General features: G+C 58.4%; 53 protein-coding genes and 3 pseudogenes (1 of these 56 only partly in view). 25 read left to right on the forward strand and 31 right to left on the reverse strand.

The genetic code is table 11. The features are described 5' to 3' along the window. Together tnpC and MOQ67_RS26195 are read left to right on the forward strand one after the other, a co-directional pair. Positions 1 to 1341, forward strand: the 3' portion of a protein-coding gene (gene tnpC, locus MOQ67_RS26190) for an IS66 family transposase (RefSeq protein WP_102619022.1). It extends 162 nt beyond the left edge of the window; the window shows 1341 of its 1503 coding nt (coding positions 163-1503); its start codon lies beyond the left edge, outside the window; its stop codon occupies positions 1339 to 1341. Beyond that, positions 1338 to 1646 (forward strand): hypothetical protein, encoded by a 309-nt coding sequence (locus MOQ67_RS26195; protein WP_104903687.1) that lies wholly within the window; start codon positions 1338 to 1340, stop codon positions 1644 to 1646. Before tnpC ends, MOQ67_RS26195 begins: the two co-directional genes overlap by 4 nt. 267 nt (positions 1647 to 1913) lie before the next feature. Here MOQ67_RS26195 and MOQ67_RS26200 read toward each other — a convergent pair whose 3' ends face one another. Continuing rightward, positions 1914 to 2279 (reverse strand): SMI1/KNR4 family protein, encoded by a 366-nt coding sequence (locus MOQ67_RS26200; RefSeq protein ID WP_017846748.1) that lies wholly within the window; start codon positions 2277 to 2279, stop codon positions 1914 to 1916. Between the two features lie 380 nt (positions 2280 to 2659). On the opposite strand from MOQ67_RS26200, the gene MOQ67_RS26205 reads away from it, so the two are divergent. Then, complete coding sequence (locus MOQ67_RS26205; RefSeq protein WP_017846747.1) at positions 2660 to 3022, forward strand: DUF167 domain-containing protein; 363 nt, start codon at positions 2660 to 2662, stop codon at positions 3020 to 3022. 256 nt (positions 3023 to 3278) lie between these two features. On the opposite strand, the gene MOQ67_RS26210 is transcribed toward MOQ67_RS26205, so the two are convergent. The 4 genes from MOQ67_RS26210 to MOQ67_RS26225 all read right to left on the reverse strand — a co-directional run bounded on the left by MOQ67_RS26210 (position 3279) and on the right by MOQ67_RS26225 (position 7563). Next, positions 3279 to 4880, reverse strand: a complete 1602-nt coding sequence (locus MOQ67_RS26210; RefSeq protein WP_448125407.1) for a P-loop ATPase, Sll1717 family — start codon at positions 4878 to 4880, stop codon at positions 3279 to 3281. Between the two features lie 504 nt (positions 4881 to 5384). After that, the gene (locus MOQ67_RS26215; RefSeq protein WP_448125408.1) at positions 5385 to 6176 is read right to left on the reverse strand and encodes a hypothetical protein; all 792 of its coding nucleotides are present in this window, start codon (positions 6174 to 6176) and stop codon (positions 5385 to 5387) included. Between the two features lie 202 nt (positions 6177 to 6378). Continuing rightward, positions 6379 to 6999, reverse strand: a complete 621-nt coding sequence (locus MOQ67_RS26220) for a tyrosine-type recombinase/integrase (protein WP_198718459.1) — start codon at positions 6997 to 6999, stop codon at positions 6379 to 6381. Positions 7000 to 7092: 93 nt separating this feature from the next. Beyond that, positions 7093 to 7563: a hypothetical protein gene (locus MOQ67_RS26225; RefSeq protein WP_198718458.1), complete on the reverse strand. Its 471-nt coding sequence runs from the start codon at positions 7561 to 7563 to the stop codon at positions 7093 to 7095. Positions 7564 to 8257: 694 nt separating this feature from the next. Here MOQ67_RS26225 and MOQ67_RS26230 point away from each other — a divergent pair. Both MOQ67_RS26230 and MOQ67_RS26235 read left to right on the forward strand, forming a co-directional pair. Further along, a complete protein-coding gene (locus tag MOQ67_RS26230) occupies positions 8258 to 8827 on the forward strand; it encodes a hypothetical protein (RefSeq protein WP_017846752.1) in 570 nt (189 codons plus the stop codon). 296 nt (positions 8828 to 9123) lie between these two features. Continuing rightward, positions 9124 to 9444, forward strand: a complete 321-nt coding sequence (locus MOQ67_RS26235; protein ID WP_017846753.1) for a hypothetical protein — start codon at positions 9124 to 9126, stop codon at positions 9442 to 9444. Between the two features lie 152 nt (positions 9445 to 9596). Here MOQ67_RS26235 and MOQ67_RS26240 read toward each other — a convergent pair whose 3' ends face one another. Further along, positions 9597 to 10247: a LysE/ArgO family amino acid transporter gene (locus tag MOQ67_RS26240; protein WP_198718457.1), complete on the reverse strand. Its 651-nt coding sequence runs from the start codon at positions 10245 to 10247 to the stop codon at positions 9597 to 9599. A gap of 24 nt (positions 10248 to 10271) precedes the next feature. Next, on the reverse strand, positions 10272 to 11078 hold the full coding sequence (locus tag MOQ67_RS26245) for a 2OG-Fe(II) oxygenase (RefSeq protein WP_104904491.1): 807 nt from the start codon (positions 11076 to 11078) through the stop codon (positions 10272 to 10274). Between the two features lie 271 nt (positions 11079 to 11349). On the opposite strand from MOQ67_RS26245, the gene MOQ67_RS26250 reads away from it, so the two are divergent. Further along, on the forward strand, positions 11350 to 12003 hold the full coding sequence (locus tag MOQ67_RS26250; RefSeq protein ID WP_017846744.1) for an NBR1-Ig-like domain-containing protein: 654 nt from the start codon (positions 11350 to 11352) through the stop codon (positions 12001 to 12003). A gap of 310 nt (positions 12004 to 12313) precedes the next feature. Further along, on the forward strand, positions 12314 to 13519 hold the full coding sequence (locus tag MOQ67_RS26255; protein ID WP_026139890.1) for an ISL3 family transposase: 1206 nt from the start codon (positions 12314 to 12316) through the stop codon (positions 13517 to 13519). Between the two features lie 249 nt (positions 13520 to 13768). Here MOQ67_RS26255 and MOQ67_RS26260 read toward each other — a convergent pair whose 3' ends face one another. Beyond that, positions 13769 to 14656 carry a LysR substrate-binding domain-containing protein gene (locus MOQ67_RS26260; protein ID WP_017846743.1) on the reverse strand — a complete coding sequence of 296 codons (888 nt, stop codon included), beginning with the start codon at positions 14654 to 14656 and terminating at the stop codon, positions 13769 to 13771. A gap of 126 nt (positions 14657 to 14782) precedes the next feature. Between MOQ67_RS26260 and MOQ67_RS26265 the strand changes: the two genes are divergently transcribed. Further along, positions 14783 to 15292 carry a hypothetical protein gene (locus MOQ67_RS26265; RefSeq protein WP_026139993.1) on the forward strand — a complete coding sequence of 170 codons (510 nt, stop codon included), beginning with the start codon at positions 14783 to 14785 and terminating at the stop codon, positions 15290 to 15292. Positions 15293 to 15660: 368 nt separating this feature from the next. Next, entirely contained in the window at positions 15661 to 15990 is a 330-nt protein-coding gene (locus tag MOQ67_RS26270) for a hypothetical protein (protein WP_017846741.1), read from the forward strand. 44 nt (positions 15991 to 16034) lie between these two features. Here the strand turns inward: MOQ67_RS26270 and MOQ67_RS26275 are convergent, their stop codons facing one another. Beyond that, the gene (locus MOQ67_RS26275) at positions 16035 to 16670 is read right to left on the reverse strand and encodes a LysE family translocator (RefSeq protein ID WP_046382117.1); all 636 of its coding nucleotides are present in this window, start codon (positions 16668 to 16670) and stop codon (positions 16035 to 16037) included. Positions 16671 to 16836: 166 nt separating this feature from the next. On the opposite strand from MOQ67_RS26275, the gene MOQ67_RS26280 reads away from it, so the two are divergent. Beyond that, the gene (locus MOQ67_RS26280) at positions 16837 to 17208 is read left to right on the forward strand and encodes a PH domain-containing protein (RefSeq protein WP_017846739.1); all 372 of its coding nucleotides are present in this window, start codon (positions 16837 to 16839) and stop codon (positions 17206 to 17208) included. Positions 17209 to 17408: 200 nt separating this feature from the next. Beyond that, the gene (locus MOQ67_RS26285) at positions 17409 to 17921 is read left to right on the forward strand and encodes a type VI secretion system amidase effector protein Tae4 (protein WP_104904489.1); all 513 of its coding nucleotides are present in this window, start codon (positions 17409 to 17411) and stop codon (positions 17919 to 17921) included. 411 nt (positions 17922 to 18332) lie between these two features. Here the strand turns inward: MOQ67_RS26285 and MOQ67_RS26290 are convergent, their stop codons facing one another. Then, on the reverse strand, positions 18333 to 18710 hold the full coding sequence (locus MOQ67_RS26290; RefSeq protein ID WP_104904488.1) for a c-type cytochrome: 378 nt from the start codon (positions 18708 to 18710) through the stop codon (positions 18333 to 18335). A 42-nt stretch (positions 18711 to 18752) separates the two neighbouring features. Next, positions 18753 to 19094: a demethoxyubiquinone hydroxylase family protein gene (locus MOQ67_RS26295; protein WP_017846736.1), complete on the reverse strand. Its 342-nt coding sequence runs from the start codon at positions 19092 to 19094 to the stop codon at positions 18753 to 18755. Positions 19095 to 19275: 181 nt separating this feature from the next. Here MOQ67_RS26295 and MOQ67_RS26300 point away from each other — a divergent pair, with 181 nt between their 5' ends. The 5 genes from MOQ67_RS26300 to MOQ67_RS26320 all read left to right on the forward strand — a co-directional run bounded on the left by MOQ67_RS26300 (position 19276) and on the right by MOQ67_RS26320 (position 24603). Further along, on the forward strand, positions 19276 to 19656 hold the full coding sequence (locus tag MOQ67_RS26300; RefSeq protein WP_017846735.1) for a response regulator: 381 nt from the start codon (positions 19276 to 19278) through the stop codon (positions 19654 to 19656). Positions 19657 to 19859: 203 nt separating this feature from the next. After that, a complete protein-coding gene (locus tag MOQ67_RS26305) occupies positions 19860 to 20054 on the forward strand; it encodes a hypothetical protein (RefSeq protein WP_104904487.1) in 195 nt (64 codons plus the stop codon). Positions 20055 to 20177: 123 nt separating this feature from the next. Continuing rightward, a complete protein-coding gene (locus MOQ67_RS26310) occupies positions 20178 to 22073 on the forward strand; it encodes an alkaline phosphatase D family protein (protein ID WP_198718421.1) in 1896 nt (631 codons plus the stop codon). Positions 22074 to 22207: 134 nt separating this feature from the next. Then, complete coding sequence (locus tag MOQ67_RS26315) at positions 22208 to 23209, forward strand: diguanylate cyclase domain-containing protein (protein WP_046484746.1); 1002 nt, start codon at positions 22208 to 22210, stop codon at positions 23207 to 23209. 143 nt (positions 23210 to 23352) lie between these two features. Further along, positions 23353 to 24603: a 2-aminoadipate transaminase gene (locus tag MOQ67_RS26320; RefSeq protein WP_198718420.1), complete on the forward strand. Its 1251-nt coding sequence runs from the start codon at positions 23353 to 23355 to the stop codon at positions 24601 to 24603. Here MOQ67_RS26320 and MOQ67_RS26325 read toward each other — a convergent pair. Continuing rightward, a complete protein-coding gene (locus MOQ67_RS26325) occupies positions 24600 to 26624 on the reverse strand; it encodes a c-type cytochrome (protein ID WP_198718419.1) in 2025 nt (674 codons plus the stop codon). The two genes, MOQ67_RS26320 and MOQ67_RS26325, sit on opposite strands and share 4 nt — an antisense overlap. A gap of 229 nt (positions 26625 to 26853) precedes the next feature. On the opposite strand from MOQ67_RS26325, the pseudogene MOQ67_RS26330 reads away from it, so the two are divergent. From MOQ67_RS26330 to MOQ67_RS26340, 3 genes and pseudogenes are all read left to right on the forward strand, one after another. Continuing rightward, positions 26854 to 27008, forward strand: a pseudogene (locus tag MOQ67_RS26330) (type II toxin-antitoxin system Phd/YefM family antitoxin); the annotation flags it as partial. After that, positions 27008 to 27130 (forward strand): annotated as a pseudogene (locus tag MOQ67_RS26335) (Txe/YoeB family addiction module toxin); the annotation flags it as partial. The pseudogenes MOQ67_RS26330 and MOQ67_RS26335, both read left to right, overlap by 1 nt. 292 nt (positions 27131 to 27422) lie before the next feature. Then, positions 27423 to 28139, forward strand: coding sequence for a hypothetical protein (locus tag MOQ67_RS26340; protein ID WP_017846728.1), 717 nt, complete (start codon positions 27423 to 27425; stop codon positions 28137 to 28139). A 59-nt stretch (positions 28140 to 28198) separates the two neighbouring features. On the opposite strand, the gene ptaA is transcribed toward MOQ67_RS26340, so the two are convergent. The 6 genes from ptaA to cyoA form a co-directional block, all read right to left on the reverse strand. After that, positions 28199 to 29293 (reverse strand): pyoverdine biosynthesis transaminase PtaA, encoded by a 1095-nt coding sequence (gene ptaA, locus MOQ67_RS26345; RefSeq protein WP_126586647.1) that lies wholly within the window; start codon positions 29291 to 29293, stop codon positions 28199 to 28201. A 148-nt stretch (positions 29294 to 29441) separates the two neighbouring features. Continuing rightward, positions 29442 to 30329: a heme o synthase gene (gene cyoE, locus MOQ67_RS26350; RefSeq protein WP_017846726.1), complete on the reverse strand. Its 888-nt coding sequence runs from the start codon at positions 30327 to 30329 to the stop codon at positions 29442 to 29444. Positions 30330 to 30340: 11 nt separating this feature from the next. Next, on the reverse strand, positions 30341 to 30676 hold the full coding sequence (gene cyoD, locus MOQ67_RS26355; RefSeq protein WP_017846725.1) for a cytochrome o ubiquinol oxidase subunit IV: 336 nt from the start codon (positions 30674 to 30676) through the stop codon (positions 30341 to 30343). Further along, the gene (locus MOQ67_RS26360; RefSeq protein ID WP_017846724.1) at positions 30676 to 31302 is read right to left on the reverse strand and encodes a cytochrome o ubiquinol oxidase subunit III; all 627 of its coding nucleotides are present in this window, start codon (positions 31300 to 31302) and stop codon (positions 30676 to 30678) included. Before MOQ67_RS26360 ends, cyoD begins: the two co-directional genes overlap by 1 nt. Positions 31303 to 31305: 3 nt before the next feature. Further along, entirely contained in the window at positions 31306 to 33324 is a 2019-nt protein-coding gene (cyoB, locus tag MOQ67_RS26365) for a cytochrome o ubiquinol oxidase subunit I (protein WP_017846723.1), read from the reverse strand. Positions 33325 to 33327: 3 nt separating this feature from the next. After that, on the reverse strand, positions 33328 to 34269 hold the full coding sequence (gene cyoA, locus MOQ67_RS26370) for a ubiquinol oxidase subunit II (protein ID WP_026139992.1): 942 nt from the start codon (positions 34267 to 34269) through the stop codon (positions 33328 to 33330). A gap of 27 nt (positions 34270 to 34296) precedes the next feature. Between cyoA and MOQ67_RS26375 the strand changes: the two are divergent. Then, positions 34297 to 34586: pseudogene (locus MOQ67_RS26375) on the forward strand (hypothetical protein). Positions 34587 to 35059: 473 nt separating this feature from the next. Here MOQ67_RS26375 and MOQ67_RS26380 read toward each other — a convergent pair. Together MOQ67_RS26380 and hmpA are read right to left on the reverse strand one after the other, a co-directional pair. Further along, positions 35060 to 35566, reverse strand: a complete 507-nt coding sequence (locus MOQ67_RS26380) for a disulfide bond formation protein B (protein ID WP_017846721.1) — start codon at positions 35564 to 35566, stop codon at positions 35060 to 35062. Positions 35567 to 36012: 446 nt separating this feature from the next. Continuing rightward, entirely contained in the window at positions 36013 to 37194 is a 1182-nt protein-coding gene (gene hmpA / locus MOQ67_RS26385) for an NO-inducible flavohemoprotein (RefSeq protein WP_448675715.1), read from the reverse strand. A 146-nt stretch (positions 37195 to 37340) separates the two neighbouring features. Between hmpA and norR the strand changes: the two genes are divergently transcribed. Then, entirely contained in the window at positions 37341 to 38885 is a 1545-nt protein-coding gene (norR, locus tag MOQ67_RS26390) for a nitric oxide reductase transcriptional regulator NorR (RefSeq protein ID WP_017846719.1), read from the forward strand. A gap of 206 nt (positions 38886 to 39091) precedes the next feature. Here the strand turns inward: norR and MOQ67_RS26395 are convergent, their stop codons facing one another. After that, positions 39092 to 40003 carry a DMT family transporter gene (locus MOQ67_RS26395; protein ID WP_448125410.1) on the reverse strand — a complete coding sequence of 304 codons (912 nt, stop codon included), beginning with the start codon at positions 40001 to 40003 and terminating at the stop codon, positions 39092 to 39094. A gap of 138 nt (positions 40004 to 40141) precedes the next feature. Between MOQ67_RS26395 and MOQ67_RS26400 the strand changes: the two genes are divergently transcribed. Then, complete coding sequence (locus tag MOQ67_RS26400; RefSeq protein ID WP_017849547.1) at positions 40142 to 41017, forward strand: helix-turn-helix domain-containing protein; 876 nt, start codon at positions 40142 to 40144, stop codon at positions 41015 to 41017. Here the strand turns inward: MOQ67_RS26400 and MOQ67_RS26405 are convergent. The 8 genes from MOQ67_RS26405 to MOQ67_RS26440 all read right to left on the reverse strand — a co-directional run bounded on the left by MOQ67_RS26405 (position 41014) and on the right by MOQ67_RS26440 (position 51352). Continuing rightward, positions 41014 to 43521 carry a LuxR C-terminal-related transcriptional regulator gene (locus MOQ67_RS26405; protein WP_198718469.1) on the reverse strand — a complete coding sequence of 836 codons (2508 nt, stop codon included), beginning with the start codon at positions 43519 to 43521 and terminating at the stop codon, positions 41014 to 41016. The two genes, MOQ67_RS26400 and MOQ67_RS26405, sit on opposite strands and share 4 nt — an antisense overlap. A 246-nt stretch (positions 43522 to 43767) precedes the next feature. After that, the gene (locus tag MOQ67_RS26410) at positions 43768 to 45126 is read right to left on the reverse strand and encodes a DUF1329 domain-containing protein (RefSeq protein ID WP_198718470.1); all 1359 of its coding nucleotides are present in this window, start codon (positions 45124 to 45126) and stop codon (positions 43768 to 43770) included. 26 nt (positions 45127 to 45152) lie between these two features. Beyond that, positions 45153 to 46943, reverse strand: coding sequence for a DUF1302 domain-containing protein (locus MOQ67_RS26415; RefSeq protein ID WP_102618923.1), 1791 nt, complete (start codon positions 46941 to 46943; stop codon positions 45153 to 45155). Positions 46944 to 47425: 482 nt separating this feature from the next. Then, entirely contained in the window at positions 47426 to 48337 is a 912-nt protein-coding gene (locus tag MOQ67_RS26420; protein ID WP_017847774.1) for an SDR family oxidoreductase, read from the reverse strand. Between the two features lie 118 nt (positions 48338 to 48455). Further along, the gene (locus tag MOQ67_RS26425) at positions 48456 to 49358 is read right to left on the reverse strand and encodes an alpha/beta fold hydrolase (protein ID WP_017847773.1); all 903 of its coding nucleotides are present in this window, start codon (positions 49356 to 49358) and stop codon (positions 48456 to 48458) included. Continuing rightward, the gene (locus MOQ67_RS26430; RefSeq protein WP_046382099.1) at positions 49358 to 50140 is read right to left on the reverse strand and encodes a class II aldolase/adducin family protein; all 783 of its coding nucleotides are present in this window, start codon (positions 50138 to 50140) and stop codon (positions 49358 to 49360) included. Before MOQ67_RS26430 ends, MOQ67_RS26425 begins: the two co-directional genes overlap by 1 nt. Positions 50141 to 50289: 149 nt before the next feature. Continuing rightward, entirely contained in the window at positions 50290 to 50976 is a 687-nt protein-coding gene (locus tag MOQ67_RS26435) for an LrgB family protein (protein ID WP_046488163.1), read from the reverse strand. Beyond that, positions 50966 to 51352, reverse strand: coding sequence for a CidA/LrgA family protein (locus MOQ67_RS26440; RefSeq protein WP_046385176.1), 387 nt, complete (start codon positions 51350 to 51352; stop codon positions 50966 to 50968). The genes MOQ67_RS26435 and MOQ67_RS26440 overlap by 11 nt, the downstream gene beginning before the upstream one ends. A 98-nt stretch (positions 51353 to 51450) precedes the next feature. On the opposite strand from MOQ67_RS26440, the gene MOQ67_RS26445 reads away from it, so the two are divergent. After that, positions 51451 to 52347 (forward strand): LysR family transcriptional regulator, encoded by an 897-nt coding sequence (locus tag MOQ67_RS26445; RefSeq protein WP_017847769.1) that lies wholly within the window; start codon positions 51451 to 51453, stop codon positions 52345 to 52347. Here the strand turns inward: MOQ67_RS26445 and MOQ67_RS26450 are convergent. Then, positions 52328 to 52783 carry a flavodoxin gene (locus MOQ67_RS26450; protein ID WP_017847768.1) on the reverse strand — a complete coding sequence of 152 codons (456 nt, stop codon included), beginning with the start codon at positions 52781 to 52783 and terminating at the stop codon, positions 52328 to 52330. The two genes, MOQ67_RS26445 and MOQ67_RS26450, sit on opposite strands and share 20 nt — an antisense overlap. A 129-nt stretch (positions 52784 to 52912) precedes the next feature. Between MOQ67_RS26450 and MOQ67_RS26455 the strand changes: the two genes are divergently transcribed. Together MOQ67_RS26455 and MOQ67_RS26460 are read left to right on the forward strand one after the other, a co-directional pair. Beyond that, entirely contained in the window at positions 52913 to 53380 is a 468-nt protein-coding gene (locus MOQ67_RS26455) for a PAS domain S-box protein (RefSeq protein ID WP_017847767.1), read from the forward strand. 60 nt (positions 53381 to 53440) lie between these two features. After that, positions 53441 to 54046 (forward strand): hypothetical protein, encoded by a 606-nt coding sequence (locus MOQ67_RS26460; RefSeq protein WP_046488172.1) that lies wholly within the window; start codon positions 53441 to 53443, stop codon positions 54044 to 54046. 3 nt (positions 54047 to 54049) lie between these two features. Here the strand turns inward: MOQ67_RS26460 and MOQ67_RS26465 are convergent, their stop codons facing one another. Further along, entirely contained in the window at positions 54050 to 55009 is a 960-nt protein-coding gene (locus MOQ67_RS26465) for a MerR family transcriptional regulator (protein ID WP_198718471.1), read from the reverse strand. Positions 55010 to 55146: the final 137 nt, after the last annotated feature.

The following is a 55146-nucleotide window of genomic DNA, read 5'->3' on the forward strand; positions in this document are numbered from 1 at the left end:
CAGCTGCCGTTGTTCAATGAAGCTGAAAGTATCGCCACGCCAGTGCCCGTTGATGCTGAGGAAGAAGTTGTCGCCCCGACCAAACGCCGTGGCAAACGCAAGCCTCTACCCGCTAACTTGCCACGAATCGAAGTCATCCACGAACTCCCCGAACACGAACTGACCTGCATTTGCGGCTGCCGCAAACATACCATCGGCGAAGAAACCAGCGAACAGCTGGAGATCGTGCCGATGCAGATCCGGGTGATCAAACACATCCGCAAGGTCTATGGCTGCCGTGGTTGTGAAACTGCACCGGTCACCGCCGACAAACCCGCGCAACTGATCGAAAAAAGCATGGCCAGCCCCAGCGTGTTGGCCATGTTGCTGACCGCCAAGTATGTCGATGGCCTGCCGCTGCACCGTTTCGAAAAAGTCCTCGCTCGCCACGGTGTCGATATCCCGCGTCAAACCCTGGCGCGCTGGGTGATCCAGTGCTGCGAACACTTCCAACCGCTGTTGAATCTGATGCGTGATCGGTTACTGGAAAGTCCGATTGTTCACTGCGATGAAACGCGAGTGCAGGTGCTCAAAGAGCCAGGTCGAGACCCGACCAGCCAATCCTGGATGTGGGTACAAGCCAGCGGCCCACCGGCGCGACCAATCCTTCTTTTTGACTACACCACCAGTCGAGCGCAGGAGGTGCCGTTGCGGCTGCTCGGCGACTATCGTGGCTATTTGATGACTGACGATTACGCCGGCTATAACGCCTTGGCCGCACAGCCGAGTGTCGAGCGTTTGGCTTGTATGGCCCATGTACGGCGCAAGTTTGTCGATGCGCAGAAAGTGCAGCCCAAGGGTAAAACCGGTCGGGCCGATGTTGCGCTGACGATGATCAACAAGTTGTACGGTATCGAACGTGATTTGAAAGAAATGACGGATGAGCAGCGCTTTGCCGGTCGCCAGGAAAAGAGCTTGCCGGTGCTCGCGCAGTTGAAAAGCTGGCTGGAGAAAACTCAGCCGCAAGTCGCATCGCAAAGTGCTCTCGGCAAGGCGCTCAGTTATCTGGGTAGCAACTGGAGCCGGCTGGAACGTTACGTGGAGGCCGGTTTTTTACCGATCGACAACAATGCCGCCGAAAGAGCGATAAAGCCGTTTGTCATAGGGCGCAAGGCATGGTTATTCAGCGATACGCCCAAGGGCGCCACCGCCAGTGCGCAGATCTACAGTCTGGTCGAAACGGCTAAAGCCAACGGCCAGGAGCCCTATACGTGGCTGCGCCACGTACTGGAGCGATTACCGCAGGCTGAATCAGTTGAAGATGTTGAGGCGTTACTCCCCTGGAATTGGAGGGCATCATGAGTATCAACATTGATCATCTGAGCGTCGATGAGTTAGTGACATTGAATCATCACATTATCGAACGGCTGAAGATGTTGGAGTCATTGGAGGCTCATAAATCGATGATGCAGTTCCATCCGGGAGCACGGGTAAGCTTCGATTCACCCAATGGTGAGCGCCTGTCCGGTACCGTCATGAAGTTCAACCGCAAAACCGTCACAGTGGTAACCGACACCGGCCAGCGCTGGAATATTTCGCCGCACTTACTGTCACCGATCAAAAACGTACAGGCAGGGATGGTGGTGGATATCAGGCCGAAAAAATGAAGTAACTGTGCCGAGAATCGTCTCCGCGCCAGCATGATTTGATTCCTCCCCACCTCAGGCGCCGTCTGTTTGGATAGGTGGGGTTTATGGATCAGTTACGTTTATTCATCCTTGATCATAAGCAGAATAAAAGATTCGCCTTCACTGACTGCCGTTCAAAATTTCAGATTTAACGTAGATGCGCCCACTTCAATTTTGGCGAAGCGTTTTTACATACTCTGGGCCAGCAGCGGACACTTGGTATGGATCGCAGATATCGTACATACACTACTCAAGGGCTATACAGACCTGTTCGAACCAGGCGGCAAAGGTTGGCCAACTTTCGTCTGTACTTCCGTTGTGGGACCAGTATCGAACAACACCAGCCTGCGATATGCAGAAGTAGTCGCTGTTGTCCTCAATGAAAGGCAACCAATCCCGAGGCACGCCTTGGGCCCAGGCGGCTTCGGTAATTTCAAAGATATCCAGATGGCTGCATCCTCCCAAAATCACCGCGGGTTCAAATGCGGCGTTTGCGACATCGCTGCCACCTTTCAGGAAGCGGATATATTCATCGGGAAAGCGAAAATTGAGCCTGCTCTCTGCGTCAGCAATTTCAGCATCTGTTGGAATACGAAAAGGATTGTCTGTCATTCGTTCAAGTCCGAGTGTTGATCAGTATCGTGCGGTGGACGATAGCTTATTCAATCAGAGAGTGTAGAAGCCCGCTTGGGTCGACTTCTGCCGGTCGCAATAGGCCGGGACGGGCAAGAAGCAGTCGTTCGTCTTTTCCCCAAGTGCCGGTGCTACGGCTGCTGCCCTCTTGTCTTTCCTCCAAGCCCCGCGCTACCCTCGACACTGTTAAACACCGTTCGCAAAAGGAATTGCTGCAATGGTGTCTAACCGTTTTTACTTCCGCCCTCCTCGTAAATACTACACTCCAGAGCGGCAGCGCACGTTCGCCCAAAAATGTTATGCACCCGTTGATGTCTATTTATAGTTAGGCATTTTTATCCGACCTACGCAGGATCCATGTGAAGAAAGCAAAAGCGATTACCAAAAAGAAATCATCCGGCCGTGGCTTTGAGATGTCCTCGTTTTGTGGGTGGGATGGAGAGACTTTAGTTCTGAACATACTTGGAACTCCGAGCGCCAAAAAGGATGCCATCGGCAAGGCGAAAGGGAGTCAACTCAAGATCAGCGTCACCGCCGCACCCGTAGCAGGCAGGGCGACTGACCACATGGTTAAGTTTCTCGCCCGAGAGTTTGACGTCTCGGTTTCTGACATCACGGTTGTGTTCGGTCGTTTTAATTTGAACAAGCAAATGCGTATAAGGGCGCCCGGAAGCTTACCTGCCGTAGTGGCCAAGGCCCTGTCAGAAGCAGAAAGCACCTGACCATTCGCTACGGGCGCGTGCAGCCTAATGAGCCGCCCTGCTGTCATGGACTGTTCCAGTGTCTGCTTGCAATAAAAGGGGGGACAGATTTATTTTCTGCACTAAGCGTCCGCTTCTGGCCGGTTGCTGCCCCTCGCGACAGGCGGCAATCGGCGAAAAGGAGCCAATCGGATACGTCCTGAAAGGCGAAGGACGTTCGCTGGCTCCCCACGATAGGACGGATACGACTTCGTAAGTTTGAATAGTCTAAAAACGACTATACTGGCGCTTTATTGACGCGCTTTTTTCCAGAGTTTACCGCCCTAGACAATCCATAGAATATTTCGTACCTCACGCCCTCCTTCACCTTAGGTGAAAAGTTGGAATAACTTCTATCTCGAAAGCTCCAATGTATAAAAGGCTTATGCCCTTCTACGTCCTCAACATAGCATATTACGTTAAGCTCATAGAGAAACTGCAAAAACTGAATCGGGGTATCCATGAACTGGGGTATGGGCTTCCCAGTTGTTTTGATAAACTTAACTAGCTTCGCATGAACTGCGAGATATGATTTGTAATCAAATCTTGTATCACCCTCCAATAGTTCGAAAAACTTCAAGAAAAACTCATAGTCATCATTGGTGTAATAAAAAGATATTTGATCTTTTATCTCTCCGAGCAGGTGATCAGAAAGCTTTCTCTTAAAATCCGCACTGTCAAAGTCTTCAAATGTATGATGCTCTTTTTCGACTTGATTTTTATCAACGGCATTTTCTTTTAGAAACTCAAGCATCATTATGATGTCTCGTGGTCTATAAAAAGAGTAGCGCAAGAACCCTATGAACGAAGAGTCGTTATATGCTGAGGCGCTTGGCATCTGATAGGGAAAGTACCCTGCCCATGCATCGCCAACTTTGTCAAACCGATTTTTGTTTGTTTGTTGGGAAGAAAGTAGTTTATCTGTCATTCTAAATATTGACGAAGTGTCGTAATTTTCATACGAAGTTCTCCAATCAAGGTAAACAGAATTTGACCGAATTTTGGTATTCTGATTTTGTAGACTTAAGGATGAAAATATATCAGGTCTAATCAGGAGAACCACTTTTAAACGACCCTTAGAGTCCTTGATTTTCGGAAAAAAATCGTTATTCAGTTGCCAGACAGCATTTGCCAAACCTTTTACGCAGTCCAAATACTCTGGATACGGTATTCCACTTGGCCTAATGTCAATGCCATCTATAAAGAGAGTGTGACTATCCGCCAGCTTTAGACTCTCAAGAACCTTTTCAAATCTTTTTTGAATATATAGAAGGTTTGTTTGGAAGCGATTTTCAGAAAACGTTATGCTTTCTTTTTGCTCTCCAGACGCTTTTGCATGTTTACTGAGAAACTCGGCAGCTATTTTTGACTCTTGGACAAACTGAAGAGCATGAATGATTTCGGGGCTAAATGCATGAAGATAATATTCATCTATCGCTTCATTCAGATGCTTGAATTTAATGAATCTTGGCAAAAGAGAGCTTTCCTCTTCTGCGATTTGCTTAGATAGCATCAAAAGAAGAATAACACGCCAGATATTGGTATAGTCAGACAAGTCCAAATGTTTTTCTTTTTTTAACGCGACGAATTTTTGGTACTCGGTCTCCCGAATAAACTTCAAATCACATATTGTGCTATTTACTTTATTATTACTTAGATAGACTGCGTATGCTGTTTTTCCGGAGCCTTTTTCTCCCATCAGGAAAGAAATTTCAGGCTTTAGTATATTCGTAACATATTCATCAGCAAGAAAGCTTTTGCTAAATCGCTCCTTGAACTCCCGACGCCTATAGTTTTCAGCATCAGGGAAGCTATACTCAAGCTCAACTATCTTTTTCATTCTGCACATTCCTTTATTAGATGATGCGTTGCAATTGCATCGCCGTTGTCAATCCTTAAACCAACCTCGTTTCAACACAGATTATACGATACTAACCGAAAATACGCGCATCGCCATTGTAGATTCCTATATTTGGAATTTTGGTAGAGTTCTTCCCAGTGGATTAGCAGGCTCTATCATCCTCTCGCTACCTATTGCGCCGATCTTGGCGTTACCAAATTTCTTCGACCACATGGTGGATCGTCAGCTTTTGGCCGTTATCTGCCTGTGGTTGCAGGCTGAAAACGACCCATAGCAGCCATCCACGGCAGGCAGATATCGGCCAAAAGCAGCAGCTCATATGGCAGTCGACCCAACGCAGCGGATTACAGCTCTAGCGTAAGGCTTCGGCTGCCCGCACCCGAAGATGGAAGTCATGCTGAGGAAATAGCCCACCACAGTTAGATAGAAATTACGATATCTCTGCCACGTAAATGGTGGCCGAAATGGATTGGACCAATTCTCTTAAGGCCTGAAGGTCCAGTCTTTTTTGTTTGTTTTAACGACAACCTCAACTACCTCACAACGTTTGTGTTGTATATTGAAGTTATAGGTGAAAGTTTGACCGAACGGTAATTTAAATGGATTCTTTGGAGTACCATACATTTCTGAACACTGGTTACGATTAACTATAACACTATTAATTATCAAATCATCTGAAGTGCTAGTAATGCTTACGGTTCTATAAGGCGTCCTGATAGAACCATACTCGTGCATTTGTTGGCCAATACTTATCTTAAAAGGAGATGCAGTAGGAGTTTCTGTTGTTTCTCTAATAGTATCGCTCGATTGGCTTTTCTGAGATGGCGCCTTAATCCCGATACCTTTTGTTAATATCTCTTTAGCGGCTTGTATGGTCTCTGGTTTGCAGGTATGTCTTTCTGTTTCCTTCCCCAAACTATTCATGGAGATGAAATAAGCATCCAATTTGCCTTCATGATTTTCGTAACCAACAGCGACAGCACCTTCAATATCCTCGTCGGTCCCTCGTAGGACGAATGACTGCGTACCGCCGCTGCTCTTATTCAGAAATTGCTGTGCTCCACCAGACGCAATATCCAGTTTGATTACGCTACCGCCTTCATCTGGATCGTCATTTGGTCCTAAAAACTCAATATAAACAGTACTACTTATGTGACTGAGCGCCATCACATCTCCACTATCCAAGGTACATTTTAAGTCATACTGTTCTTCAGCATAAGAGTAAGCTGAAGAGAGCATAAATATAAAAAATGTAGCCAAAACTATTTTTTTCATTACGCGTCTTTCCTTAGGCGATTTTTAGGATTTAGGGTGCAGGGGCTTTATCAACTGCCTGTATCGGCAGTAGATAAGAAAACTGTAGGTGCACGTCGTTGCCGTAATCGATCGATAACGTTCTCGCTAACATTTCTGGGTCATCGACCGTCTGCAATGGGTCGGTTAGCGACGGCCTGACTTCGACCGTCGCTATGCATGATCAAACCTCAGTCTGTTCCGCCATCTCCAGGGCATCATCGACCTCAATCCCCAGATATCGAACAGTGCTCTCCAGCTTCGTATGGCCGAGCAGCAACTGAACCGCCCGTAGGTTCTTCGTTCTGCGATAGATTAGTGATGCCTTCGTATGTCTCATTGTGTGAGTGCCATACATGGCTGGATCAAGGCCTACGGCTTTCACCCAGCCTTTGACGATACGAGCGTATTGACGAGTGGATAGATGGTCTGAGGTATGTAGCCGACTAGGAAAAAGGCAGTCCTCGCTGCGAAGTTGTGCCTGATGTATCCAGGCCACGAGAGCTGACCGTGTTTGCTCAGTGATCTCAAACTGCACTGGTCGCTGCGTTTTCTGCTGCATCACCATGGCTCGTGATGATACGTGCTCGCTATGGGCGACATCGCGCACGCGGAGCTTGGTTAAGTCGCAGGCTCGAAGCTTACTGTCGATGGCCAGATCGAAGAGAGCCAGATCCCGGGTTCTTTCCGCAATTTGAAGCCTTACTCGGATGGCCCAGATATCTCTCAGTCGGAGTGGGGCTTTCTGCCCGACTAGTTTTCCTTTGTTCCAGGGCTGACGGCCGCAGGTAGCGATGATGTTCATGACAAGTCCTCCACGTGTGGAAAGACAAGGATGGCTAATCGGAGCGACGGTCGCTAACCGGCCATAGCCGTCATTCACATGTGACTATTGGGATCATGCGCCCACGCCATTTATCAGTTCGCGCCAGACATCCCTTGCCTTCTGCTCCGAGGTAAAGACTTGTACTTTTGGATGCCAGAACTGCCCCTCAATTACAATGCATTCCAGGGTAGAGTCCTGAAACGTAAAGACGTAATGGATGGCATCTTTTAGAAACCGCTGTTTATCGTGTCGCGGATGAATGGCGTTTCTCTGCTCAAGCTCTGCTAGCCAAGGCGAATTATCTATTCGATGAATTTGATAATGCTTGAGGCCAAGTTCAATAAGCGGATGGCCGCCCAAAGCCTCATCGTTTGGTGAGCCGAACTGAACTTTTTTTACTAGGGGGAAATGGATTACAGCTATTTCTTCCTCAGCGGTGCAATACCGCAAACATAGCTGCGTGTCCGTGGCGAACACGACGGGTTCGGGCGACGTACCTGGCTGTGGCCAGGAGTCGAGCAGCACTACGGTCGCGAATGACATAGGGAAGCCTAGTAAGAAATAGGGGCAAAACAGAGTGCGAGAGCGACGCGTTGTCGTCAAACGTTTCTGATCGCGACAGGCTGCTTCGGCCGAATTCTGCCTGTCGCGACGGGCTGAAGTCGGCCAAAAGGGGCCTTTGATAGACAGTAGTTGATGACGAAATTATCACTGTGGCTCTAATTCTGACCATAAACCTTTGCGTCCCATGCCGGCCATTAATGTCCCGAAGTCTTCAAAATTGCAGACATTCACCTCAATCTGGCTCGCCCACGTTGCTTCACACTCGTCGCACACCCACAGTAAAAGTTGTGTAGAGCAGACCCGCATTGCTCGAACGTCACCTTGACCGCACCTTTGGCATTTAATCAGCATGGAAATAATCTCTGACAGGACCCCGGTGTAGTCTAATCCGATCGGTCGACTGTCGTCCGCGGCGACAGGCAGAGGTTGTCCAAAAGCAGAAATCTAAAGTGTCCACTAGAGTGGGGGCTATTCAGATGAGTGCCTGATGGTCGGCACGCTCTCAATCACCCTGGCGTCGTTCCGGGCGCGCACGCCGGCACTCTGGTCTCGGTGCTATTGCACACCTCGGCGAAAGCCGTGAATATCTTGAGGGGCGTCGTGACAAGCCTGTGGCTGTTGAGCTGCGCTGCCTTCGACTCATGTTGGAAATAAAAAATAGAGCATTCAGGGAATGGAATATCCTTCATTTGAAAACGAGCCAAAGAAAAAAGCTTTCTGGGCGGCGACGTGCCTGATTTTGGTGGTGGGCTGGATTATTTATATGCTTTGGGCTAGTCGCATTGGGACTCGAATCGTTTTAATGGCGTCGATTCCTGAGTGGACCACCTATATAGTCGTTGGCTGTTTGGTTGGACTCGTTTTTGCCGGACGAGCAATTTACTATCGCCCTGACGGAAGAGATTTGAAGCGAGTTGCCGACTCTTTTGTGGGGGGCGTTTGTCTGGGTCTTGTATTATCTTTAAATAGTTATAAGGTTTTTACTTATCTGTTGCCTGGCGAGATTGTTCATTATGAATCAGCTTATGAGCTACATATTCCGGGACCTTCCTTTGGAAGGTCTGGCCGGTGTGAGGCGGGCTTGCGGTTTAAGGATTTAAATACTGAGCGCTGGATTGAGCTGTGCACCACTGAGTTGGAGTTCAACGAACGAAGGAAAAAAGGCATGGATGTCGTTTTGGTGACTGCACACTCCAATAAGATAGGCTCTTATATTGTTGGGTATCAGTTCATTTATAAATAAATTATAGTGGAGTCGCTTCCATAGACCTCAGTGCTTAATCAGCCTGTAAGTAACTCTGGCAGCACTTTGATGTAGCCTACTACCGTCGTCCGCATCATAGCTGTTTTCTGTCATAGACGACAGGCAGAATCGACTCAAAAGCGGCTTCCGACACCGACAAAAATCCACAACTGTTTATCAGACCTCGGCTAAACGGTCGTGTAACCTGACGGCTGCACCCTGCACGTTTAATGAGTTCTGACAAAGTCTTGTCTTGGCTCAGCTACGTGGAAACCCCGACTACCTTACGAGACACCATGGACTCTTCATTTGACGAATTGATCGATAGGGCGATGTATCTGGGCGTGCACCAGGTTGCATACCCAATTGATATCTTTGGTATTGCCAGATTGCTGGCAGAGCATGCGTCCGATGATGCGGACTTTGAAAAAATACTTTTGCTGGTTTCAGATCCCGAGAACCATTTCACTCGTTGGGCTGCCATACGCGCCATTGGTATCCTGGGGCCCGCGTCTGTTGCCAAAGCACGCGCAACGCTGGAAGCCAGGACAAGGCTTGAGGATTTTCCTCTCGCTCGACAAGAGCTTTACAGTGCGTTGGGTTCGATAACAGATTGAGAGTCCATGGTTTCAGCGTCAAGGCAATCGACAGGCGGCTTTTGGCCGACTTCTGCCTATCGCAACCGGCAGATTACTCTTTCCCCAGCGCGATATGCCCAAGCCGACCTGGTGAAAGACGATATTGAGGCGTTCGCAGCCCTTTGGACTCTTCAGAGTCTGACCCCGATTACCTGCTGAAAGACACCCACTGAATCAGTGATCAACATCCCGGCCAGGTACACCATCAACACCGACACACCCGCATCCAACCAGCGCCACACCACTGGCGCCTGGAACAGCCGCGTCAAACGCTGACATCCCAGCGCCAGTATCACAAACCACACCAACGACGCCGTCATCGCGCCGCTCGCGAACAGCGCTTGTTGGCCGGTGGGTTTGGCTGCGCCGATCGAGCCGATCAGCACGACGGTATCAAGCCAGGCGTAAGGATTGGCAAACCCGAGCACCAGTGCGGTGCGCAGCAAGCCTCGTTGCGAGTGACCGCCTTGCGTGTTGGGCATGGACTGGTTACGTAGGCAGGCCAGCAAGCGTTGACCGCCAAACCAAAGCAAATACGCCGCACCGGACAGCAGCAACAGCGCCACCACACCCGGCCGACTTCCCAGCAATGAACCCAACCCTGCGACGCCAACAGCGATCAGTAGGACATCGGCGAGTACGCAGATAGCAACCACGGCCCAGATCGGACCCCGGCCCACACCTTGGCGGATGACCAAGGTGTCTTTCGGACCAGGCGCGGCGAACAGCCCCATGCCCAAAAGCAAGCCTTCGAGGTAAAGAGCGTTGAAGTTTAGAAACATGGGATGTTCGAACCCGCGAGAATATTAGAGAAGTTGAATAGGCTGGTTACCGAACCCGGTGTGGCGGGTGTTTACGGCACTATTCAAATCGATGGGTTGCCGGCGGAAAAAACTTGTCAGCGCCTGCTCCGGGTTCGGATTGGCAAAGTAGATCAGGGAGCTTCTGGCTACCGGCCTTAGAGGCGCAAGAACTGCGTGGTACGCAGCAGGAATTGCATGATCGGAGAGTTCTGTTAGCAAAGACCCCGACAATACTGCAATTTCACATTCCAGGAGACGCACGGGTTCCAGTGAACCGCCCCTCACCAAAACCAGCCCGTCACGATTAGGTTTGATGAATGAGAGCATATGACCATCTTCGTGTGGGTCTTGGGCAAACTGACGATGGTTACCAGTAGCCTGAGCGCCATAGACGCATAGTTGCACGTAGGATGCCGAGCGAAATGGGGCTAGTGGCGCGACTCCAAACTCTTCACAGACGTCATCCATGAGTTCCTGAGCCAACTCGTTGACCTGTCGCTCAAAAGTAGCCACCGCGGCAAAAAAATCACTCTGGGTAAACTCGCAGGGCATTCGCTTAGACACATGCACGGGCCAATAACAGAAACGCTCACATAAGTCGGGATGGTCCTCAATACTTGAGTATTCGGCTCCAAACGGAAAAAACCCGTCAGTGTCTTGAACAAAGGAAAATGAATCTTTAGTGGCCTGAGAGATTGCTGAATATCCATCAACAATTTTTTTGTAGTCCTGCAGCATGGCATCAGACATTTGCAGGATGCCGAAGCCTGATCGAACAATGGATTCACAGCACGTTTTTATTTGAGTCATCGCTATATCCAAAGATGATTGTAAAGGAATGCAACACACACAAGGTTCGCAAGCATGCGAGAAACCACGACACTGGATGTAGCCAACCCAAAAGGGACCTATCCATGTCCTTCACCACGTCGCTAGCAGGTCGCAAGTGTGCATCGCTCGATATACGTAGCGGCGAGCAGGTTGTCCTTTTTGGCGAACAACGTGACGACTATCACCAAGGACCGGAGATCAACACTCGAATATGAACATCAGAACACGCGATACGCTTCGAGCCTTGGTTATGCGACGCAGCCGAGAACTGGGAAAGCCCCTGACAGCCCTGGCCAAAGAAGCCGGCATTTCCCGAACCTACCTCTACGGATTGACCGGCGGAGCCTCACAAGATCCCTCAGTACGCACCCTGATCAAACTGGCCAAGGCGTTGCAGGTTTCGCCGCTGCTGTTATTCCGCTACTTCGCCGACCTGGCTGGCGCACCGGGCGATGCCTGTTCAATGGCAACCACTAATCGCGCCACCGGCCTGCGTGACCCCAGCGATATAGCTGTCTTCAACGCGGATGTCACCACCCCAGACCAGACCGTGGTGCTGCCCGGTGAGACGTTTCAGAAAACCTGGGAGATCCAGAACCTTGGCGCCCGCCCGTGGCGCGGTCGGAAATTGGTACGGGTCGACGGCGAATACGTAATCGCTCGCCGCAGCGCGTCCGGCGTTCCCTTGGAAGTGGTGATGGACACCCACCTGCGCAGCCTGAACAACGAAATCCCCATCGCCGAAACCCTGCCCGGCCAGCCGGTACGTATCAGCGTGGAGTTCGGCGCCCCAAGAGAGACCTGCACACTCACATCCATCTGGCGTATCGAAGATGAACAGGGCCAGCCCTGTTATGGACCCGCCTTCATCCTGCATGTAATCGTCAACGTCATGGCACGTTAAGGCCCGACGGGAGCCCCACAAATCCGTCCCAAACTCTGTGCCTGATGACAGGCGTCTATCAATGTAGACCGCAACGGCATTTACACCCCCATAAAAATAAAACCTCGACTACTGTATTAAACCAACTAACCCCCTCTTCCTTATTACCACAAAATCAAAAAAACACATTGCACGCCCCTTCAACTCATCCAAAAGTCTTACCCCCCTATTAATAGGTTCTTCACGGAATCCCGGGAAACACAGAAACAAGAACGCCGATTTGATGGATGATGTTCGTGCGAGCAAACACATCTAAAAAACCGGCGTTCTTATGCGCAATATTAATACTTTCCTTCCTTTTTGGGAGGGCTTTTCTGTCGTTGCGATCAAACCTGACGGCGATGCCCTTCAAATCGATCTGATCCCCCAGGCCACGCGATTTCCCACCTGTGGTGGCTGCCAAAAGCTCTGTTCAACAACTCATGAGTACTGCGATCGAGTCGTGCGTGACTTGCCGATTCTCGGTCGTGCAGTCCGCCTCAACGTGCAGCTCAGGCGTGTTAGTTGCCGTGATTGTGGCAAGCGCATGGAGGTCGTCAGTTGGCTGGATCGCTATGCCCGCATGACGCGCCGGCTGGCAGAGGCCGTTATTCAAGCCTGCGAACGCCTTCCTACACTGCATGTTGCGCAAATGTTCGGGCTGCACTGGGACACCGTTCGGTTGCTGGAGCGGCGCGCTCTGCAAGCGGCGTTGAGTGCCTTACCCAAGGCCCAACCACGGCGCTTGATAATGGACGAGTTCGCGTTATTCAAAGGTCATCGCTACGCCAGCGTGGTGTTGGACGCTGATACTCGGCGAGTGCTTTGGATCGGCGAAGGCCGTAGCCGAGCGGCAGTCAGACCGTTTTTCGAAGAGCTGGGGCCAGAAGGGTGCGCCCGAATTGAAGCGGTAGCGATGGACATGAACACGGCTTATGACCTGGAGGTTCGCCAACACTGCCCAAAAGCACGGGTGATTTATGACCTTTTCCATGTGGTCGCCAAATATGGCCGAGAAGTGATTGATCGTGTTCGCGTTGACGAGGCGAACCGATTGCGCCATGACAAGCCCGCTCGAAAGATCATAAAGCAAGCGCGATGGTTGCTATTGCGTAACCCGGAGAACCTGAAAAAGCCGGAACAGCAGGTTCATTTACAGGATCTGCTGGCCGCTAACCAATCGTTAATGACGGTCTACTTGATGAAGGCCGAGCTCAAAATGCTCTGGGCGCCGAGCGATGCCTGGGACTGGAGATCAGCCTGGAAGCAGTGGCTGCGTCATGCTCAAGAAAGCGAAATACCCGCACTGATCCAGTTCGCAAAGCGACTAAAGGGCTACTGGCGGGGCATCGTGAGCCGGGTACGCTGGCCAATGCACACTGGTCAGTTGGAAGGAATAAACAATCGAATAAAGGTCATCAAACGAATGGCTTACGGTTACCGGGACAGCGAATTCTTTTTCATGAAGATCAAGAGCGTCTTTCCCGGCAATCCGTGAAGAACCTATTAATAGGTCGTGGTTTTGCAAACAGACGTTGACGCATTTATCCCGCCAGGAATAAGGAACCCCACAGGGGCTGGCGGTTTATCTCAATGGCGCGCGGATCAATGAAGCGTTCGGCGATACCGTGAATTTCGACCTGATGCCCAGCGTGGCCATCGACCACGCTGATGCATGCCGGTTTCAATGTGAAGTTCTGAGTCGCTCAGCGTCTGAACCAATCCGGTACAGGCCCCACCGCATCCCCTACTTAACCTGCGCTTCCTCCAACAGCCAACGCGCAAATACCTGGATGGGCGCGCGGCTCAGTTCAAGCGGTTCGGGTAGCACGAGGCAAAAGGCCTTGGCGACATTCTTCTCTTGTGGCCATGGCGCGACCAGCCGGCCTTGCGCCAGTTCGGCTTCCACGTACAGGCGCGGTACGAGTGCCACGCCGAGCCCCGCCAGCGCGGCTTCGATCAGCATCGCATGCAAATCGTAGCGCGCGCCCATCGCGGCGTTGCTCAGGACAATCCCGGTTTGCTGGGCGTAACGCTGCCAGGCATCCGGGTTCTGTCGTCGGTGTAATCGCGGCAATGAATCCAGAGCCGTTGCCTGCTTGCCCGGCTTCAGCAGGCCAGGGTGACAAACCGGAATTAACACTTCGTTCAACAGGCGGTGCGTCTGCATGCCTGTCCACGCCGGGTGCTCAAAATGGATGGCGGCATCAAAACCGCTGCCGGCGAGCACGAACGGTTCCATACGTTCCGAGAGGTGTACGCAGATATTCGGGTGTTGCTGGCCAAAGCCGGCCAACCGCGGAATTAGCCAGCGCAGGGCAAAGGTTGGGCTGACGGCGATATCCAGGCTGGCGCCGTCGCTGGGCTGGCCCATCAAATACTGGCTGTCCCTGTCGAGCCGGTCGAGTAGCTCGCGCACTTGGGCCGCGTAGCGCTCACCGTTGGGCAAGAGCCGCACACGGTTGCCAACACGCTCGAATAACGTGACCCCCAGAAACGCCTCCAGACGGCCTATCTGCCGGCTGATGGCGCCTTCAGTCAGGGCCAACTCGTCTGCGGCACGGGCGAAACTGCCATGCCGGGCTGCGGCTTCAAAGGCCATCAGGGCAGCGTTACTCGGGAGCTTTCGACGCATGGGCATTCCTGGTTCAAGTCAAGGCCTCCACCTTGATGTTTAATCACTGAAGAGTGCCGAAAAGTCGTTTTATGGATCATTACCGTGTCACTAGCATGATTAAACATCAACCAACGAAGTGACATGATGATTTATACAGTCGAATGCAACTACGCTGACCCCGCGAGCGAAGCTGAGTGGAATGCGTTTTACAGCCTGGAAAAACTGCCAGCGCTGATCTCGGTGAGCGGATTCAGCTCCTCGCAGCGTTTCAAAGCCTTGAGCGGCGATTGCCCGGCCTACCTGGCCCTGCATTCAGTCGACACGCTTGCCGTATTGCAGAGCGACGAGTACCGCCAAAAAGGGGGAGGCAATTTTGCCCGTTGGCAGTCGCACATCACTGATTGGAAGCGCAACCTCTATGCCGGGCTGGACCGGGCAGTTGGCGTGGGCGCGGACGAATTCCTGTTGGTCAGTGAACAAGGCCCTCAAGTACTGATTGGATTAGGCCTTACACCTGTAGCGCTGCACGCGGTTGCGTTGGACAAGAACCCTGCACACCGTTGGCTGGCCAAACTGGGTTGCACTCAGGCAAGGGCCAGCGATCTGCAGGGGCTGAAGGTATATAGCGCAATGACCATGCAGTTACTGTCATGAGCCACGCGGACATAAATCACTGGAGGCTTGCCGGCCGGCACAGGATTGGAATCCATATTTAAGCGCCGAAGCATAATCGTTCTAACAGTGGTCTGAATCGCCCCTGATTTACTGGTCGAATCTGACGGACTGCTTTTAGCCGATTTCTCCCGGTTTGGGGAACCATAGAAATGTGTCCGTTCTGCACAATCGAAAGCAGCCCCTCTCGGGCGGCCACTTCGGGTCGGTATCCCACCTATCGCTTGATCTAGGTTTTGCACGCAACCGCCGCGTGGAGCTGATCCTGGAGCGCTGACGCGTGGGTCTTTTTTTTCCGACGCAGAACAGTGATCATCGCCCTCCCCACCAAAACCCGAGGAAGCGAGACCATGGAATTGACGCTGGAAGCGGTTGCGCTCTTCGCACTGAAACTGGTGTACGAGACCGACGGCGGCAGCCCGGTCTTGCGTGACGATCTGGTGATGGACGGGTACGAGCGGGAAGTGTTTGGGTTACTGGTACGGCAGCGGGATTTGGCTGCGATTCAACGCAAGATCGAGGAATGCGTGGTGCAGGCGCTGGAGGCATTGGGCGGCGCCCACACGGTGCTGGGGCGGGAGTTGCGGCGGTTGGCGACTGACGTGCAAAACGTCCATCAACTCGACGCACTGCCCACGCCGCTAACCACCCTCAAGGACTATTTGAAAGACATCCTGTGAATCGCTGATCAGCGTGCCCGCCGCGGCCAAAAGCGCATGCCCGGTTAGCGCCGCCCTTCAACCGCCATCCGCACGGCCAAGCCCATCAGCACCGAGCCCATCAGCCAGCGCTGCACCACCTGCCAACCGGGCCGGGTGACGAAAAACACCGCGATGGAGCCCGCCATCATGGCAATCATTGCGTTGACGCTCACGCTGATGAAAATCTGCGTGAAGCCCAGCACCAGGGATTGCGTCAGCACACTGCCGTGGCCGTTCGGGTCGATGAACTGAGGCAGCAACGACAGGTACATCACCGCGACTTTAGGATTCAGCAGGTTGGTCACAAAGCCCATCATGAACAGCTTGCGCGGGCTATCCAGGGGCAGGTCCCGCACCTGAAAAGGCGAACGACCACCCGGCTTGACCGCCTGCCAGGCCAGGTAGACCAGGTACAACGCACCGCCGAGCCGCAGCGCGTCATACGCCAAGGGAACCGCCATCACCAATGCGGTGATACCCAATGCTGCGCACAGCATGTAAACGATAAACCCCAACGCCACCCCGCCCAGGGAGATCATCCCGGCCATGCGTCCCTGGCAAATCGAGCGGGAAATGAGGTAAATCATGTTCGGCCCGGGCGTCAGCACCATGCCGAGTGAGATCAGCGCGTAGGCAAGCAAGCTGGACATATCGGGCATTGTTTAGCTCCTGGATTTTTATTCTGCCGGCGTGAAATCCTTCGCCGACGTTGCAGTGTCAGGCGCCATGGTAGGGCGTTGAAAAGCAGGGCGTTAGATACAGATCCACGAGCAAAACGTCATACACCGGCTGACGATTACCGACTCACTCACCCAGGACAGGCACATGATCGACTTCAACAACAAAGGCTTCTTCAAACTCAAACAAAACAACGAATACGCCGAACGCGTCGCCGCCCTGCTGCTGGACGGCGAAGAAGTGATCGATGCCTACAAAGCCATGCGCGACGGCGTGGTCTTCACCACCAAGCGCATCATCGCGGTGAACGTGCAGGGGATTACCGGCAGCAAGAAGGACTTCACCTCGCTGCCGTACAAAAACATCGTGGCGTATTCGGTGGAAACCTCCGGGACGTTCGATCTGGATTCAGAGTTGGAGATTTACTTTTCGTCACTGGGGAAAGTGAAATTCGAGTTCACGGGGAAGACTTCGATTGTTGAAATCTCGCGGATCATTTCCAAGCACCTGCTGGCGTGATCAGCGGGCAGAAAAAGACCTTGGCGTTCCAAGGTCTCTTATTACTGCATGCGCGGCTGATTCAATGGATACGGGCCATGTGAGTTATACCCTGCAATCAAAACTGACAGGCAAGTAGGACCGTTCTGATTTTATCTGATCCCCCTCTTAAGCAGCAGAGCGTTTGCTATGGTCGCGAAAAAACGCAACGGAAATGCTGAATGCTGACGTTCTATACGCTATGGAAAAACCATCCGGAAATCTTCGGAGACGCCGCCCCGTGCCGAACCAACGGCGCGAAAAATTTCAGCGATCAATGCGCGATCAATCTAGGCGTGGCATTGCGCAGATCTGGTGCCGACCTAAGCAGATTAAGGGGGGCGCGCTATTGTTGGCAGCACCCCAAAAGTGAAGGTCACGTACTGGCCGCAGAGGAAATGGCCAAGGCATTAAGCAGCGCCAATATCCCTGGTATACAGCCCGTAAAGAAGGTAAAGCCTGAAGACTTTGAGGATATGTTGGTCGGGCAGCAAGGCATCATCTTCTTCAAAGATTTTTGGCGCAGGAGGAATGAGACGTTTGGCAATCGCAGTGGTGACCACATTGATTTATGGAATGGACGGCGATTAACGGATTGGCTGAGCTACCCGCGAATTCAGTTGGGGTTCTCGATCGAAGGGACGTTCTCGGATTATCACGACTCCAGGGAAATATGGTTTTGGAGGGTTATATGAAGGTATGCAAGGCTGTCGTGTTCGTGTTTTTGGTGGTTGCCGTCGCTGTTGGGGTGTTTAACGGTGTGGTGATGGCGGTGGCGGCGTACTTTGGGCCGTTTTATGAAGGGGATGCGGAGCAGACTCGGAATTTTGGGATTTGGTTGGTGGGGAACGGGGTCACTGTTGTGGGGGCGGTTGTGGGTGGGGTGGTTTGGTATTGCAGGTATTTGGGGCGGGGCTGATGCACCGCGCCCACATTTGAGGGGATGTCCTTATCGGTGTAAGGGCTTCAGAACGACGCAGGTTTTATGTGGGAGTTGTCGAGCCCCAGCGAGGCTGCGATGCAGGCGCTGCGGTCTGGCAGGTGTCACGCGGTGATCCCATCGCAGCCTCGCCGGGGCTCGACAACTCCCACATGGGGTCAGGCGATCACTCAGGTTGAAACGTCGCCAGGTAGGCCAGGATGTTGTCGATCTTTTCCTGATCGCTGATACCCCAGAAGATCATGCGCGTGCCGCTCACCACCTTCTTCGGCGCCTCGATATAGGCCGCGAGTTTTTCCCGGGTCCAGACCACCCCGGAGTTTTTCATCGCATCTGAATACTGATAGTCGGGAGAGGTGCCGGCTGGCCTGCCGATGATGCCGTTGAGTTCGGGGCCAAAGCCGCCGCGCGCGCCCTCGCCGATGCTATGGCAGCCGCCGCAGGTTTTGGCGAAGAGCTTGCCACCCGCTTCGGCATCGCCGGCGGCGCAGGCTGCGCCGGTGTTGAGGATCAGGACGAAGGTCAGTAACGCGCGGTATTTCATAAGGGCTCCACATCGGGTGATACGGGTAATTATGCCGGTTTGTCAGGAACGCATGCCCATCCAGATCACCGCTTCGGTCCACGCTGTCACCACCGGCGCCAGCGTCCTGAACCACGGGTCATCCCGCTCGATCTGCGCGGCCGAGTGATCATGGTGGTGCTGTTCCTCCTCGACGATCGAGGCAATCGCGGCCACGGCCAGCGGGTCGATGTCACGCAATGTGTGGAGTTGATGGGCCAGGTGCCTGAGGACCACACTCTCGACCGCAACCGTGGTGGCAACAATCGCTTTGCGGCCGCACAGGCCGGTGATCAGCCCCAGTACCAGGCCGCCGAGACCGCATAGCCAGTAACTGCGGCAGCGGCGGTAACCCCGTCGTCGCAATTCGGCCTCAAGCAAGCGGACCGGGAGTGGGTGGAAAAGCGCCGGTATCGTGCAGCAGCACCCGGCAAAGGCGCAACCTAGACGCGCAAAACGACCATCCATCGCTCAGCGCATATCGGATCGAACCTAATCCGCTCCGCCCCACTCCACCCTACTGAACCCTGATGGTGGAGTAAGGATCATGGCTCAGCCATCGATTTTAGTGCTGGAAGACGACGAAATCATTCGCGCGTTAATGGTGGATGTACTGGAGGACTTCGGCGCACATGTCACCTCGTTTCCTTCGGCGGATGAAGGCATGATCTACCTGGAGCGGGCCGATGACCCGGTGGACCTGATTGTGAGTGATATCCAGATGCCTGGTTTACTCAACGGCTATGACCTGAGTCGAGTGGTGGCCCATCGCTGGCCGTCGGTGCCGGTGCTGCTGACGTCCGGTAACACCGGGCTGGCGGCGCAGTTGGGGGGATCGGTACGCTTCCTGCCCAAGCCGTGGAGCACCGAACATCTGCTCGAATGCGTACAAACCGCACTGACCCGGCAGGGCGCGTCGATGCATTGATAGCTTCGCGATTCACTTTGCTCAACGTCACGACAGGCTGGCAGTGGGCTCCGATTTACGGTGCCCACGGTGAATGACGATTCCCACTCCTGGGTAGTCTCGTTTTGACTCAATAGGTTTATAGCGACTGCCTTCTTACCCGCTGTAAGTTCGGTTCGCGTCGACAGTGTTCGCCGCAAACCGAACTTACAGAGGAAACCGTGATGAATATTTTCTACAGCCATCTGAACTTCGAAAATTCGTTTCTGCCGACCTACTTGAACACACAGGTAGACCACCACTCCCCCTCAAAAACGCCCCCTCAGGGAGCGGCCATTGACGTCAATGGCGAGCAGTCGCCTAAAAAAGACCGCCCCGTGAGCGGGCTGGACAGCCTGGGTCGGGGAAACATCATCTGAGGCGCCCAACCAGAGGCTGCCGACCTGCAGTCTCTTCCTTCTTTCGATCCGCCCGGCCTTAACACAATACTGACATCCGCCGGGTTAACCTTCGCTACCCCCTTGCACAGAGCTTTCAACCCTATGCCTCACGCCGGCACCTTGCCCGACGTCCTCGCCGGCCCGCTGCTGCGGCGCCTTGAACCGCAGCGCCTGGTAATGTGGCTGGTGGGGACGCGGCAACTGCCTTTGACCCTCAGGCTGCACGTCGCCGAACAGAGCCGCGACATCGTGCTGGACCAAGGCCAGTGCCAAATCGTGCCGGTGGGGCGCCAGGCCTTTATCCACTTGATCGACATCCCGTTGGACGAGGCCCTGCCCCAGGACGCGTTGATCGGTTATGACCTGCTGATCGACGGGCGCGGCATCGCCCACTGGGCAGCGCACCTGCTCTATTGCGACGCGCAATCGCCGAGTTTCGTGCTGCATAGCCGTATTCATCAACTGGTCCACGGCTCCTGCCGCAAGCCCCATCACCCGGCGGACGAAGGCTTGCTGTGCGTCGATCGCCTGCTGGCCGACGCCCAGACCGCGGCCCAACGCCCGGCATTGTTGATGATGAGCGGCGACCAGGTGTACGCCGACGATGTCGCCGGGCCGATGCTGCGGGCGATTCATGGGCTGATCGCGCGCCTGGGGCTGTTCGACGAATACCTGGATGGCGCCGTGGTGGACGACAGCGCCAGCCTCTACGGGCATCACGCCAGTTATTACCAGCGGGCCGAACTGCTCCCCGCGCTGGACAGCAACGAGACCTTGCGCGAGCGCTTTTTCGGCGGCGTGAAGAAGCCGATTTTCACCAGCAGCACCGCCGACAATCACCTGGTGACCTTTGCCGAAGTGATGGCCATGTATTTGTTGGTCTGGTCCCCCACTCCCTGGACGCTGATCGCGCCACAGCCGCCGCAACTGAGCGCCGACGCGCAACAGCGTTATGCCCGCGAACAGGTGCAGATCGATCGCTTCCGCAACGGCCTGCCCGGCGTCGCGCGGGTGTTTGCCCATCTGCCCACGCTGATGATCTTCGACGATCACGACATCACCGACGACTGGAACCTCAGCGCGCAGTGGGAAGAAACCGCCTACGGCCATCCGTTCTCCAAACGCATCATCGGTAACGCGCTGCTGGCTTACCTGCTGTGCCAAGGCTGGGGCAACCAGCCGCAGGTATTTGGCCCGCTGATCAACCAGACCCAGGCGCTTGTCGCCCAGGCACAGCACAACCACCTGAACGCGAGTGCGCAGGATCAACTGATCGACACGCTGCTGGCCTTCCAACAGTGGCATTACGTGCTGCCGACCACCCCCGCGCTGGTGGTGCTCGACACCCGCACCCGCCGCTGGCGCAGCGAATTCAACCTCAAGCAACCGTCCGGCCTGCTGGACTGGGAAGCCTTGAGCGAACTGCAACAAGCGCTGCTGGACCACCCGTCGGCAATCATCGTCTCCCCCGCGCCGATCTTTGGCGTCAAGCTGATCGAGACCGTGCAAAAAGTGTTCAGTTGGTGCGGCTACCCGCTGCTGGTCGACGCCGAGAACTGGATGGCGCATCGCGGCGCCGCCCAGGTGATCCTGAATATCTTCCGCCACTCCCGCACACCGGGTAACTACGTCATCCTCTCGGGCGACGTGCATTACTCGTTCGTCTACGAAGTGCTGATCCGCCATCGCAACGCCGGCCCCAAGCTCTGGCAGATCACCAGCAGCGGCATCAAGAACGAATTCCCACCGCGCCTGCTGGAATGGTTCGACCGCCTCAACCGCTGGCTCTACTCGCCGCGCTCCCCACTCAACTGGTTCACCCGCCGCCGCACCATGCAGGTGGTGCCGCATATCCCGGAACACGCCGAAGCCGGTGAACGCTTGTGGAACTCGGCGGGGATCGGCCAGGTATTTTTCAACGAGCAAGGCCAGCCCGAGGCCATTTACCAGCACAACGCCAATGGGAAGGCACCGACGAGGATGCTGGCGCCGAAATAATGGCCTATCGCCACACTTCGGCAGCGGCACAGCCGTTCTATTCAAAGCGTGCAAGCCCCGTTGTACAGTAGCGCCAGCCACGGAGTATCGGCGTCAATTTGACCGGCCTTGGGGCCCACGCAGGAAGCGCGCACATGGACGATACATCCGGCAACAAACCGTCAACTGACCTCAATGCGGACATGTTGCATGCCGTCATTGAACTGGTCAGCGACGGGGTCTGGGACTGGAACGCGAATACGGGGTTCGTTTATCGCAACCCGGGCTGGTACGAAATGCTCGGTTACCCCCGCCACTCCCTGGAGAACAGCGTGTTCACCTGGGAGAACATCATCCACCCCGACGACTACCCCCGCGTGATGACGGTGTTCGATGACTACATCAACCGTCGCTCGCCCTATTACCAAACCGAATACCGTTGCCGCAAAAAAGACGGCAGCTACCTGTGGATCGAAGACCGCGGCTATGTGGTTGCGCGTAACCTCGACGGCTCGGTAGCGCGCATGGTCGGCGCCCATCGCGACATCAATACGCGCAAGTGCGCGATCGAACAGCTCGAACGGCGCAACCAATCCCTTGAAGCCTTGGTTGCCGAACGCACACGCGAGTTGTCGCGGGTCAACCAGCAACTGCAGTTGCAACTGGACGAGAACCGCTCCCTGGCCGAGCGTGACGCCCTGACCCGCGTGGCCAACCGTTATCGCCTGGAGAAAGTGCTGCTGGACGAATGCGAGCGCGCCCAACGCTTTCGCCTGCCGTTGGCCCTGGTCGCCATGGATATCGATGACTTCAAGCCGATCAATGATCGACACGGCCACGGCGTCGGCGACCAGACCCTGATGAGCGTCGTGGAGAGCCTGGAGGCCTGCGTGCGCCCCGGTGACTTGCTCGCGCGCTGGGGTGGCGATGAGTTCGTGGTGGTGCTGCCCAAAAGCACCCTGGAGAACGCAAAAAACCTGGCCGAGCGCATTCGCCAAAGCATGAGCGAAGTACCCACCGTGGGCGACTTCAAAATCACCCTGAGCCTGGGGGTGGTGGAGCGTCATGCGGGTGAAGCCCCCGCCGCCCTGATGGCGCGGGCCGATCAGGCGTTGTATCGCTCCAAGGCGGCGGGGAAAGACATCGTCTCGGAATGAATGCGCGGGTTTGTGGCCCCGAACGGCTGCTTGGCAAGCGCTCCTTCCGATTTGGAATGACCCGGCGACTTTATTTCGTTTGCGGCCCGGCCCGGCTCACGGCTTAGATAAAAAGACGCCCGCCATTGCCGAGTCCGAGATTCATGAGCCGCGAAACCATCAGCCAGTCGATTTCCATCGTCCACCCCATCAGCCTCAGCCACGGCAAGAACGCCGAAGTCTGGGACACCGCGGGCAAGCGCTACATCGACTTTGTCGGCGGCATCGGCGTGCTCAACCTCGGGCACTGCCACCCGGCGGTGGTCGAGGCGATTCGCCAGCAGGCGACCCAACTGACCCACTACGCCTTCAACGCCGCTCCGCACAGGCCTTACATCGAGCTGATGGATCGTCTGAGTGCATTTATCCCGGTGGACTACCCGGTCAGCGGGATGCTCACCAACAGCGGTGCGGAAGCCGCGGAAAACGCCCTGAAGATCGTGCGCGGCGCCACCGGCCGCACCGCGGTGATCGCCTTCGACGGCGCCTTCCACGGCCGCACCCTCGCCACCCTCAACCTGAATGGCAAGGTCGCGCCCTACAAGCAAAAAGTCGGTGTCCTGCCGGGCCCGGTGTATCACCTGCCCTACCCCAGCGCCGACAACGGCGTGACCTGCGCCGAAGCGCTGAAGGCCATGGACCGCTTGTTCAGCGTGGAAATCGACGTCGACGATGTAGCCTGCTTCATCATTGAGCCGGTGCAGGGTGAAGGCGGTTTCCTCGCGCTGGATATCGCGTTCGCCCAGGCCCTTCGCCGCTTCTGCGATGAGAAAAACATCCTGCTGATCGTCGATGAAATCCAGTCCGGTTTCGGCCGCACCGGGCAACGTTTTGCCTTCTCGCGCCTGGGCATAACGCCGGACTTGATCCTGCTCGGCAAAAGCATCGCCGGCGGTGTGCCGTTGGGTGCTGTGGTGGGGCGCAAGGCGTTACTCGACAACCTGCCCAAAGGCGGGCTGGGCGGCACATATTCGGGCAATCCCATCGCCTGCGCGGCGGCGTTGGCCACCCTGGAGGTGATGACGGATGCACAGTTGCAGGCCTGGGGCGCGCGACAGGAAGAGGCCATCCTGCGCCGCTACGAAACCTGGCGCGCGCAACGCCTGTCGCCTTACCTGGGCCGACTGACCGGCGTCGGCGCCATGCGTGGCATCGAGTTGGCCCACGCCGACGGCACGCCCGCGCCCCAGCAACTGAGCCAGTTGCTGAGCCTGGCGCGGGACGCTGGCTTGCTGCTGATGCCCAGCGGCAAGTCGCGGCACATCGTCCGCTTACTGGCACCGCTGACCATTGAGCCGGCGGTGTTGGAGGAAGGCCTGGACATCCTCCAGGCGTGCCTCAAGCAACTGGACTAGTAACGCGCATCCACCGGCTTGCCGCCGTTGGGCCAGTCTTTGACCTTGTCCGGGAAGTCCGGGCGAGGTTGCCCCGAGAAATACGCCGCGACGTCCACCGCTTCCTGGTCGGACAAACCGCCCTGGCCCAACGGGAACTGCTCGTGGAAGCCGATCGGCATGTTGCGTTTGACGAACGCCGCCGCCGTGTAGGTGCGTGCCATGCCCGCGCCGATATTGAACGACTGGTCGCCCCACAGCGGCGGGTACACCCGCTCGCCGTCGGCACGCGCCAGGCCCTCACCGTTGTCACCATGGCACACCGCGCATTGCTTGGCGTAGACCGCCTTGCCATTGGCCAGGTCCGGTTTGATCGCTGGGTCGACCTTGCCTACACCGCGCCCGGCCACCTTGTCTTCGGGGCGGGTGTTGTTCTTCATCCAGTCGAAGTACGCAACCATCGCCTGCATATCCGCCGATTGCGGCGGCAACGGTTTGCCGTTCATCGAGCGCCGGAAGCAGCCGTTGATGCGTTCTTCCAGGCTCACCACCTTGCCCGCGCGCGGTGCATAGCTGGGGAAGAAGGCCGACACGCCGACGAAGGGCGAACCGTCCGCCACGGTGCCGGCGTTGAGGTGGCAACTGGTGCAATTGAGCGCGTTGCCGACGTTGTCGGGCAGCAATGCCTTGGTTTGCAGGTGCAGACGCATGCCGCGCACCACCTGGTCGGCGTTCGGCGCCGCGAGCAGGTCGGCCAGGCGCGGGGTTTCGAAAGTGGAGGAGTCGGTCGTGGCCGGGTTGAGCTGATCGCGCAATGTCTTGACCTGCGCGGCGCTGATCGACGTGCCCTGGTTGCCCCAGCGCGTGCGAACGAAACTGAGGATTTCAGCGACCTCCTGGTCCGCCAGCCGGGCAAACCCGGGCATGGTGTAGACCCGTGGGTGAGTGGCCGTTTGTGCGGTCTCCCAACCGGTGAGGGTGATGTGCAGCAGGGATGTCGGGTCGTTCGAGACGATGCTCGGGTTGCCGGCCAACGGCGGGAACAAGCCTTTCACCCCCGCACCATCACTGCGGTGGCAGTCGCTGCAGAACTGCATATAACCCAGGCCGCCACGGCTGGTGAACAGGTCGGCGGGCGGCGCGGCCGGTGCGCGGGCCACCGACGGCATCGGCAGATCGTCCGGGCCGGGCGGCAAGGATTTCAGATAGCGGGCAATCGCGGTCAGGTCGTCGTCGCTGAAATGCTGGGTGCTGTGGTGAATCACATCGGCCATGTTGCCGGCGACGGTGGCAAAACGGTTCTGCCCGGTCTTGAGCAGTTGCACGGTGTCTTCCACGGTCCACAGGTTGCGCAGGCTCAGCGCGCGCCAATGCTCGACGGTTTCGCCGGCCAGGTAATGCTGGCCGCCGCGCCCGTCGTCGCTCATGGCCTTTTCCTGGAAGGCGATGCCCCGCGGGGTATGACAGGAGCCGCAGTGGCCCAGGCCCTGGACCAGATACGCGCCACGGTTGAGCTGCGCGTCACGGCCGGGGTCGGGCTGGAACGCTTGCTTGTCGAGAAAGGCGAAGTTCCACAAGGCCAGGCCCCAGCGCTGGTTGAACGGGAAGCCCATGTCCGCCTCGAGGTTGGTCTGCCGCACGGGTTCCACGCCTTGCATCAGGTAGGCGTACAAGGCGCGCATGTCCTCCTCGCTCATCTTGGCGTAGGACGGATACGGCATCGCCGGGTACAGGTTCATACCCGCGGGTGTGACACCTTCACGCATGACTCGGTCGAACTGTTCGAAGCTGTAGGCGCCAATACCGGTCTCGCGGTCCGGCGTGATGTTGCTCGAATAGATCGTGCCCATTGGCGTGCTGAGCTCCAGCCCGCCGGCCATCGCGTTGCCTGGCTTGGCGGTGTGGCAAGCGATGCAGTCGCCCAATTGCGCGACATATTTGCCGTGTTCGATCAGTGCGGTATCGGCGGAATTGGCGTGCAGGGGTAGCGTCAGACCAAGCGTCGCCCCCAGCAAGGCCTGGCGTGACAGAGAAAGCGCCATTGCATTAGTCCTTTAATGACCTCGCGTGGGGAAGCCCCCTCGGCGCAGGTCCGTTGTCGTTTTTATGGGTTCATCAGACCTTTGTGTTGTAACGGGTTTAGCGCTGCGGGGTTTTGATGTGGGTCAGGCTCAAACCGTAAGGGTGCCACCCACTGACCGTTGATAAGGAAACCCTTGAACACATGTACGTATTTCTGTACGTCTCGTACCATCAAGCGAGGACATACCCATGGAAACAATCAACTACACCAATGCCCGTGCCCATTTCTCCGAGACAATGGATCGGGTTAATGACGATCACATCCCGTTGCTGCTCACCCGGCAAAAAGGTGAGCCCGTGGGATGATCTCGCTATCGGAGTTCAATGCCCTTGAAGAGACGGCCCCGAACCACTCAAATACAACCTCAGTGGCTTCTGGTCTCGGCGAATCACCGCCGAACATCGCTTGGTCTATGGCATAGAGGATGATGAGACTCAGGTCTTGATGTGTCGTTATCACTATTAACGGGGAATACCTGTTGAAGCCGACTGCCCTGGTCCGCGCCTGAAAACATCCGACGCTTTTCTGCAGGGAAGCACACTGGCGCTGGCACCGTCGATACTGTCGAGCGGCGCCTGGGCGGGCGGCACGGTCATCGGCAGCCTGTTGGGCATGCGGGCTGACCGTAGGTCTGTTTTGCGGGCGCTGGCCGCCTTGCGTCGCAATAAGGGCATTGTGCTGCCTTGACCTGCCCCCCCTCCCCGCCGAAAATGCCCGACGCTTTTTTGTCCCTGTTTACTGAAGTAGTGAAATTTCAATGCCCGATTCCTACACCGCTGAATCCGCCGAAGAATCCGTAGTCGCCTTGCAATCCAAAGCTGAATACGAAAACGCCATCAATCTTTCACAGCATGTGCCAGCGGCCAAGATCATCAGCGAGATGGTGCTGGACGCGTTCCACACCTCCAAGGAAAGCGACCAGATCCGCGAGTTGCGCGTGGCCATCCGCCAGGCCCACGATGCCTTCGACGACGACAAGGCCTACGACCTGATGGGCCAACTCAAGCAGCTCAAGGACGCCGAAGCCGCCGACAACATCGCGCTGGAAGACCTGAGCAGCAAGTTCTCGATCAGCCGCATCCTGTCCAGCTTCAAGGACGACCCGGCGTTTCAGGAGCTGGTCTACGGCCTGGCCCTCAAGGTGCTGAACCAGTCCCACCAGGCCATCAGCAACCCGAGCGCCGGCAAGGGCAAGGCCTCGCGGCCGAAGAAAGAAGCCGAAGTGTTTGTGATCAGCAAGGATGGCATCAGCGTCACCCTGCCGCTGCGCACGCCGCGCTCGAAGCTCAATGTCGACCGTGAAGCGTTCGAGTTCCTGGGTTTCAGCTTCGTGGGTGAAGGCGATGACGCCGAGCTGGAAGTCGAGAGTTTTGTGGATAACGCCGGCGCCGAACAGCCATTGAGCCGCAAGAGCGTGATCACGGCGTTGCAGCAGCAGACCGCGTTCGATGGGTACAGCATCGCGCAGCAGTAGTACCGCAGAACCCAATGTGGGAGGGGGATTGCTCCCTCCCACATTGGTTTTGTATTGGGTTAAACGCTGCGCTGGACCTGCGCCGCAAACACCTCGCGAAACCGCTCCATCTCGTGCTTGTTCCCCACCGTCACCCGCACCCACTGCGGCCAACTCTTCCATACGCGGCCGATCATCACACCTTGCGCGGCCAGTTTCTCGATCACCTGCTCCGCCGGTTGCTTCACGTCGATCATGAAGCAGTTGCTCTGCGACAGCGTGCAGGTGAACCCACGGGCCTTGAGCCAGGCGACGGTCTCCTCGCGCAGTTGCGCGTTCAGGGCCTTGCGTTGCGGCAACAGCTTGACGTCTTCGAGGCTGGCCTGCGCACCGAGCAAGCCGCTGCCGGCAGGGACGTTGTCGCCCCCGAACACCGCGAGGCGCGCCAGCAACGCCGGGGCGCCGATCGCCAGGCCCACGCGCGCGCCGGCCATGCCGTAGATTTTCGAGAAGGTGCGCAACACCAGCAGGTCGTCGTGTTCCTTGACCCAACTGACACAGCTGGGGGCGTCGGCGAAGTCGATGTACGCCTCGTCCACCACCAGCACGCTGCCTTGGGGTTTGTTCGCCAGCGCGTGGCGGATGGCCTCGGTGGACGTCAGGGTACCGGTGGGGTTATTCGGGTTGCACAGGTAGAGCATGCCCGCCTGGGGATCGGCGGCGAGCATCGCGGGGATGTCGTGGGCGTGCTCGGCCGTGAGGCTCACTTCATGCACCGGCGCCCCGCTCGCCTCGGCCGCTTGGCGCGGCACCTCGTAGGACGGCGTGGCCATCACCAGCCCGCGGCTTTCGCCGGTAAACGCCAACACCGCGTAGCGCAGCGCCGCCATGGAGCCGGAAAACACCGCAACCTGTGCTTCGGCAATCCCCTGCTGCCGGGCAAACAACGCGGCCAAGGCGTACATGTGGCCGTAGGGATAACGCCCGGCCGTGGCAATCGCGCCCTGCATCGCCTCGCGGGCGGCGCCCGAGGGGCCGTAGGGGCTTTCGTTATAGTTGAGCCGCACCTTCTCAGCCTTTGCCGGCGGTGGGCTGGCGACTGCCCAGTCCAGGCGCCCGAGCAAGGGCAAGGCCGCGCCCAAGGCGAGAAGGGACCGACGACTAACGCTGACCATGGTGACAACTCCTTGTACGCGGGTAATGGATTCGCACAGCTCGTACAGTGAGGTATGACGAGAAAGGCGCCGGCCGATTTAATCCCGCGCCCAAGAAAAAGCCCCGCACTTCTCACGAAGGCGGGGCTTGTTCACTGCTTGGAACCACTCAGGGCGCGTAGGTCAGCAACAGCTCTCTCGGCACCTGGAAATCCAGGGACATCATCACGCTGAGCGCGGTGATGGTGAAGATCGAGAACACGAACAGCTTGCGTGCCCACACGGTGTCGTCCACCGCCTTGTAACCGGTCCAGGCCATGTACAACCAGTACATGCCCATGGCGGCGGCGACGGCAAGGTAGCTCATGCCGGCGTAGCCACTGAAGGTCAACATCAAGGTCGCCACGAGGAAGGCCAGGATGTACAGCAGGATGTGTTTCTTCGCCACCTGGATGCCGCGCTTGACCGGCAGAACCGGAATCGACGCAGCCAGGTAGTCGTTGAAACGGAAGATCGCGATGGCATAGGAATGCGGCATCTGCCACAGGCTGAACATCACCAGCAGCACCAGCGCGGCCATGTCGAAGCTATTGGTCACAGCCACATAACCAATCACCGGCGGCATCGCCCCCGACAGACTGCCCACCAGCGTGCCGTGAACCGACTTGCGCTTGAGGTACAGGCTGTAGAGGCCGACGTAGATGACAAAGCCGATCACGGCAAACAGCGCCGCCAACGGGTTGGCCACCTTGTACAACAACACCACGCCGGCAACACCCAGGACGGTCGCGAACAGCAGTGCCAGTTTCAGGGAAATAAGACCCTGGACCAGCACGCGATTCTTGGTGCGTTCCATCTTGATATCGATGTCGCGGTCGATGCAGTTGTTGAACACACAACCGGAAGCTACCACCAGGGACGTGCCGATCATGGCGGCCAGGAAGATGGCCAGATCGACATGTCCCTTGGAGGCCAGGAAGAAGCCGCCTGCCACAGAAAGCACGTTACCGAAAATGATCCCCGGTTTGGTGATTTGGATAAAGTGCTTAAGCGACATCGGGTCTTACCTCACTTCGCCATCATGTAGGTGTGGATGCTGAACATGATCCACAGCGACAGACCAACCAGCAGAACGATCACCAGGCCTGCGAACACGAACGCAATCACGTTCTCGCGTTGGGCCTCGGAGCGGTCCAGGTGCAGGAAGTACACCAGGTGAACCAGGACCTGAATCACCGCGAACGCCAGGACGATCATCAAGGTGATCGACTTCGGCAAGGTTGGGTACATCACTAGGCCGAACGGGATCAGGGTCAGGATGACCGACAGGATGAAGCCGATAGCGTAAGTCTTTACGCTGCCGTGACTCGCATCATGGCTGTCATGGGAGTGTGCATTAGCCATTACAGGGTCCCCATCAAGTAGACGACGGTGAATACGCAGATCCAGACCACATCCAGGAAGTGCCAGAACAGGCTCAGGCAGTTCAGGCGAGTCTTGTTGGTGTTGGTCAGGCCGTGTTTATTGACCTGATACATCATCATCGCCATCCAGATCAGGCCAGATGTCACGTGCAGACCGTGGGTCCCCACCAGCGTGAAGAACGCCGACAGGAAGCCGCTGCGGCTCGGGCCGTAGCCTTCGGAGATCAGCAGGTGGAACTCGTTGATCTCCATGCCGATGAAGCCCAGGCCGAACAGGAAGGTCAGGCCCAACCAGGTCAGTACGCCCTGCTTGTTGCCCTTGTAGAAGGACAACATGGCGAAGCCGTAGGTGATCGAACTGAACAACAGCAAGGCGGTTTCGCCGAGCACGTAAGGCAGTTCGAAGATGTCGTGGCCCGCCGGGCCACCCGCTACGTTGTTTACCAGTACCGCGTACACCGCGAAGATCGACGCAAACAAAATGCAGTCGGTCATCAGGTAGAGCCAGAAACCGTAGACGGTTACCGGGCCCGAGTCGTGGTGATGGTCATCGTGCCCATGGTCATCGACATGGGCGTGTCCAGCATTGGTCACTAAGTTCGACATGGTTTAAGCCTGTTCCAACGAGGTTTCTACACGGTTGGCCGGGATCTTCTTCTCGGCCACCAGGCGAGCGTGCTGCTCGGCTTCGATGCGCTCGATCGTTTCGACCGGCACCATGTAGCCTTGATCATCACGTGCAGCGTGGACAATGAAGTAGCCGATGGTGCCCACCAGGCTCACGATTGCCAGCCACCAGATGTGCCAGATCATCGAGAAACCGAACACGGTCAACAGCGCACCCATCACCACGCCAGTGGCGGTGTTGTTTGGCATGTGGATCGGTTCGTAGTGCTTAGGCCGCTGGTACGCAGTACCGTTTTCCTTGGCTTCGGTGAACGCATCGATGGTGTTCGCGGTAGGAATCACGGCGAAGTTGTAGAACGGAGGTGGCGACGAAGTCGACCATTCCAGGGTGTGGCCGTTCCATGGGTCGCCCGACTCGCACATGTTCTGCTTGCGGTCACGCACGCTGACATACAGCTGGATCAGCTGGCAGGCGATACCCGCCGCGATCAGCACTGCACCGACCATGGCGACGTACAGGTACGGCACCCACTCAGGGTTGGTGGTGGCGTTCAGACGACGGGTCATGCCCATGAAGCCCAGTGCATAGAGCGGCATGAACGCGACGAAGAAGCCCGAGATCCAGAACCAGAATGCAGCCTTGCCCCAACCGTCGTGCAGCTTGAAGCCGAACGCTTTCGGGAAGAAGAAGCTGAAACCAGCGATGTAACCGAATACCGCACCGCCGATGATCACGTTGTGGAAGTGAGCGATCACGAACAAGCTGTTGTGCAGCACGAAGTCAGCACCCGGGATGGCCAGCAGTACGCCGGTCATACCGCCGATGGCGAAGGTCACCATGAAGCCCAGTGTCCACACGACCTGGCTGGTCATACGCAGACGGCCGTGGTAGATGGTGAACAGCCAGTTGAATAGCTTCACCCCCGTCGGGATCGAAATCAGCATCGTCGCCAGGCCGAAGAAGGCGTTGACGCTGGCCCCCGAACCCATGGTGAAGAAGTGGTGCAGCCACACCATGAAGCCCAGTACCGAGATCGCACCGGAGGCGTAGACCATCGAGTGGTGACCGAACAGGCGCTTGCCGGTAAAGGTCGAGATCACTTCGGAGAAGATACCGAACGCTGGCAGGATCAGGATGTACACCTCAGGGTGACCCCATGCCCAGAACAGGTTCACGTACATCATTGGATTGCCACCAAGTTCGTTGGTGAAAATGTGGAAATCCAGGTAACGGTCAAGCGACAGCAGTGCCAGCGTAGCGGTGAGGATCGGGAACGAAGCCACGATCAGCACGTTGGCCCAGGTGCAGGTCCAGGTGAAGATCGGCATGTCCATCATCTTCATGCCAGGGGCGCGCATTTTCAGCACGGTGGCCAGGAAGTTGACCCCCGTCAGCGTCGTCCCGAGCCCTGATAACTGTAGCGCCCAGATGTAGTAGTCCACACCCACGCCCGGACTGTATTTCAGGCCCGACAATGGCGGATACGCAACCCAACCGGTCTTGGCGAATTCGCCGACGCCCAGGGACACGTTGATCAGCACCACGCCAGACACCAGCAGCCAGAAGCTCAGGGAGTTCAGGAACGGGTAGGCAACGTCGCGGGCACCGATCTGCAGCGGCACTGCAAGGTTCATCAGGCCGGTGAAGAAAGGCATCGCCATGAAGATGATCATGATCACACCGTGAGCGGTGAAGATCTGGTCATAGTGTTCAGGCGGCAGGTAGCCTGGCGCGCCCTCAGTGGCCATGGCCAACTGGGTACGCATCATGATGGCGTCGGCAAAACCACGCAGCAGCATGACCATGGCAACGACGATGTACATCACACCGATTTTCTTGTGGTCGACCGAAGTCAGCCACTCAGTCCACAAGTAGGTCCACTTCTTGAAGTAAGTGATACCCCCAACCAGTGCCAGACCACCCAGCGCGATCATGGCGATGGTAATCATCACAATCGGCTCGTGGAACGGGACCGCATCCCAACTTAATTTACCAAACATCGTTTACTCCTCTGCCCCAGCAGTTGAATGCGAGCCCGTGTCAGAACCTTCAACCGCAGCCACTTCTTTCTTCTCGTGCTTGACCGGCTTGCCTGGTTTCATGCCTTCGTACTTGTCGACGACTTTCTGAAACAGGTCAGGCGTGTAAGTGGAGTACAGCGCGACTGGGTTGTTCTGGCTTGGTTTGGCAAGGGCTTCGTATTCAGCTTGATCAAGCTGTTTAGGTGCGGCCTTGACTTCGGCTACCCAGGCGTCGAATTCTTCCTGGCTCGTCGAGATCGCTTTGAATTTCATGCCGGTGAAACCTGCGCCGCTATAGTTGGCGGAGATGCCGTCCATTTCAGCTTTCTGGTTGGCAATCAGGTGCAGCTTGGTCTGCATGCCGGCCATCGCGTAGATCTGGCCACCCAGGCCCGGGATGAAGAACGAGTTCATCACAGTGTCGGAGGTGATCTTGAAGTTAACCGGGGTATGTTCCGGGAACACGATCTTGTTGACGGTGGCGATACCCAGGTCCGGGTAGATGAACAGCCACTTCCAGTCCAGCGCGACCACTTCGATATTGATCGGCTTGACCTCGGAGTCCAGCGGACGGTACGGGTCCAGCGCGTGGGTGGACTTGTAGGTCACATAACCCAGGGCAATGATGATGAGGATCGGAACCAGCCACACCGCGATTTCAATCTTGGTGGAGTGCGACCACTTCGGCGCGTAAGTCGCCTTGGTGTTCGACGCGCGGTATTTCCAGGCGAAGGCGAAGGTCATGATGATCACAGGGACCACGACCAGCAACATCAGCAGGGTGGCAGTGATGATCAGGTTGCGTTCATCCAGACCGACCTGTCCTTTTGGGTCGAGCAAGGACCACTTGCAGCCTCCCAGCATTAACATCATGCCAAGCAGCGGCAAAAAGCCTAGTAATCGGGGGTACCTGTTTTTACTCATCTCACGACCTCTAAAGCAGCTTGCGCAATGCAGTTGGGTTTTGATCGCCAACACTTCACCCTGCCAAGGGTTGGCATTTCTCTTCGATTGAATAAGAGCCTGCCCGTGCGCCCTGATTGGACGGTTCGCGGACCTGCGGTGAGTTCTTATTCGATTTCGTGGTTAAAGGCCTTGTTACAGACCAATTCCATTTGGTGCGGATAGTTGAAAGGCTGCCGGAACCTGGGGTCGCACAGAGCCATCCATCTGCCCCTCGACCGCTCCAATGCTCAAATATTGAACAGCACCGGACATTCAGTGCGGGCGATTGTAGTTAGCTAGCGATGTATAAACCATGACTTATAAAGAAATAATTTTTATCGATTCCAGCAATAATCCTTCACCTATTTTGCAAAGGTTCGCGATCTTATCGCGTTGGATTCTCAACAAAAACCACAAAAAATGCCGTGTTATAGGGCAAACTGCCACACCCCTTACCCGCCGTAAGGGCCTGAAAAAGCGCTCCAAGCCCCCATAAAACAGGGCACTCGCTGACCACCGAAAGCCGCGAACGGCGCGCTATTCGCGGTGTTGCTCAAACGATGAACTGACAGCACACATTAACGGCCATGGGTAAATTCAAGCGGCGTTGTGACGGCTCGGAAACGCCCTGCGACAGCGCCTGTGTGACAACATGTCGCACACTGCGCGTCGTCAAAATTGTCCCGCGTCACTGTCCCTTCAAAAATCCCTACAAACAAAAACGCCCCGGCTTTCCTTTAAGAAAGGCCGGAGCGTTTCAATGAATGGCTCAGGCTTTGCGTTGGCGATTGCGGTAGATGCCCAGGGGCACCAGGATCACCGTCAGCACGAACGCCACCAGCGCCCACTGCGCCAGCGACAGACCGAGCACCGGCGGGTACGGCGTGCTGCAGAAGCCGTCGACCTGGAAAACCAGCGGAAACACCTTGGCCAGGGGCAGGCCGTCAACGATCGGTTGCAGCACATCCACGCCGCAACTGACCTCAGGGAAGAACTGGGTGTACACATGGTGACCGGCAGCCGCCACACCGCCCAAGGCACTGAGCACCACCAACCCTTCAAACAGCGTGATCGCCCCTTTGTTGCGCATAGCCGCACCAATAAACGCAAAAACGGCAATCAACAGCAAGGCATAGCGCTGCAGGATACACAGCGGGCACGGCGCTTCGCCCAACACCACCTGCATGTACAGCGCACCGCCGATCAGCGCCAGGCAGATGATGCCCAGCAACACCAGAAAGCGCCGCTCCCTGCCTAAACGCAATTCGTCACTCATCTCCGTATCCCTTTGTTTGGTTGTGCCTGTGGCGGCAAGTTTACACACAGAGAGTGGTTTAAACAGAAGGGGGTTAACGGCGGATTAATACGCCACTTGTAGGAGCGAGCTTGCTCGCGAAGAACGTCAACGATAACGCGTGCATCCTGGATGAACGCGGCGTCTTTGAGTTTTTCGCGAGCAAGCTCGCTCCTACAGGTGTATGTGTGGGGGGGTTATTCGAGGGCGGGGGGCGGGCCGAAGAATTCGTAGCGGCTTTGTTTTTCGGGTACGCCCAAGGCCTTGAGGTGGCGTTTAATACGCCACTTGTAGGAGCGAGCTTGCTCGCGAAGAACGTCAACGATAACGCGTGCATCCTGGATGAACGTGGCGTCTTTGAGTTTTTCGCGAGCAAGCTCGCTCCTACAGGTGTATGGGTGTGTGTGTGTGTGGGGGGGGGGGGGGGGTTATTCGAGGGCGGCGGCTGGGCCGAAGAATTCGTAGCGGCTTTGTTTTTCGGGTACGCCCAAGGCCTTGAGGTGGCGCTTGACTGCGGCCATGAAGCCTTTAGGGCCGAGGAAGTACGCATCCAGGTCGCGCTGCTCAGGCAACCACGCCGCCAGTTGTTCCTGGCTCAGCAGGCCCACGGTGTCGCCTGCCGGGCTCACGCCATCGTCCTCGTCATAGCAGTAGAAGCGCTTGAGCTGCGGATGCTTGGCCGCCAGGGCGTCGACCCATTCCCGAAACGCATGCACCCCGCCGTTACGCGCGCAGTGGATAAAATGCACCGGACGCTGGGTGGCCAGGGCCGCTTCGAGCATCGGCAGTGTTGGCGTGATGCCCACCCCACCGCTGATCAGCACCAGCGGTTTATCGCTGGCGGCCAGGGTGAACTCGCCCGCTGGCGGGAACAGGTCGATCGTCGCGCCGACCTGCAATTGATCATGCAGGTAGTTGGACACCCGCCCACCGGCTTCACGCTTGACGCTGATGCGGTATTGGCCGGCATCGCTGAGGGCCGACAAGGAATAGTTGCGGCGCACTTCTTCGCCATCGAGCAGCAGCGTCATACCAATGTACTGACCGGGCTCGGCGGCGAGGATCGGGCCGTTGTCCAGCAGGGCGAAATAGAAGGACGTGATTTCGGCACTTTCCTCCACGCGCTTGACCAGCTTGAACGGCCGCGCACCCCGCCAGCCGCCCGGCGCCTGGGCTTTCTCGTCATAGATCGCAGCTTCGGCGCCGATCAGGATGTCCGCCAACTGACCGTAGGCCGCGCCCCAGGCGCTCATCACCTCGGGAGTGGCAATCTCGCTGCCCAACACTTCGGAAATCGCACGCAGCAGGCAGGCCCCCACGATCGGGTAATGTTCCGGCAGGATCTGCAAGGCCACGTGTTTGTTGATGATCTTCGCCACCAGATCACCCAGTTGATCCAACTGGTCGATATGTCGTGCATACATCAACACACCATTGGCCAGGGCACGGGGCTGGTCGCCGCTGACCTGGTGCGCCTGGTTGAACAGCGGGCGCACCTCCGGGTACTCGGAGAGCATCATGCGGTAGAAATGGGTGATCAGCGCTTCGCCGCCGCTTTCCAGCAGGGGCACGGTGGATTTGATGATGGCACGGTCTTGGGCACTAAGCATGGAGCCTCCTGGGCTTCTTTACTGATTGCCTTGGAGTACTCAGTATTCATGCCAACTAATAAATCGTTTGATTTCAATCAGTTAAATTACCTGTAGTCAGTATGACCTCCTACGCCTTATAGTCATAAGGACTACAAGGAGTCATTATGACTGCGCAATCGCTGCTCACCACCCTGCTCCCCCTGGTCGCCGACCTGTCCCGCGAACTGCCCGAAGGCGAGCGTTACCGCCGCCTGTTGCAAGCCATGCGCGCCCTGCTGCCGTGCGACGCCGCCGCGCTGTTGCGCCTGGACGGTGAGTCGCTGGTGCCGCTGGCAGTGGACGGCTTGAGCGCCGATACCCTGGGCCGACGCTTCAAGGTCAGCGAACACCCGCGTTTCGCCGTGCTGCTCGGCAGCCCCGGCCCGACGCGTTTCGACAGCGACAGTGAATTGCCCGACCCCTACGACGGCCTGGTGGACGGCCTGCACGGGCACCTCGAAATTCACGACTGCATGGGCTGCCCGCTGTATGTCGATGACAAACCGTGGGGCCTGCTGACCCTGGACGCCCTCGACACCGAGCGCTTCGAACGGGTCGAGCTGGATGCCCTGCAAGCCTTCGCCAGCCTCGCCGCCGCCACGGTCAACGTCGCCGAACGCATCGAACACCTGGCATTGCGCGCCGAAGACGAACGCCAGCGTGCCGAGATCTACCGCCAGGCCAGCGGCCAGCAGCACAAAGAGATGATCGGCCAGAGCAAGCCCCACAAGCGCCTGGTCGAAGAAATCAACCTGGTGGGCGGCAGCGACCTCACCGTGCTGATCACCGGCGAAACCGGGGTCGGCAAGGAACTGGTAGCCCAGGCGATCCACGCCGCATCGTCCCGTGCGGACAAGCCGCTGATCAGCCTCAACTGCGCCGCCCTGCCGGAAACCCTGGTGGAAAGCGAGCTGTTCGGCCACGTGCGCGGCGCCTTCACCGGCGCGCTGAACGAGCGCCGGGGCAAATTCGAACTGGCCAACGGCGGCACGTTGTTTCTGGACGAAGTCGGCGAGCTGTCGTTGACGGTGCAGGCCAAGCTGCTGCGCGTCCTGCAAAGCGGCCAACTGCAGCGCCTGGGCTCGGACAAGGAACATCAAGTGGACGTGCGCCTGATCGCCGCCACCAACCGCGACCTGGCCGAAGAAGTGCGCAACGGCCGCTACCGTGCCGACTTCTACCACCGCCTCAGCGTCTACCCGCTGCAAGTGCCGGCGCTGCGCGAGCGCGGGCGCGATGTATTGCTGCTGGCCGGGTTCTTTCTCGAACAGAACCGTTCGCGCATGGGCCTGGGCAGTCTGCGCCTGAGCAGCGACGCCCAAGCCGCGTTGCTGGCCTACAACTGGCCGGGCAATGTGCGCGAACTGGAACATTTGATCGGACGCAGCGCACTGAAAGCCCTGGGAAACTGTCGCGAACGTCCGAAGATTCTCAGCCTGAGCGCCCAAGACCTGGACCTGCCCGACGTCAGCGCAGCGCCGATCGCCCCCCCACCCGAAGTCACCGCCATCGCCGGCGGCGACCTGCGTCAGGCCACCGAACACTACCAGCGCCAAGTCATCAACGCCTGCCTGGAACGCCACCAACACAACTGGGCCAGCACCGCCCGCGAACTAGGCCTGGACCGCGCCAACCTAGGCCGCATGGCCAAGCGCCTAGGCCTCAAATAACCCAGATCCCCCAACCAAACCCAATAAATACTGAAATACTGAAAATACTGAAAATACTGAAAATACTGAAATGCTGAAAATGTGGGAGGGGGCTTGCCCCCGATAGCGGTGGGTCAGTCACTTATTTGTAGCTGACCCACTGCTATCGGGGGCAAGCCCCCTCCCACCTAAAGCAATCCCCTCCCACCTTAACCCCCCCTCCCACCTCAGACTTGCTTCGCCCTGAACACCGCCTCCCCCGCCTGAACCACCTTACCCCTACGAAACACCAACACATTCCCCACCATCACCAACACCAACCCCATCAACGCCGGCGCAGTCCACTGATACCCCTCGGCAAACGCCGACACATTCAGCGCCACCACCGGAAACAACACCGTGCAATACGCCGCCCGCTCAGGCCCCATACGCCCGACCAGCGTCAGATAAGCCGTAAACCCAATCACCGACCCCGGAATCACCAAATACCCCAACGCCCCGACATACCGCGCACTCCAATCCATCTCGAACGGAATACCGCGCACCACACAATAGGTCGCCAACATCACCGCACCATATGCCATGCCCCAGGCATTGGTAGTCAACGGCCGCAACCCCGCCTTCTGCTGCAGGCTCGAAAGCATATTGCCAGCCGAAAAACACATCGTCCCCAACAGCGCCAAACCCAGCCCGAGCAAGGTCTGCGGGCTCGCGGTGTGCCCCGCCAGCTCCGGCCAGAACAACAGGCCCAGGCCCAGCAGGCCAAGGCCGCCGCCCATCAACACATTGCGCGCGACCCGCTGGCCAAAAAACACCCGCGCATTCAGGGCATTCCACAGCGTCGCCGTGGAAAACACCACCGCCACCAGCCCGCTGGGAATCCACTGGCTGGCCGTGAGAAAACACATGAAGTTCACACAGAACAGGCACAACCCCTGAGCCAGGCAGATCAGATGCCCGCGCCGGTTCATCACCTGCAACTTGCGGCTGAGCAGCAACAGCACAAACAACACCAACGCCGCCAGGGCGAAGCGATAGACGATCGACACGGGAATCGCCACCACGCCCAGTTGCCACTTGAGGGCGATCCAGGTGGTGCCCCAGATCAGCACGGTGAGTAAATACAGGAAAAGGTTCATAACAGGCTCCGCTGGTTGAGCCACAGTGTCGCCTTCAAGCCCTGGCCGGCGCTTGCAGATTCTTGCGCTTTTGTCGCACGGCGGGCTCACAGCGCCAGCGGCTCGGAGTAGGATGCAAGGCGTCGGAGAGTACACACCATGTCAACGCTGGAATCCCTGCAAGTCTTTCAAGCCCTCAACCGCTCGCCCCACGCTCGCCTCGAAGCCTGCGCCGAGCTCGGTGACGGCTTGTCTGCGGCGTTGTGGAGCAACCACCACGATTCCCAGGACTACCAGGCGCCCGGCCATCACACCTTGTCCTGCTACATCGGCGGCGGCACCGGCACGTTTCGTCGCGACCAACCGGGCACCAAGGGCGGGCCCGACAAGTTGTGCATCCTGCCGGCCGAGCATCAGTCGGCCTGGGTGATCAACGGCGACATCCGCCTGGCCCATGTGTATTTCAGCCAGGCGCAATTCGCCCTGGGCTGCATCACCCTGCTCGACCGCGAACCGCGCGCGCTGCAACTGCAGGAAAGCACCTTCCTCGAAGACCCCAGCCAGGCGCGACGCTTTCACCAGTTGATCGCCCTCAACTGGCACGAGCCCGCCGAACGCCTGCTGACCAGCAGCCTGGCCCATGAAATGCTCAGCCACACCTTGCTCAGCCAAGTCGGCGCGCGCGACGGGCTGCGTTTGAAAGGCGGGCTGGCGGCGCATCAGCGGCGGTTGTTGGTGGACTACATCGACCAGCACCTGGATGACCCCATCAGCCTCGGGCAATTGGCCGGGATGTGTGCGCTGTCGGAATATCATTTTGCGCGGATGTTCCGCCAAAGCTTCGGCCTGCCGCCCCATCAATACCTGCTGGCCCGGCGCCTGGCCCGCGCACAGAACCTGCTGCGCAGCGGCAGCCTGCCCGTGGGTGACATCGCGTTGATGTGCGGCTTCTCCAGCGCCAGCCACTTCACCCATCGCTTTCGCCAGGCCATGGGCGCGACACCCGGCGAATACCGTCAGGCGTTCTGCGCTTAAACCATCAAGCCCAACGTCTTGGCCTTGGCCACCGCCTGGGTGCGTCGCTCCACGCCGAGCTTGCTGTGGATGCGTCGCGCGTGGGTCTTGACGGTGTGCAGCGAGATAAACAAGCGGTCGGCGATTTCCAGGTTGGAGTTGCCCAGGGCGATCAGTTGCAGCACTTCCAGCTCGCGTTGGCTCAGCGGGTTGTCCGCCGTGCCGGTCGGCGAGGCCTGCGGTTCCAGGCCCAGCTCACTCAACAGCCCGGGCGAGCGTAAACGCAGCTCGCGGATCGCCTGCTGCACCTGGCAACGCCCTGCCAGTTCCAGGCCGTGTTGCAGTGAGCGACGCGCCACCGCCGGTTCGCCCAGTTGCCAGGCCACTTCACCCAGCACCAGGTGCAATTCGGCCTCCAGGCACAGCATGCCGCGTTGGCGGGAGGCGTCCAGCAACGCGTTGAGCCGCGCCAGCGGTTGATCGGCGACGCCCAGTTTGACCTCGGCCAACACCAGCAGGTATTCAAGACGCGGGATTAATTCCAGCGTGGCCGGCGGCGCCTGCTTGGCGTCAGGCCCTCGGAAATGACGGAGCACCCGGCGCAGCGCTGCCACCGTCAATTCGGCGCGACCCTGTTGCAACCAGAAGTGCCCGCTGACCAGCAGCAACACCGCGCGGTACACCGTGTCCGGCACCTGGCGCTGCTGCATCAGGCGCTCGGCCTCGCGCAACTGGATAAAGGCCTGGGCGTAATCACCGTGATTGGCCGCCAACAGCGCAAGGCCCAGATAGCCATACAACACGCGCTTGTCCTGGCTGTGCAGGCACATGTTCAAACCCGTCTCGAAGCACTCGGCAGCCAACGCGTCCTGCCCCTGGCGCAGGGCCAGATGCCCACGCCGCAAGGCGATGCGTCCGACCAGCGGCCCGGCCTTCAGCCGCTGCTTGAGCAACATCGCCTGCACCTGCTCCAACAGGTTTTGCGCGCGGTACGGCGCGCCGCGCTGTTCGAGCAATTGCGCGTGATCCAGCTCCAGCAGGGCTTCGAGCAACAGCGAACCATGGGCCCGCGCCAGGCACAGCGCTTCGCGGTTCAGGGTCTGGGCCGCCTCCAGCTCACCGCGCAGCAAGGCTTGCTGGGTTAGCCCCGACAGGCACATCAGACGTGACGTCCACGCACTGTCGGGCAACGCCTGCAAGGCCTCGAGGAAATGCTCGCGAGAACGTTGCGCATCACCCGCCAGATGCAGCAACCACCCCCACTGCGCCTGCCAGCGCGCCAACAACAGGCGTTGCTGCGGCGCCGACGGTTGCGGGGCGAAACGCGCCAGTTGGCCGACGCACAATGCGGCCTGCTCGAAGCGCCCGGCGAACAGCAACGCGGCCGTGACCAGCCCCACCAACTGCGCGGAACACAGCATCAGCTCGTCACCGTGTTGTTCATGCAGGCGCAACAACAGCACGGCATTCTGCTGGCGGAACAGGTCTTCGAAGCTGAAGTGCTGCAACAGGCTGACGGCCACTTCGTATTCTTCGGCCAGCAGCGCCTGCTCGAACGCGGCTTGCCAGTCGCCCTCGGCACTGAACCATTGGCAGGCCCGTCGGTGCCAGGAGCGTTTGGCCGGCCAGGGTTCATCCCGTATCAACTGCGCAAGCGGCGCGAAGACTTGCAGCCAGTCGGCGGCATCGTCCCAGGGCTGGATAAATGCGCCGAGCGCCTGCAAGTCCCGCAGGTACTGAGCGCCATCGCCAAAGCCGAACAGGTGCTCGCACAAGCCCGCATTGAAACGCGGCAAATGCGCCAACACCCGCCAGGCTTCCTCCAGTTCCGCCGGCAAGGTGCTGAACAGCTCGTGTTGCAGGTAGTCGAGCAAGGTCTTGTCGGGATGGCCGTCGCCGAGCAAGGCGATGCGAACCCCGGCGCACCAACCGGCGCTGAACCGCATCACGCGCTCGATGCTGTGACCCGGCGCCTCGCCGAGCAGGGCCTGGACTTCCTCGGCGCTGAAGATCAACTCGGCCGCGCTGCATTCCAGCAGCTCATCGTCGAGCAGCAGCCGCGGCCAGTTGCACGCAGGGCGCCGCCGCGCACCCAGCCACCAGGTCAGCGCCGGGTGGCTGGCGCTGAGCAGGCGGTCGAGCAAGGCGTCCAGTTCGGGCGCGGGCAGCCGGCTGAAATCATCGAGAAACAGCCACGCTGACGTCTGCCAGCGGCTGAGATCCTGCAGCAGCGTGGCTTCATCGGTAAACGCCAGGCCCAGGTTGTGCGCCAGGCGCCGGCACAAATCCAGCGGGCTTAGCGGCACGCCATTGAGCGGTAGCCAGTACACCTGACAACCCGCCGGCGCCTGCAAGGCGCACTCGGCGAGCAACGCGCTCTTGCCACTGCCGCCCGGGGCACAGAGCAACTTGACCCGCGCCTGCGCCGCCAACAACGGCTCGGCCAGGCGCGGGCGCAACAGATGATGGGCGGACAGCCGTGGCATGAATCCAGGACGGTCCAGGCAGCGTGTCATGGCGGTCATTGCTGCATCCTGCGTTTTTATTGTTATGCAACCTGACACCTACCCTAGCCCCGTGCTCGGCGAATATTGAAGAAGTATTCAACGCAGTGATTAATAGCCATGCACAAAACCCAATGTGGGAGGGGGCTTGCCCCCGATGGCGGTGGATCAGTCAGCTCTCTGTAGCTGATCCACCGCTATCGGGGGCAAGCCCCCTCCCACATTGGGATTGCATTTCAAACAGGCATCAGCGCACGTCCGAAGGCATCAACGCACGCCCGAAGCCCTCAGCGCCGCTGGCGTGTAGTCCGCCGCCTTGGCCGCAAACCCGAACACAAAACTGCTCTTCTCCTCATTCTTCATACCCAGGGCGATGTAGCGTCCGGCGATGAGGTCGTACAGGGTTTCCACGGTGTAGGCCGGCACCTGATGGTCGTAGTAGAACTGCGCATGACCTTCGGCGACACGCCACAGTTGGCCGCGGCCGTCATAGTGATCCACCAGCGCGACCTGCCAGCTGTCTTCGTCGATGTACATGTGGCGCTTGGCATAGATGTGCCGTTCGCTCGGCTTGACGGTGCCGACCACTTCCCACACGCGGTGCTGCTCATAGCGGGTCAGGTCCTGGTTGATATGCCCGGCCTTGATGATGTCGTCGTACTTGAGGTTCGGCGAATCGAGCTTGTAGCTGTTGTAGGGGATGTACATCTCTTTCTTGCCCACCAGCTTCCAGTCATAGCGATCGGGGGCGCCGGAGAACATGTCGAAGTTATCCGTGGTGCGCAGGCCGTCGGACGCGGTGCCCGGGCCGTCGTAGGACACTTGCGGCGCCCGGCGCACACGGCGCTGGCCAGCGTTGTAGATCCAGGCCAGGCGCGGTTCCTTGACCTGGTCGAGGGTCTCGTGGACCAGCAGCACGTTGCCCGCCAGCCGCGCCGGGGCCGTTACCGATTGCTTGAAGAAACTCAGCACGTTGGCGGCCTTGGCCGGGTCAATATCCGGGATCGCCTGCGGCACCGCGACTTCTTCTTCAAAGCGGATCGGCGTGTAGCTGCCGTTCGTCTGCGGGGTGGCCTGGGTGATGATGCGCCGCAGGTTGCCGCCGTGGTAACGGGTGATGTGGTTCCACAGCACCTCCACGCCATTCTTGGGGATCGGGAACGCGTAGTAGCGGTTGCCGGTGAAGTTCTCCAGGCCGTTGCCGTCGTTGATCGCATGCACGTTGAGGGCGCTGCGCTTGATCGACTCGTAGATATCCGGCGGCAGGTTGACCGTGCGGTGGCTCGGGTACACCGGGATCTTGTAGGTCTCCGGGTAACGCTTGAACATCGCCACCTGGCCGTCGGAGAGTTTGTCCTTGTATTTGTCGACGGTCGCGGCGGTGATCACGAACAGCGGTTTTTCATTGGCGAACGGGTCGGCGAGGAAGCCCTTGCTGTCCACCGCACCGGCATTTTTCGGAATGCCGCCGGTCCAGGCCGGGATCGAGCCGTCGGCGTTACCGGCCTTTTCGGCGCCGACCGGGGTCAGGCTGGTGCCGAGCTTGGCGGCTTCTTCGGGCGACACGGCCGCCATGACGTTGGCGGCCAACACACTCAGGGCCATCACAGCAATTAACTTACGCATAGAGTCTTGTCCTTCTTTAAGCCAAATCAGAAGTTCACGCCGAAGCTGAGGGCGAGGAAGTCGCGGTCGGTCAGGGTGTTGTAGTCGCCACCAAAAAAGTCGGTGTAACTCAGGCTGGCGGTGTAGGTGTTGCGATAGTCCGCATCGACGCCGACGCTGATCGCCTTGGCGCCCTGGTTGAACAGGCCGTTGGGGCCGTAGCCGTTGACGTCGTGGGACCAGGACAGGTTGGGCTTGAGGTTCACCCCGGCAAACACGTTGTTGTAGTCGAGGATGGCGCGGGCACGATAACCCCAGGAATTGGCCGTGACGAAACCGTCGGTGTCGCCACCGTAACCATAGGCGCCGTATACCGAGTCGCGGCCGTAGCGCAGTTTGCTTTTCGCTTCCAGCCCGCCGACGTGGACGAAGGCGGCCTCTCCCACCAGGGTCAGGCGTTCGGCCCCCAGTACCTGGTCGAAGAACTGAGTCATGGTGCTCTGGATCTGGGTGATTTCCTTACGCCGGTAACCGGCGTTGTCGGCGCCGAACGAGCTGTGGATCGGCGAGGCGGTGTTGCCGGCAATCGGGTTGACCAGGGCCAGGGTCAGGTCGGTGGTGTTGAGTTGCACCGGCGCATTCGGGCGGTAGCTGATTTCCCCGGTCCAGGCCGTGCCGGTGGGCAGGGTGGTGGAGAAGCTGGCGCCGTACAGGCGAATGTCTTCCGGGTAATCGAGATAGTACTGGCCACGGCCGAGCATGGTGCTCTGGGCCAGGGCCGAGCCGGTGCCTGGCGCAATGGCGTTGGCAGCGTTGACGATGCGCCCGATGGTGGCCAGGTTGGTGTTGGCGGTGAGGGTGCCGACGGTCGGCGTGCGGCTGTGATAGTTCATGAAGTACAGGCCGTACTCGGTGTCGTCGCCCAGCCAGCGCAAGGCCGCGCCGAATTGGCCGCCATCGCGGGCATCACGGTCCTTGGCGCGCTGCACCACGACGCCTTCACGCGTGACCTCAAAGCCCTGGCCGAACGCTGCGGCCACCGGTTGCAACGGCGCAATCGCCGGGCTGCCGACCGTGTAGTTACCGTTGCAACCGTGGGCCGCCACGTCGCCACCAAAGAACGTGCCGCAGTTATCCAGCACGGTGTTTTCCCAGTTCAACTGGTAGAAGCCTTCTACCGTCAGTTGGTTGGTCAGGCTCTGGGAGGCGAACAGCATATTGACCGGTATCAGCCCTTCCTTGATCTCGGCGCCGGGGCGGCGGAAGGCCGATACGTCGATGGGGTTGATGCTGTTGATGGAGTTACCGATAAACGTACTCTCGCCCCAACTCACCACCTGCTTGCCGACGCGCACGTTGCCCGGCAGGTCGGCGATGGAATAGTTGTGATAGACGAACGCATCGAGCAGCTCGTAGCCGGAAGAGCGCGCACCTTCGTCGCGATGGTGATTGCTGATCTGCTTGAACTCGCGGTCTTCGTCCTGCAACTCGAAGTCGTACCAGTACTTGCCGCGCACGAACACACCGCTGTCGCCGTACTTGAGTTCCAGGTCGTGGATGCCTTTGAAGATCTTGGAGAAGGTCTCGCCCTTCTTGAAGTTCAGTCGCCCGTCATCCCCGGTGGAGGCCTGCCCCGTGCCGCCATTGGACACGCCCACCAGTTTCTTGTCGGCATCGCGCATGCCCCAGCTGGCGCCGACCGACAGCGAGGAATCGAATTGCCCTTCGATCTCGCCGATGTTGAACGAAACAGCCTGTGCCTGGGCACAGCATCCCAACGCAACCGCGGCGGCCAGCGCCTGCGGCGTGAAGATGGCGCGCATTGTTGTTTTTGTCATGCGTCTTCCCCGGTGAGTGACAGAAGGCCCCACCCTACTGCCGCCCTTCGGGAGCGATAAGCGCACCAAGGAGGTATTCGTGTTGTCGCCCGAAAGGATTAACGCCGCTCTGGCGCGGCTCTGCGCGGGGGCATGCGCCCCATGGATGGCGGGTTATCAGGCCGGTGGATGGCGCCAGGGAGTGACTGTTGTCATATCCGTAACAGTCCTTGTCCTGAAGCGCTATTACTCATTTTGTTACAACCCTCTATTCTTGCCTGGCTTTCAGGGCAAACGGCCCGCTCCCACCTTCGGGAGAACAGCTGAAATTCGACGGATTGGCTACTGTATTCAATCTGTTACCGGTGTTCACTGACGTTGAGTCTGTCGCTCCTTGATCCAACGTCTTACTTTGGCCGCTGCTTTGCAGCGGCCTTTTTTATGCCTGAAAAAAACGGGGCGCCGTCAGCGCCCCGCAGTATTGCTGGTGTATCCGGCAATGATCAGAGGCTGAACTTCTGCAAATTGGCCATCATCTCCTTCAAAGCCTCGATTGTGTCCTTGGGATGCACCGCGCCTTCGAAGTCACAGATCTGTTGCCAGTGCGCGGCCACGTCGTCCGGCGAGAACCCGGCTTCCGGGTCGAAGCCCACACCCAGGCTGCGTTCCCAGCGGGTCTTGCCGATCCAGCCGCCGCCCACTTCGAACAAGCCTGAGGTTTCCTGGCACGCCTCGCTACCCAGGTACACCACCAGCGGGCTGACCAGTTCCGGCTTGAGGCGCTCGAACACCTGCGGCGGGATCAGGCCTTCGGTCATGCGCGTGCCGCCGGTGGGGGCGATGGCGTTGACCAGGATGTTGTTCTTGCGCCCTTCCAGCGCCAGGGTGCGGGTCAAGCCATACAGGCCGAGCTTGGCCATGCCGTAGTTGGACTGCCCGAAATTGCCGTAGATGCCCGACGTGGACGCAGTAAAAATCACCCGCCCATAGCTTTGTTCACGCAGATGAGGCCAGGCGGCGCGGGTGACTTTGTAGGCACCTTCGACATGCACCCGGTAAACCAGGTCCCAGTCGCTGTCGTCCATTTTGTGGAAGGTCTTGTCGCGCAGGATACCGGCGTTGTTCACCACCACGTCAATACGGCCGAACGCATCCAGGGCGTTCTGTACGATTTTCTCGCCGTCGGTGACGGAATCATGGTTGGCTTCGGCGATACCGCCGGCTTCACGGATTTGTGCGACCACACGGTCGGCCGCCGACGCATTGGCGCCCTCGCCCTGGGTGGAACCGCCGAGATCGTTGACCAGCACTTTGGCCCCGTGCCTGGCGAACAGCAGCGCATGGGCCCGGCCCAACCCGCCGCCGGCACCGGTGACGATCACGACCTTATCCTGGAACTGCACTGACTCACTCATACCGAACTCCAATGGCGACGATGGGAATGGCTCGAGTGTCAGGCACGGCGCCTGCGGTCACAATAAATACGGCCACGGCTGAATGGTGCGCGATAAGGCAGCAGGATGATCGCCTGTTTCAGGAATAGGCCATGCGCGGCGGCGCGTGCGCGATCTGCTGTCGGAACTCCAGGTAATGCTTGAGCACCTGCACCGGCGCTTCGATCTGCGGGTAGTGGCCGATATTGGCCAGCAATACCGTGTCGGCGTGGGGCACCAACTGGCGGTAACGCTCGACCATGTGCGCGCCGGAAATCGGGTCGAACTCGCCGTCGATCACCCGCAGCGGCACGTCGCCACGTTGCAGGGCGCCCACCCAACGCTCACGCAGGCGACGGCGCTGGGGAATGTAGTTGATCAGTTTATGCAGGATGCGCGGCCCGTCATTGCAGTCGATCAGGCTCCAGAAATCATCGAGGGCGCTCTCACTGGGGCGGGTCTGTGCGCCGAAGATCTGGCTGAAGCTGTCGGACAAGGCATTGCGCCCAAACGTGCGACCGATCATCCAGCCCAAGGGGCTGAGCAGCAGTTTCTGCACCAGGGCCAGGCGATGGGTTTCGGGGAACAACCCGCCATTGAGGAACACGCAACTGGCCATCTGGAAGCGGCCTTCGTGATGCCGCGCCAATAACTCCTGGGCGACGCTGTCCCCGTAATCATGGGCCAGCACATGCACCGGTTGTCGCACATGCAGGTGGTCGAGCAGCGCCTGTTGCAGATCCGCCTGTTCCAACAGGCAATAGTCGTGATCCAGCGGCTTGGCCGAATCGCCAAACCCGAGCATGTCGCAGGTGATCACCAGGTTGCGCTGGGCCAGGGGCTGCCACAGGTAATGCCAGTCCCAACTGGCGGTCGGGAAGCCATGGATCAGCAGCAGCGGCTCACCCTGCCCGGCCACCCAATAGCGAATGGTATGGCCACGAAAAACAAAACTCTGGCCGCACTTGCGCCAGGCTCTGAGCGGAATTTCGGCGAGAGGCATCAACTTTTATACCCTGGATCTTGCAGGTCCAATTTACGCAGCAGCGCCGGCCAGGCCAGCGCGCCCCCCATACCTTGGGCGCTCTTTGTGACAGCCGCCACCATCGCCCTGGCCCCGGCGAGAATCTGCGGGTCGATGGCGATCAATTCAGCCCCGCCGTTGCGCGCAAGCACTTGGATATCACAGGCGCGCTGAAAGGTGAACATCATCAAGAAAGTGTCGGCGATGGTCGCGCCGCAGGTCAGCAGGCCATGGTTGTGCAGCATCAGGAAATTGTTGTCGCCGAGATCGGCCTGCAAACGGGCTTTTTCCTCGTGGTTCAGCGCCACGCCTTCGTATGCGTGATAGGCCAGGCTGGACAACACGAACAAGGACTGCTGGCTGATCGGCAGTATGCCCTGCTTCTGCGCAGACACCGCAACCCCCGCCGCCGTATGGGTATGCAACACGCACTCCACGTCGTGGCGCACTTCGTGGATGGCGCTGTGGATGGTGTAGCCGGCCGGGTTGATGTCGTAGGGGCTGTCCATCCGTTTGTTGCCGGCCTGGTCGACCTTGATCAGGCTCGACGCCGTGATCTCGTGAAACATCATCCCATAGGGGTTGATCAGGAAATCATCGGTGCCCGGCACCTTGGCCGAGATATGCGTGAAAATCAGATCATCCCAGCCGTGCAGGGCGACCAGGCGATAGCACGCAGCCAGATCGACGCGCGTCTGCCATTCGGCGGCGCTGACCTGATCTTTGACACTCTGTGGCGATACAACGGGGGCTAGGCTCACGGCAACGACCTCCTTGACGCACTTTCTTATTATTTTTTAAGTGAAGGGTCAGTGTAGTCAGACGTCGTGGCGCAGGTAGTTGCCTTCGCAGCCAGCTTGATGGCCGCACGAGTCAGCCATGAGAATAGTTTAAATCTGTCCAAGTCGCGTCAGAGAAGTGCCGCCAACAAAGGCGCGGCAAACAGGTTGAGCAGCCCCGTCAACACCATCACCAGGCCTGCGACAGAGCCCTCTTCGCCCCCCACTTCATGGGCCCGGCTCACGCCTGCGCCGTGCGCGCCCACCCCAAACAATGCCCCGCGTGCCAAAGGCGTGCGCAGCGGCAGCCACTTGAGCAGCACCCCCCCGAGCATGGCGCCGAACACGCCGGTGAACATCACGAACACCGCCGTCAGTTCCGGCACACCACCGAGGTCGGAAGACATCGGCATGGCAAACGGTGTGGTGATCGAACGCGGCACCAGCGACATCGTCACCGCACTGTCCAGCGCCAGCGCCTTGGCCAGGCCGAACGAGGTGCCGATGGACGCCGCGCTGCCGGCCAGCATCCCCAGCAGCAAGGCCGACCAATACCGCGCCAGCAAACGTCGCTGCTGCCAGATCGGCACCGCGAACGCCACCGTCACCGGGCCCAGCACCAGCATCAGCCAATGGGTGTCGCTGGCGTATTCGGCATAGGCGGTGTGCATCGGGACGGCCACCGCGAGCAGCAGCGCGGGCACCAGGATCAGCGGCGACAACAGGTAGCGCCCGGTCCGACGGTAGATCCAGCGACTGAAGAAATACGCGCCCAGGGTCAGGGCAAGCCAGAACACCGGCATCAGTTCAAGCTTCATGGCGCAGCTTCCAGCGACACACCATTTCCACGGTGAAGGCCGTCACCAGCATGACCGCCAGGGTGCTGAAGCCGATCACCAGCAGAATCCGCCAACCGTCATTGCGCACCAGGCCGCCGTAGTCCAGCAGGCTCATCAAGGCCGGAATAAAGAACAACAACATTTCCGCCATCAACACACCCGCCCCCAGTTGCAGGGCCGCCGGCTTGACCAGGCCGGTGGCGAAAGCCGCCAGCAACAGGCCCAGGCCCATCACCCCACCGGGGATGGGCCACGCCAACCAGGCCACCAGTTGCGTACCGAGCAGGTAGATGGCCAGCAGCACGACCAATTCAGTCAGCAGACGGCCGACGTGTTTGAAGCTTAAACGTTTCATGGGCTTTGGGTCCTCGTAGGCCTCCATTTTAGAGAGAGCGCTTCCATCCCCACAGCGAATTGTTAGACTGCCAACTATTCCAAACTGGAATCGTACCCATGGAATTCAAACAGCTGCGCAGTTTTGTCGAAGTCATCCACCGCGGCGGTTTTACCCAGGCCGGGAAAACCCTGCACATCAGCCAGTCCGCCGTGAGCAAACAGGTCGCACAGCTGGAACACAGCCTGGGCACGCCGTTGCTCGACCGCATCGGCTCGCAGATCCGCCTGACGGCCGCCGGCCAGGTTGTGCTGCAACGCGCCGAAGCCATGCTGCGCCTGCAGAACGAGTTGCTCAGCGAGCTGGACGACATGCAGCACCTGACCCGTGGCGAGTTGCGCCTGGGCTTGCCGCAGTTGGGCGGCGATACGCTGTTTGCCGACCTGTTCGCCGAGTACCGCCGGCGCTATCCGAACGTCACCATCCAGTTGCTGGAGGGCGGCAGTCGCAGTATCGAGCAGGCGATTTTGAGCGGCGAGCTGGAAGTGGGCGGCAGCTTGAAACCCAGCGACCCGGCATTCGCCTGGCAAGACTTCTGCGATGAACCACTGGATGCCTTGCTGCCAATGAACCACCCCTTGGCACAGAACGCCCAGGTGCGCCTGGAAGAATTGGCAGACACACCGTTCCTGATGTATCAGCGCAGCTTTGTCTTGAACGACCGCTTGACGCAGGCGTGTCAGCGGGTGGGCTTTACGCCGAAGGAAGGAGGCCGCAGCGGCCAGGCGGATTTTCTCGCCGCCCTGGTTGCGGCCGGTCAAGGCGTGGTGCTGTTGCCCAGCGTGGTCGCTCGCGGGCTGGTGCGGCCCGGGGTGGTGCGCCTCACGCTGAAGGCGCCCGACTTCCTGCGCTGGGACATCGCGTTTATCTGGCGTGAGGGCGCCTATCTGTCGAAAGCCGCCCAGGCCTGGCTGGCGTTGTTGCGGGAGTTTCCGGTCAGCCGCGCAGGGCAGTGATCAACTCCGCCAACCAAGGCTCGGCGTCGGTTTCCGGGGTGACGCTTTCGCTGGCGTCCAGGCGCAGCATCGGCTGCACTTCGCGCACGCCCAACTCGCTGAACAGCTCGCGCATGTGCTCGCCGCCGGCGCAGAAGGTATCGCCATAGCTGGCGTCGCCCAGGCCGATGACCGCGCCCGGCAAACCGCGCCAGGCCGCGGGCAACTGGTCGCGAATGCTCGAATACAGCGGTTGCAGGTTGTCCGGCAGTTCACCCATGCCGGTGGTGGACGTCACCGCCAGCAACGCCTGCGGGGCGAAGGCCAACACGTCCGCCAGGGTCGCGCGCGGGTTGTGCCAGGCCTCGAAGCCGGCCGATGTAAGGATGCCGGCAGCGTGGCGGGCGACTTCTTCAGCCGTGCCGTACACCGAGCCGGAAAGAATGGCGACTCTCATCAATACTGATCCTGTCATTGAGCGAAAGCCTGGGATATTACCAGCTGGGGCAAATATTTCGGCGCGTGTCGTGCAACATTCAAGACTTGCCATAAACTGGCAGTTCAAGCACACGCCAGGGACCGCGCAATGATTAACGCCAAGCTGCTGCAAATGGTCGTCAACGCTTCCAACGACGGGATTGTCGTGGCCGAGCGGGAAGGCCGGGACAAACCGCTGATCTACGTCAACCCGGCATTCGAGCGCCTGACCGGTTACACCCTGGACGACGTCCTGTATCAGGACTGCCGCTTCCTGCAGTCCGGCGACCGTGATCAACCGGCGCTGATGGCCATTCGCGAAGCACTGGACAGCGGCGGCGCCTGCCGGGAAATCCTGCGCAACTATCGCAAGGACGGCAGCCACTTCTGGAACGAGCTGTCGCTTTCAACGGTGTACAACCATGCCGACAAGCAGACCTATTTCGTCGGCGTGCAAAAGGACGTGACCTTGCAGGTCAAGGCCCAGCAGCGCGTCGCGCAATTGGAGGCGGAGTTGGCGCAGGTCAAGGCCGAGCTGGCAGCGATCAAGGCGACGAGCGGGTCTAACAAAACTTAGAAAATGCTGTCATTAGAGCGGATAATGGCGTTTTAACACTCTCCCCCTTGAGCAAGATCAATGCAACGCGACGCGCTTCTGACTCAGGACGAGTTGGATTTCATTCAGGACATGCAGCACAACCCCCAACTCAACCTGCGGGATGCATCGTCGAGCCTGACCGTCAACGGCGCTGCGCAGCTTCGCGATTTGCTCACTCGGCTGGCCGCCCACGATCACGTCACCCTCCAGGCGCAATTCGATAACCAGCAACTCACCTTCCCGCTGCAGTTGGTGGAAGACGAGTTTCATGCCGTGCATTTACGCCTGGGCGTGCCGAGCATTTTTGAAGACGGGCCCATGATTCGTCCGTGGCGCCTGGCTCTTGAAACGCCGGTGGCGCTGGAAAATGTCAGGGGCAACCCGAGTGCGCTGTGGGTGCATGAGGTTTCGTTCAAGGGTGTGCTGGTGGAGATCCGTGGCCGGATCAAGACGCCGAAGACCTTTGCCCTGTGGTTCAGCCCTTCCGGCTATGAACGCATTGCGCTACGCGGCACGCTGGAGCGGGAAACCGCACGGGGACTGTTTGCCTATCGCCTGGGCCAGAGCAACCCGGATGAGACCGAGCGCCTGCGCCAATTCATCCTGCACCAGCACCGCCTGGTACATCCGCAGATGCACGCCTGACCTTCAGGTATCCAGGTTACCGCTGAGAAATTGCTGCAAGCGCCGTTGCATCAAGCGTCCTTCATTGCCCAGGCAGCCAACGGCGGAGCCCGTCAGATCGGCCTGGGCCAGGTCTGACGCGGCACCGGCAAGAAACAGCGGGCAATCGAGGGTCAACGCCAGGCGGTTCAAACGCCCGGCCAACGCTTGGGTGTGTGAGTAATTGGAGAAGAGGACCAGCGCCTCGGGTTGCGTCTTTTCACACACCAGCGTCAATTCATCGAAAGGCTGACCCATCCCCAGCACCTTCACGGCCAGATCGTCTCGACCGATCAACAGCCCCGCCACCAGCAATTCCAATTTACGGCACTCGCCGGGAATGGCCGCGAGCAATACCCGTGGCGCCGCCGACGCACACACCAGTTGCAAACGCTGCAACACCCGCACCCGCAGGAAGTTGTCGAAGAACAGCCATTCACTGGCTTGGCCGAAGCGCCCCTGATGACGCAACAGGTCGTTCCAAAGAGGCATCAGGATGTCCTGGAACGCCACGTTGAGCGGGTAGGTGGCGATCACCTGGTTGTACAGTTGCTCCAGTTGACGATCATCGAACGCGCCCACGGCCAGCACCAGGCGCGCCTGCCATTGCGGCCATTCGCCTTGCTCGACCGTGTCGTGCTCGACACGCACGGCGGCGGCCTGCTGATCGTCACGCGCAAGGATCTTGCCCACTTTGCTCACGGCCACGCCACGTTCGATCCAATCGACAATGCGATGAACCGTTTGAATATCGGCCTTGGAGTACAGACGATGCCCGCTTTCGGTGCGCGTGGGTTGAATCAGGCCGTAACGCCGCTCCCAGGCACGCAGGGTGACCGGGTTGATGCCCGTCAATCTCGACACGTCACGAATCGGAAACAACTCATCGGAATCGGCAGGGCTGGGGGCGATGGATTCGCGAACAGGAGCAGTGATTTCGGGCATCAGAGGTCATGAACGTCCGTTTGAAAGTGAGTCCCATTTAACGCCTTTACCGCGATGTATATCAAGGTGTGTGCCTATCGGACCGATGTCGCTGGCGTATTTCTGCAAAACAGGAATAATCCTTGCTTACCGATAAA

It is taken from the genome of Pseudomonas sp. LY-1 (assembly GCF_053502595.1).

Bases quoted from the DNA above. Each gene is read 5' to 3' on its own strand.
- MOQ67_RS26195 (WP_104903687.1), top strand. From the start codon at position 1,338: ATGAGTATCAACATTGATCATCTGAGCGTCGATGAGTTAGTGACATTG.
- MOQ67_RS26200 (WP_017846748.1), bottom strand. From the start codon at position 2,279: ATGACAGACAATCCTTTTCGTATTCCAACAGATGCTGAAATTGCTGAC.
- MOQ67_RS26210 (WP_448125407.1), bottom strand. From the start codon at position 4,880: ATGAAAAAGATAGTTGAGCTTGAGTATAGCTTCCCTGATGCTGAAAAC.
- MOQ67_RS26215 (WP_448125408.1), bottom strand. From the start codon at position 6,176: ATGAAAAAAATAGTTTTGGCTACATTTTTTATATTTATGCTCTCTTCA.
- MOQ67_RS26220 (WP_198718459.1), bottom strand. From the start codon at position 6,999: ATGAACATCATCGCTACCTGCGGCCGTCAGCCCTGGAACAAAGGAAAA.
- MOQ67_RS26225 (WP_198718458.1), bottom strand. From the start codon at position 7,563: ATGTCATTCGCGACCGTAGTGCTGCTCGACTCCTGGCCACAGCCAGGT.
- MOQ67_RS26230 (WP_017846752.1), top strand. From the start codon at position 8,258: ATGGAATATCCTTCATTTGAAAACGAGCCAAAGAAAAAAGCTTTCTGG.
- MOQ67_RS26235 (WP_017846753.1), top strand. From the start codon at position 9,124: ATGGACTCTTCATTTGACGAATTGATCGATAGGGCGATGTATCTGGGC.
- MOQ67_RS26240 (WP_198718457.1), bottom strand. From the start codon at position 10,247: ATGTTTCTAAACTTCAACGCTCTTTACCTCGAAGGCTTGCTTTTGGGC.
- MOQ67_RS26245 (WP_104904491.1), bottom strand. From the start codon at position 11,078: ATGACTCAAATAAAAACGTGCTGTGAATCCATTGTTCGATCAGGCTTC.
- MOQ67_RS26250 (WP_017846744.1), top strand. From the start codon at position 11,350: ATGCGACGCAGCCGAGAACTGGGAAAGCCCCTGACAGCCCTGGCCAAA.
- MOQ67_RS26255 (WP_026139890.1), top strand. From the start codon at position 12,314: ATGCGCAATATTAATACTTTCCTTCCTTTTTGGGAGGGCTTTTCTGTC.
- MOQ67_RS26260 (WP_017846743.1), bottom strand. From the start codon at position 14,656: ATGCGTCGAAAGCTCCCGAGTAACGCTGCCCTGATGGCCTTTGAAGCC.
- MOQ67_RS26265 (WP_026139993.1), top strand. From the start codon at position 14,783: ATGATTTATACAGTCGAATGCAACTACGCTGACCCCGCGAGCGAAGCT.
- MOQ67_RS26270 (WP_017846741.1), top strand. From the start codon at position 15,661: ATGGAATTGACGCTGGAAGCGGTTGCGCTCTTCGCACTGAAACTGGTG.
- MOQ67_RS26275 (WP_046382117.1), bottom strand. From the start codon at position 16,670: ATGCCCGATATGTCCAGCTTGCTTGCCTACGCGCTGATCTCACTCGGC.
- MOQ67_RS26280 (WP_017846739.1), top strand. From the start codon at position 16,837: ATGATCGACTTCAACAACAAAGGCTTCTTCAAACTCAAACAAAACAAC.
- MOQ67_RS26285 (WP_104904489.1), top strand. From the start codon at position 17,409: ATGCTGACGTTCTATACGCTATGGAAAAACCATCCGGAAATCTTCGGA.
- MOQ67_RS26290 (WP_104904488.1), bottom strand. From the start codon at position 18,710: ATGAAATACCGCGCGTTACTGACCTTCGTCCTGATCCTCAACACCGGC.
- MOQ67_RS26300 (WP_017846735.1), top strand. From the start codon at position 19,276: ATGGCTCAGCCATCGATTTTAGTGCTGGAAGACGACGAAATCATTCGC.
- MOQ67_RS26305 (WP_104904487.1), top strand. From the start codon at position 19,860: ATGAATATTTTCTACAGCCATCTGAACTTCGAAAATTCGTTTCTGCCG.
- MOQ67_RS26310 (WP_198718421.1), top strand. From the start codon at position 20,178: ATGCCTCACGCCGGCACCTTGCCCGACGTCCTCGCCGGCCCGCTGCTG.
- MOQ67_RS26315 (WP_046484746.1), top strand. From the start codon at position 22,208: ATGGACGATACATCCGGCAACAAACCGTCAACTGACCTCAATGCGGAC.
- MOQ67_RS26320 (WP_198718420.1), top strand. From the start codon at position 23,353: ATGAGCCGCGAAACCATCAGCCAGTCGATTTCCATCGTCCACCCCATC.
- MOQ67_RS26325 (WP_198718419.1), bottom strand. From the start codon at position 26,624: ATGGCGCTTTCTCTGTCACGCCAGGCCTTGCTGGGGGCGACGCTTGGT.
- MOQ67_RS26340 (WP_017846728.1), top strand. From the start codon at position 27,423: ATGCCCGATTCCTACACCGCTGAATCCGCCGAAGAATCCGTAGTCGCC.
- ptaA (WP_126586647.1), bottom strand. From the start codon at position 29,293: ATGGTCAGCGTTAGTCGTCGGTCCCTTCTCGCCTTGGGCGCGGCCTTG.
- cyoE (WP_017846726.1), bottom strand. From the start codon at position 30,329: ATGTCGCTTAAGCACTTTATCCAAATCACCAAACCGGGGATCATTTTC.
- cyoD (WP_017846725.1), bottom strand. From the start codon at position 30,676: ATGGCTAATGCACACTCCCATGACAGCCATGATGCGAGTCACGGCAGC.
- MOQ67_RS26360 (WP_017846724.1), bottom strand. From the start codon at position 31,302: ATGTCGAACTTAGTGACCAATGCTGGACACGCCCATGTCGATGACCAT.
- cyoB (WP_017846723.1), bottom strand. From the start codon at position 33,324: ATGTTTGGTAAATTAAGTTGGGATGCGGTCCCGTTCCACGAGCCGATT.
- cyoA (WP_026139992.1), bottom strand. From the start codon at position 34,269: ATGAGTAAAAACAGGTACCCCCGATTACTAGGCTTTTTGCCGCTGCTT.
- MOQ67_RS26380 (WP_017846721.1), bottom strand. From the start codon at position 35,566: ATGAGTGACGAATTGCGTTTAGGCAGGGAGCGGCGCTTTCTGGTGTTG.
- hmpA (WP_448675715.1), bottom strand. From the start codon at position 37,194: ATGCTTAGTGCCCAAGACCGTGCCATCATCAAATCCACCGTGCCCCTG.
- norR (WP_017846719.1), top strand. From the start codon at position 37,341: ATGACTGCGCAATCGCTGCTCACCACCCTGCTCCCCCTGGTCGCCGAC.
- MOQ67_RS26395 (WP_448125410.1), bottom strand. From the start codon at position 40,003: ATGAACCTTTTCCTGTATTTACTCACCGTGCTGATCTGGGGCACCACC.
- MOQ67_RS26400 (WP_017849547.1), top strand. From the start codon at position 40,142: ATGTCAACGCTGGAATCCCTGCAAGTCTTTCAAGCCCTCAACCGCTCG.
- MOQ67_RS26405 (WP_198718469.1), bottom strand. From the start codon at position 43,521: ATGACCGCCATGACACGCTGCCTGGACCGTCCTGGATTCATGCCACGG.
- MOQ67_RS26410 (WP_198718470.1), bottom strand. From the start codon at position 45,126: ATGCGTAAGTTAATTGCTGTGATGGCCCTGAGTGTGTTGGCCGCCAAC.
- MOQ67_RS26415 (WP_102618923.1), bottom strand. From the start codon at position 46,943: ATGACAAAAACAACAATGCGCGCCATCTTCACGCCGCAGGCGCTGGCC.
- MOQ67_RS26420 (WP_017847774.1), bottom strand. From the start codon at position 48,337: ATGAGTGAGTCAGTGCAGTTCCAGGATAAGGTCGTGATCGTCACCGGT.
- MOQ67_RS26425 (WP_017847773.1), bottom strand. From the start codon at position 49,358: ATGCCTCTCGCCGAAATTCCGCTCAGAGCCTGGCGCAAGTGCGGCCAG.
- MOQ67_RS26435 (WP_046488163.1), bottom strand. From the start codon at position 50,976: ATGAAGCTTGAACTGATGCCGGTGTTCTGGCTTGCCCTGACCCTGGGC.
- MOQ67_RS26440 (WP_046385176.1), bottom strand. From the start codon at position 51,352: ATGAAACGTTTAAGCTTCAAACACGTCGGCCGTCTGCTGACTGAATTG.
- MOQ67_RS26445 (WP_017847769.1), top strand. From the start codon at position 51,451: ATGGAATTCAAACAGCTGCGCAGTTTTGTCGAAGTCATCCACCGCGGC.
- MOQ67_RS26450 (WP_017847768.1), bottom strand. From the start codon at position 52,783: ATGAGAGTCGCCATTCTTTCCGGCTCGGTGTACGGCACGGCTGAAGAA.
- MOQ67_RS26455 (WP_017847767.1), top strand. From the start codon at position 52,913: ATGATTAACGCCAAGCTGCTGCAAATGGTCGTCAACGCTTCCAACGAC.
- MOQ67_RS26460 (WP_046488172.1), top strand. From the start codon at position 53,441: ATGCAACGCGACGCGCTTCTGACTCAGGACGAGTTGGATTTCATTCAG.
- MOQ67_RS26465 (WP_198718471.1), bottom strand. From the start codon at position 55,009: ATGCCCGAAATCACTGCTCCTGTTCGCGAATCCATCGCCCCCAGCCCT.